Annotated in this window: 56 protein-coding genes and 12 pseudogenes (1 of these 68 cut by a window edge); 22 read left to right on the forward strand and 46 right to left on the reverse strand. The window is 60.4% G+C overall.

Annotated elements, in window-relative coordinates; translation table 11 throughout:
- The first annotated feature begins 60 nt into the window (after positions 1 to 60).
- Positions 61 to 441, forward strand: coding sequence for an MGH1-like glycoside hydrolase domain-containing protein (locus PQR67_RS30040; protein WP_408466517.1), 381 nt, complete (start codon positions 61 to 63; stop codon positions 439 to 441).
- Positions 396 to 614 (forward strand): hypothetical protein, encoded by a 219-nt coding sequence (locus tag PQR67_RS30045; protein WP_408466529.1) that lies wholly within the window; start codon positions 396 to 398, stop codon positions 612 to 614. The genes PQR67_RS30040 and PQR67_RS30045 overlap by 46 nt, the downstream gene beginning before the upstream one ends.
- A 363-nt stretch (positions 615 to 977) precedes the next feature.
- Here PQR67_RS30045 and PQR67_RS30050 read toward each other — a convergent pair whose 3' ends face one another.
- From PQR67_RS30050 to PQR67_RS30080, 7 genes and pseudogenes are all read right to left on the reverse strand, one after another.
- Positions 978 to 1229, reverse strand: coding sequence for a ferritin family protein (locus PQR67_RS30050; protein ID WP_408466530.1), 252 nt, complete (start codon positions 1227 to 1229; stop codon positions 978 to 980).
- 53 nt (positions 1230 to 1282) lie between these two features.
- Positions 1283 to 1915, reverse strand: a pseudogene (locus PQR67_RS30055) (transketolase-like TK C-terminal-containing protein); the annotation flags it as partial.
- A gap of 229 nt (positions 1916 to 2144) precedes the next feature.
- A pseudogene (locus PQR67_RS30060) lies at positions 2145 to 2315 on the reverse strand (DnaJ domain-containing protein); the annotation flags it as partial.
- A 102-nt stretch (positions 2316 to 2417) separates the two neighbouring features.
- Positions 2418 to 3966: pseudogene (locus PQR67_RS30065) on the reverse strand (FAD-dependent oxidoreductase).
- Between the two features lie 73 nt (positions 3967 to 4039).
- A pseudogene (locus PQR67_RS30070) lies at positions 4040 to 4344 on the reverse strand (DUF2231 domain-containing protein).
- Between the two features lie 79 nt (positions 4345 to 4423).
- Positions 4424 to 4495, reverse strand: a pseudogene (locus PQR67_RS30075) (DUF2231 domain-containing protein); the annotation flags it as partial.
- A 231-nt stretch (positions 4496 to 4726) separates the two neighbouring features.
- Positions 4727 to 4942, reverse strand: a complete 216-nt coding sequence (locus PQR67_RS30080; protein ID WP_408466452.1) for a hypervirulence associated TUDOR domain-containing protein — start codon at positions 4940 to 4942, stop codon at positions 4727 to 4729.
- Between the two features lie 525 nt (positions 4943 to 5467).
- Between PQR67_RS30080 and PQR67_RS30085 the strand changes: the two genes are divergently transcribed.
- The 8 genes and pseudogenes from PQR67_RS30085 to PQR67_RS30120 all read left to right on the forward strand — a co-directional run bounded on the left by PQR67_RS30085 (position 5468) and on the right by PQR67_RS30120 (position 9576).
- Positions 5468 to 5683 carry a copper chaperone gene (locus tag PQR67_RS30085; protein WP_408466453.1) on the forward strand — a complete coding sequence of 72 codons (216 nt, stop codon included), beginning with the start codon at positions 5468 to 5470 and terminating at the stop codon, positions 5681 to 5683.
- 159 nt (positions 5684 to 5842) lie between these two features.
- A pseudogene (locus PQR67_RS30090) lies at positions 5843 to 6004 on the forward strand (carboxymuconolactone decarboxylase family protein); the annotation flags it as partial.
- 67 nt (positions 6005 to 6071) lie between these two features.
- On the forward strand, positions 6072 to 6209 hold the full coding sequence (locus tag PQR67_RS30095) for a hypothetical protein (protein ID WP_408466531.1): 138 nt from the start codon (positions 6072 to 6074) through the stop codon (positions 6207 to 6209).
- Complete coding sequence (locus PQR67_RS30100; protein ID WP_408466454.1) at positions 6193 to 6801, forward strand: hemerythrin domain-containing protein; 609 nt, start codon at positions 6193 to 6195, stop codon at positions 6799 to 6801. Before PQR67_RS30095 ends, PQR67_RS30100 begins: the two co-directional genes overlap by 17 nt.
- Positions 6802 to 6877: 76 nt before the next feature.
- The gene (locus tag PQR67_RS30105) at positions 6878 to 7585 is read left to right on the forward strand and encodes a succinate dehydrogenase/fumarate reductase iron-sulfur subunit (protein ID WP_370712337.1); all 708 of its coding nucleotides are present in this window, start codon (positions 6878 to 6880) and stop codon (positions 7583 to 7585) included.
- 651 nt (positions 7586 to 8236) lie between these two features.
- Positions 8237 to 8488 carry a cupin domain-containing protein gene (locus tag PQR67_RS30110; RefSeq protein WP_408466455.1) on the forward strand — a complete coding sequence of 84 codons (252 nt, stop codon included), beginning with the start codon at positions 8237 to 8239 and terminating at the stop codon, positions 8486 to 8488.
- A gap of 129 nt (positions 8489 to 8617) precedes the next feature.
- A complete protein-coding gene (locus PQR67_RS30115; protein ID WP_408466518.1) occupies positions 8618 to 9199 on the forward strand; it encodes a uracil-DNA glycosylase family protein in 582 nt (193 codons plus the stop codon).
- 35 nt (positions 9200 to 9234) lie between these two features.
- Positions 9235 to 9576, forward strand: coding sequence for a DUF488 domain-containing protein (locus PQR67_RS30120; protein WP_408466456.1), 342 nt, complete (start codon positions 9235 to 9237; stop codon positions 9574 to 9576).
- Here PQR67_RS30120 and PQR67_RS30125 read toward each other — a convergent pair.
- Both PQR67_RS30125 and PQR67_RS30130 read right to left on the reverse strand, forming a co-directional pair.
- Positions 9573 to 10016, reverse strand: a complete 444-nt coding sequence (locus PQR67_RS30125; protein WP_408466457.1) for a uracil-DNA glycosylase family protein — start codon at positions 10014 to 10016, stop codon at positions 9573 to 9575. The genes PQR67_RS30120 and PQR67_RS30125 overlap by 4 nt on opposite strands.
- Positions 10017 to 10068: 52 nt before the next feature.
- Positions 10069 to 10611: a DUF488 domain-containing protein gene (locus tag PQR67_RS30130; RefSeq protein WP_408466458.1), complete on the reverse strand. Its 543-nt coding sequence runs from the start codon at positions 10609 to 10611 to the stop codon at positions 10069 to 10071.
- Positions 10612 to 10785: 174 nt separating this feature from the next.
- On the opposite strand from PQR67_RS30130, the gene PQR67_RS30135 reads away from it, so the two are divergent.
- On the forward strand, positions 10786 to 11040 hold the full coding sequence (locus PQR67_RS30135; protein ID WP_408466459.1) for a hypothetical protein: 255 nt from the start codon (positions 10786 to 10788) through the stop codon (positions 11038 to 11040).
- Between the two features lie 689 nt (positions 11041 to 11729).
- On the opposite strand, the gene PQR67_RS30140 is transcribed toward PQR67_RS30135, so the two are convergent.
- The 9 genes and pseudogenes from PQR67_RS30140 to PQR67_RS30180 form a co-directional block, all read right to left on the reverse strand.
- A complete protein-coding gene (locus PQR67_RS30140; RefSeq protein ID WP_408466460.1) occupies positions 11730 to 11912 on the reverse strand; it encodes a DUF2934 domain-containing protein in 183 nt (60 codons plus the stop codon).
- A 96-nt stretch (positions 11913 to 12008) separates the two neighbouring features.
- Positions 12009 to 12463: pseudogene (locus PQR67_RS30145) on the reverse strand (tyrosine-type recombinase/integrase); the annotation flags it as partial.
- A pseudogene (locus PQR67_RS30150) lies at positions 12450 to 12663 on the reverse strand (transposase); the annotation flags it as partial. The pseudogenes PQR67_RS30145 and PQR67_RS30150, both read right to left, overlap by 14 nt.
- A gap of 57 nt (positions 12664 to 12720) precedes the next feature.
- A pseudogene (locus PQR67_RS30155) lies at positions 12721 to 15034 on the reverse strand (NADP-dependent malic enzyme).
- Positions 15035 to 15459: 425 nt separating this feature from the next.
- Positions 15460 to 15807, reverse strand: a complete 348-nt coding sequence (locus tag PQR67_RS30160; protein WP_408466461.1) for a hypothetical protein — start codon at positions 15805 to 15807, stop codon at positions 15460 to 15462.
- A gap of 128 nt (positions 15808 to 15935) precedes the next feature.
- On the reverse strand, positions 15936 to 16517 hold the full coding sequence (locus tag PQR67_RS30165; protein ID WP_408466462.1) for a hemerythrin domain-containing protein: 582 nt from the start codon (positions 16515 to 16517) through the stop codon (positions 15936 to 15938).
- 1 nt (position 16518) lies between these two features.
- Complete coding sequence (locus PQR67_RS30170; RefSeq protein WP_172737852.1) at positions 16519 to 16671, reverse strand: hypothetical protein; 153 nt, start codon at positions 16669 to 16671, stop codon at positions 16519 to 16521.
- Positions 16672 to 16736: 65 nt separating this feature from the next.
- A pseudogene (locus PQR67_RS30175) lies at positions 16737 to 17353 on the reverse strand (c-type cytochrome).
- A gap of 105 nt (positions 17354 to 17458) precedes the next feature.
- Positions 17459 to 17671, reverse strand: coding sequence for a hypothetical protein (locus PQR67_RS30180; protein WP_408466463.1), 213 nt, complete (start codon positions 17669 to 17671; stop codon positions 17459 to 17461).
- Positions 17672 to 17689: 18 nt separating this feature from the next.
- Here PQR67_RS30180 and PQR67_RS30185 point away from each other — a divergent pair, with 18 nt between their 5' ends.
- Entirely contained in the window at positions 17690 to 17818 is a 129-nt protein-coding gene (locus PQR67_RS30185; protein ID WP_408466464.1) for a CHAD domain-containing protein, read from the forward strand.
- A gap of 120 nt (positions 17819 to 17938) precedes the next feature.
- Positions 17939 to 18034: pseudogene (locus PQR67_RS30190) on the forward strand (uracil-DNA glycosylase family protein); the annotation flags it as partial.
- 40 nt (positions 18035 to 18074) lie between these two features.
- Here the strand turns inward: PQR67_RS30190 and PQR67_RS30195 are convergent.
- The 9 genes from PQR67_RS30195 to PQR67_RS30235 all read right to left on the reverse strand — a co-directional run bounded on the left by PQR67_RS30195 (position 18075) and on the right by PQR67_RS30235 (position 30397).
- A complete protein-coding gene (locus PQR67_RS30195; RefSeq protein ID WP_408466465.1) occupies positions 18075 to 19229 on the reverse strand; it encodes a cytochrome P450 in 1155 nt (384 codons plus the stop codon).
- Between the two features lie 197 nt (positions 19230 to 19426).
- The gene (locus tag PQR67_RS30200; RefSeq protein ID WP_408466519.1) at positions 19427 to 19837 is read right to left on the reverse strand and encodes a ribonucleotide reductase subunit alpha; all 411 of its coding nucleotides are present in this window, start codon (positions 19835 to 19837) and stop codon (positions 19427 to 19429) included.
- A gap of 59 nt (positions 19838 to 19896) precedes the next feature.
- Positions 19897 to 21153 (reverse strand): MFS transporter, encoded by a 1257-nt coding sequence (locus PQR67_RS30205; protein WP_408466520.1) that lies wholly within the window; start codon positions 21151 to 21153, stop codon positions 19897 to 19899.
- A 96-nt stretch (positions 21154 to 21249) separates the two neighbouring features.
- Positions 21250 to 22047 carry a peptidylprolyl isomerase gene (locus PQR67_RS30210; RefSeq protein WP_408466466.1) on the reverse strand — a complete coding sequence of 266 codons (798 nt, stop codon included), beginning with the start codon at positions 22045 to 22047 and terminating at the stop codon, positions 21250 to 21252.
- A 15-nt stretch (positions 22048 to 22062) separates the two neighbouring features.
- The gene (gene narI, locus PQR67_RS30215) at positions 22063 to 22749 is read right to left on the reverse strand and encodes a respiratory nitrate reductase subunit gamma (protein ID WP_408466467.1); all 687 of its coding nucleotides are present in this window, start codon (positions 22747 to 22749) and stop codon (positions 22063 to 22065) included.
- A gap of 68 nt (positions 22750 to 22817) precedes the next feature.
- Positions 22818 to 23507 carry a nitrate reductase molybdenum cofactor assembly chaperone gene (gene narJ / locus PQR67_RS30220; RefSeq protein WP_408466468.1) on the reverse strand — a complete coding sequence of 230 codons (690 nt, stop codon included), beginning with the start codon at positions 23505 to 23507 and terminating at the stop codon, positions 22818 to 22820.
- Complete coding sequence (gene narH / locus PQR67_RS30225) at positions 23508 to 25049, reverse strand: nitrate reductase subunit beta (protein WP_408466469.1); 1542 nt, start codon at positions 25047 to 25049, stop codon at positions 23508 to 23510. It abuts the gene before it with no gap.
- A complete protein-coding gene (locus tag PQR67_RS30230) occupies positions 25046 to 28870 on the reverse strand; it encodes a nitrate reductase subunit alpha (RefSeq protein WP_408466470.1) in 3825 nt (1274 codons plus the stop codon). Before PQR67_RS30230 ends, narH begins: the two co-directional genes overlap by 4 nt.
- A 327-nt stretch (positions 28871 to 29197) precedes the next feature.
- Positions 29198 to 30397: an NnrS family protein gene (locus PQR67_RS30235; RefSeq protein ID WP_408466521.1), complete on the reverse strand. Its 1200-nt coding sequence runs from the start codon at positions 30395 to 30397 to the stop codon at positions 29198 to 29200.
- A gap of 582 nt (positions 30398 to 30979) precedes the next feature.
- Between PQR67_RS30235 and hmpA the strand changes: the two genes are divergently transcribed.
- The gene (gene hmpA, locus PQR67_RS30240) at positions 30980 to 32194 is read left to right on the forward strand and encodes an NO-inducible flavohemoprotein (protein ID WP_408466471.1); all 1215 of its coding nucleotides are present in this window, start codon (positions 30980 to 30982) and stop codon (positions 32192 to 32194) included.
- Positions 32195 to 32330: 136 nt separating this feature from the next.
- Here hmpA and PQR67_RS30245 read toward each other — a convergent pair whose 3' ends face one another.
- From PQR67_RS30245 to PQR67_RS30255, 3 genes are all read right to left on the reverse strand, one after another.
- Entirely contained in the window at positions 32331 to 32540 is a 210-nt protein-coding gene (locus PQR67_RS30245; RefSeq protein ID WP_408466472.1) for a hypothetical protein, read from the reverse strand.
- A gap of 440 nt (positions 32541 to 32980) precedes the next feature.
- Positions 32981 to 33883, reverse strand: a complete 903-nt coding sequence (cysM, locus tag PQR67_RS30250) for a cysteine synthase CysM (RefSeq protein WP_408466473.1) — start codon at positions 33881 to 33883, stop codon at positions 32981 to 32983.
- Positions 33884 to 33955: 72 nt separating this feature from the next.
- Complete coding sequence (locus PQR67_RS30255; protein WP_408466474.1) at positions 33956 to 34438, reverse strand: universal stress protein; 483 nt, start codon at positions 34436 to 34438, stop codon at positions 33956 to 33958.
- A 263-nt stretch (positions 34439 to 34701) separates the two neighbouring features.
- On the opposite strand from PQR67_RS30255, the gene PQR67_RS30260 reads away from it, so the two are divergent.
- Positions 34702 to 35823, forward strand: a complete 1122-nt coding sequence (locus tag PQR67_RS30260) for an NAD(P)H-dependent flavin oxidoreductase (protein WP_408466475.1) — start codon at positions 34702 to 34704, stop codon at positions 35821 to 35823.
- A gap of 85 nt (positions 35824 to 35908) precedes the next feature.
- Here PQR67_RS30260 and PQR67_RS30265 read toward each other — a convergent pair whose 3' ends face one another.
- The 7 genes from PQR67_RS30265 to PQR67_RS30295 form a co-directional block, all read right to left on the reverse strand.
- Positions 35909 to 36316, reverse strand: coding sequence for a hypothetical protein (locus PQR67_RS30265; protein WP_408466476.1), 408 nt, complete (start codon positions 36314 to 36316; stop codon positions 35909 to 35911).
- Positions 36285 to 37001, reverse strand: a complete 717-nt coding sequence (locus tag PQR67_RS30270) for an RNA polymerase sigma factor (RefSeq protein ID WP_408466477.1) — start codon at positions 36999 to 37001, stop codon at positions 36285 to 36287. The genes PQR67_RS30265 and PQR67_RS30270 overlap by 32 nt, the downstream gene beginning before the upstream one ends.
- A gap of 31 nt (positions 37002 to 37032) precedes the next feature.
- Complete coding sequence (locus tag PQR67_RS30275; protein ID WP_408466522.1) at positions 37033 to 37347, reverse strand: cupredoxin domain-containing protein; 315 nt, start codon at positions 37345 to 37347, stop codon at positions 37033 to 37035.
- A gap of 55 nt (positions 37348 to 37402) precedes the next feature.
- Complete coding sequence (locus PQR67_RS30280) at positions 37403 to 37948, reverse strand: DUF4142 domain-containing protein (protein WP_408466478.1); 546 nt, start codon at positions 37946 to 37948, stop codon at positions 37403 to 37405.
- A 335-nt stretch (positions 37949 to 38283) separates the two neighbouring features.
- On the reverse strand, positions 38284 to 40074 hold the full coding sequence (locus PQR67_RS30285) for a chloride channel protein (protein WP_408466479.1): 1791 nt from the start codon (positions 40072 to 40074) through the stop codon (positions 38284 to 38286).
- Positions 40075 to 40093: 19 nt separating this feature from the next.
- The gene (locus PQR67_RS30290; protein ID WP_408466480.1) at positions 40094 to 40507 is read right to left on the reverse strand and encodes a MarR family winged helix-turn-helix transcriptional regulator; all 414 of its coding nucleotides are present in this window, start codon (positions 40505 to 40507) and stop codon (positions 40094 to 40096) included.
- 89 nt (positions 40508 to 40596) lie between these two features.
- Positions 40597 to 41760: an HPP family protein gene (locus PQR67_RS30295; RefSeq protein WP_408466481.1), complete on the reverse strand. Its 1164-nt coding sequence runs from the start codon at positions 41758 to 41760 to the stop codon at positions 40597 to 40599.
- Positions 41761 to 42271: 511 nt separating this feature from the next.
- Here PQR67_RS30295 and PQR67_RS30300 point away from each other — a divergent pair.
- Entirely contained in the window at positions 42272 to 42589 is a 318-nt protein-coding gene (locus PQR67_RS30300) for a DUF1840 domain-containing protein (RefSeq protein WP_054043636.1), read from the forward strand.
- 471 nt (positions 42590 to 43060) lie between these two features.
- Here PQR67_RS30300 and PQR67_RS30305 read toward each other — a convergent pair whose 3' ends face one another.
- The 3 genes from PQR67_RS30305 to PQR67_RS30315 form a co-directional block, all read right to left on the reverse strand.
- Complete coding sequence (locus PQR67_RS30305) at positions 43061 to 43216, reverse strand: hypothetical protein (RefSeq protein WP_408215618.1); 156 nt, start codon at positions 43214 to 43216, stop codon at positions 43061 to 43063.
- Positions 43217 to 43293: 77 nt separating this feature from the next.
- Positions 43294 to 43728, reverse strand: a complete 435-nt coding sequence (locus PQR67_RS30310; RefSeq protein ID WP_200567427.1) for a universal stress protein — start codon at positions 43726 to 43728, stop codon at positions 43294 to 43296.
- A gap of 70 nt (positions 43729 to 43798) precedes the next feature.
- On the reverse strand, positions 43799 to 43984 hold the full coding sequence (locus PQR67_RS30315; protein WP_200567428.1) for a hypothetical protein: 186 nt from the start codon (positions 43982 to 43984) through the stop codon (positions 43799 to 43801).
- A gap of 514 nt (positions 43985 to 44498) precedes the next feature.
- Here PQR67_RS30315 and PQR67_RS30320 point away from each other — a divergent pair.
- Positions 44499 to 44639, forward strand: coding sequence for a hypothetical protein (locus PQR67_RS30320; protein ID WP_408215612.1), 141 nt, complete (start codon positions 44499 to 44501; stop codon positions 44637 to 44639).
- 898 nt (positions 44640 to 45537) lie between these two features.
- On the opposite strand, the gene PQR67_RS30325 is transcribed toward PQR67_RS30320, so the two are convergent.
- From PQR67_RS30325 to PQR67_RS30340, 4 genes are all read right to left on the reverse strand, one after another.
- Positions 45538 to 45777 (reverse strand): hypothetical protein, encoded by a 240-nt coding sequence (locus PQR67_RS30325; RefSeq protein WP_408466482.1) that lies wholly within the window; start codon positions 45775 to 45777, stop codon positions 45538 to 45540.
- A 1016-nt stretch (positions 45778 to 46793) separates the two neighbouring features.
- Entirely contained in the window at positions 46794 to 47081 is a 288-nt protein-coding gene (locus PQR67_RS30330) for a hypothetical protein (RefSeq protein WP_408466483.1), read from the reverse strand.
- A 240-nt stretch (positions 47082 to 47321) separates the two neighbouring features.
- Positions 47322 to 47564, reverse strand: a complete 243-nt coding sequence (locus PQR67_RS30335; RefSeq protein ID WP_211629254.1) for a hypothetical protein — start codon at positions 47562 to 47564, stop codon at positions 47322 to 47324.
- Positions 47565 to 47831: 267 nt separating this feature from the next.
- The gene (locus PQR67_RS30340) at positions 47832 to 48770 is read right to left on the reverse strand and encodes a LysR family transcriptional regulator (RefSeq protein WP_408466523.1); all 939 of its coding nucleotides are present in this window, start codon (positions 48768 to 48770) and stop codon (positions 47832 to 47834) included.
- A gap of 103 nt (positions 48771 to 48873) precedes the next feature.
- On the opposite strand from PQR67_RS30340, the gene PQR67_RS30345 reads away from it, so the two are divergent.
- Positions 48874 to 49029, forward strand: coding sequence for a zinc-binding dehydrogenase (locus PQR67_RS30345; protein WP_236078326.1), 156 nt, complete (start codon positions 48874 to 48876; stop codon positions 49027 to 49029).
- Positions 49030 to 49053: 24 nt separating this feature from the next.
- Positions 49054 to 49479: a GlcG/HbpS family heme-binding protein gene (locus PQR67_RS30350; protein WP_115109045.1), complete on the forward strand. Its 426-nt coding sequence runs from the start codon at positions 49054 to 49056 to the stop codon at positions 49477 to 49479.
- 307 nt (positions 49480 to 49786) lie between these two features.
- Here PQR67_RS30350 and PQR67_RS38260 read toward each other — a convergent pair.
- A pseudogene (locus PQR67_RS38260) lies at positions 49787 to 50007 on the reverse strand (DDE-type integrase/transposase/recombinase); the annotation flags it as partial.
- A gap of 308 nt (positions 50008 to 50315) precedes the next feature.
- Between PQR67_RS38260 and PQR67_RS30355 the strand changes: the two are divergent.
- Positions 50316 to 51650, forward strand: a complete 1335-nt coding sequence (locus PQR67_RS30355; RefSeq protein ID WP_408466484.1) for an MFS transporter — start codon at positions 50316 to 50318, stop codon at positions 51648 to 51650.
- 320 nt (positions 51651 to 51970) lie between these two features.
- On the opposite strand, the gene cobA is transcribed toward PQR67_RS30355, so the two are convergent.
- Complete coding sequence (cobA, locus tag PQR67_RS30360) at positions 51971 to 52741, reverse strand: uroporphyrinogen-III C-methyltransferase (RefSeq protein WP_408466485.1); 771 nt, start codon at positions 52739 to 52741, stop codon at positions 51971 to 51973.
- Positions 52742 to 53500: 759 nt separating this feature from the next.
- On the opposite strand from cobA, the gene nirB reads away from it, so the two are divergent.
- Both nirB and nirD read left to right on the forward strand, forming a co-directional pair.
- On the forward strand, positions 53501 to 56041 hold the full coding sequence (gene nirB, locus PQR67_RS30365; protein WP_408466486.1) for a nitrite reductase large subunit NirB: 2541 nt from the start codon (positions 53501 to 53503) through the stop codon (positions 56039 to 56041).
- 32 nt (positions 56042 to 56073) lie between these two features.
- On the forward strand, positions 56074 to 56254 hold the 5' portion of the coding sequence (gene nirD, locus PQR67_RS30370) for a nitrite reductase small subunit NirD (protein ID WP_408466487.1). It continues 167 nt past the right edge of the window; the window shows 181 of its 348 coding nt (coding positions 1-181); it begins with the start codon at positions 56074 to 56076; its stop codon lies off the right edge, out of view.

The following is a 56254-nucleotide window of genomic DNA, read 5'->3' on the forward strand; positions in this document are numbered from 1 at the left end:
CCGGCCAGCGGCCCCCCCGCGGGGGCGCCACGCTTCGTGGCGCGGCTCATGCAGCCGGACATGTCGAGCGGGTGGGGCATCCGCACGCTGTCGGCGAGCCATCCTGCTTACAACCCGTATTCCTACCAGAACGGCTCGGTCTGGCCGCACGACAACGGCCTCATTGCGCAGGGATTCAGGCGCTATGGCTATGCTGCGGAGACGGGGCAAATCGCGAACGACGTATGTGGAGCAGGGCGCTTTTTCATGCTGAACCAGCTACCTGAGCTATATGCGGGCCTGCATCGGGACGCGGCGAATTTTCCCGTTCAGTATCCGGGCGCCAATGTGCCGCAGGATCGGTCTTCTCGCTGCTGCAGGCGATCCTTGGCCTGCAGCCCGATGCGCCGCACAAGATGCTCTATGTCGACCCTGTACTGCCGCCGTGGCTCAGCGATGTGACGCTCAGGGAATTGCGCGTCGGCGAGCAAACTTTCGATATCCGGTTCTGGCGCACTGAGGAGACGACACAGTTTGACGTGCTGAGGGGGGACCCGACATCAATCACGCATCGCGAGATGACCGTATGGAGTGACCTGCTGAAACGTGACGTCGAAGATGCCTCCGGCCCGTAAGTGGCTGCGCTCAGGCAGCATGCCGCTGCCGGCACTCGGCAAGTTGACAACGCCGTCACAAGCGGGGCCGGCATCGCTGGATGGGTATGCGGGCGGAGGTTCCGACCCATAAAGCCATACGGCTCGCGCATGTCTGGCAAGCGCGGCCCTGCGTTCATCGAGCGGCGTAAGATGGTATCCCGATCAGTTCGCCAAGAAGATGCCTATCGCGGGACGCAACGCCCGATTGACGGACAGGATCATCACGCCAGCGTTGTGATCGATCTGAAGGATCGCGTATCACGGATCGCAGCGTTCCATTTCGCTGAAAATGTCAGGCCGTTGCGCATAGGCGTCAGCATGTCAGCCTGGCCGCGACGCACATTATTTTGCGTAGCGGTGTGCTTCGACCTTCCACAGGTACTCGTCTACTCCCCGGGAAATCTGCGTGAACAGATCAGACGTCGTCGGGTCCCCCGCCTCGCTTGACGCGATGATCGCTTCACGTATCTGATGCCCGTATTTCGCAAGCGCACCCGCAAGCTGGCGGACGTGACCCATTCCGTCCTTAAGTTCCAGCGGGTACTGTTCAAGCTGGATGGCGTCAAGCAGAAAGTCCGGTTTACCGACAAACATGGGCTGGACAGGCGGATTCGCCTTCCATCGCTAACGGGGCAGCGCCAGCGCGCGCAGACGTTGTCGGTGGTGAAACCATACTCGCGCAACAGGACATCGGCTGGAGCCGACGCGCCGAAACGCTCCATGCCGGGTACCGCGCCGCGTTCGCCGACATAGTGATGCCAGCCTTGCGGCACGCCGGCCTCGACCGCCAGCCGCGCGCCGACTGAGGGCGGGAGCACCGCATCCTAGTACGCTTGCAGCTGGGCGTCGAATAACGTCCAGCATGGCAGCGAGACCACGCGCACCGCGATGTTCTGCGCCAGCAATCGCTCGCGCGCGGCCATCGCGAGCGCGACTTCCGAGCCGGTGGCGATCAGGATCAGTGCCGGCTTGCCGCCGGGCGCGTCGGCGAGGATGTAGCCGCCGCGCCGCAATCCATCGGCGGCAGCGAACTGGGTGCGGTCGAAGGTCGGCACGTTCTGGCGCGTCAGGATGAGCGCGGTCGGCCGATCGCGCGTTTCCAGTGCTACGCGCCAGGCTACGGCGGTTTCGTTGGCGTCGACGGGGCGAATCACGTTGAGGTTCGGCAAGGCCCGCAGGCTGGCAAGTTGCTCGACGGGCTGGTGCGTCGAGCCGTCCTCGCCGAGCGCCAGACTGTCGTGCGTGAACCCATAGATCACGCGCAACTGCATGAGCGCGGCATCTTCCAGGTCGTCCGCGAGTCTGGCGTCGCGTTCCGGCCCCATACGATGCCTCTTTGTTTGCCACGAATGCCCGCCTGTGCGTTCACCGCCGAACATCGCTCCAAAGAAATCACTGACGTCTGCATCCGCGCTTCGCCCGTTGCCTGTGCCGCTGAACTCGAAGCCTGCGTCCCAGTCAGGCTGCGGCTGAAAATCCTGGCCGTTTTGCCACTGGCGGCCCAAATGGTCATAGGCCCCGTTTCTCCGTATCCTTGAGAACCTGATAGGCCTCGCCCAGTTCCTTGAAACGGTCCTCCCCGTCGGCCTGTTGATTGATGTCCGGATGATATTTGCGCGCGAGCTTGCGATACGCGCGCCGGACCTCGTCCGGCGTCACGGTGCGTGGGAGTGCGAGAACCTCGTAGTAGTCCCTGTATTACATTCCAGCGCCCGCCTGATTCCGAGTCGTGCAGCCATCGCGTATTGCGTCCGCCTTTTGCCTGTACCTGTTGTGCTTCCTTCAGTTCACCGTACCCGTGTGCCGCCAGTCTGTCGCGGCGATCGTCCTCTCGAACTCGACCTCGGCGCGAAGTCCCTCCAGATCCCGATGCACGATAGCCACGGCCAGCTTCCTGGCACCGCGACGATAGGTGACCGTGCAGTTCTGGGTCCCGGCATCGAGCTGGCCGTCGATCGCGGCCTCATCCCAATGTTCCGCGTGGCCGACATAAGCGAGCCCGAAATCGTACTGCTCGGTCCAGAAAAACGGCACGGCATCGAACCGCTCGCGCCGGCCGAGCATGTTGCGTGCCGCGGTTTGCCCCTGGCGTTCGGCTACCACCCAGTGCTCGACGCGGATGCGCGCGCCGGTGAGCCGGTCCGGCCAGCGTGCAATGTCGCCCGCCGCGAAGATGCCTCGGACGCTCGTCTCGAGGTATGCGTTGACGATGATGCCGCGATCGATGAGGAGACCCGCCTGCTCCGCGAACGAGATCATCGGTCGTACGCCGATACCGATCACGACAAGATCGGCAGGCAGATTCTCCCCGCTCTTCAGCTGGACGCCTTGCGGGTCGATCGAAGTCGCGCTGGTGCCGAGGTGGAACGTGACACCGTGGCGTTCGTGGAGCCCGCGGATGAAGTTTCCGACGTCCGGTCCGAGGATTTTCTCCATCGGAACGGCATCCGGCGCAACCACATGCACCTCGATATTGCGGGCGCGCAGCGATGCCGCCACTTCGAGACCAATGAAGCTCGCGCCGATCACCACCGCCCGCTTTGCAATGAGCGCCCGGGCGACAAGTGTGCGGCTGTCAGCAAGCGTGCGCAGATAGTGAACATGCGGGAGATGCGCACCTGGCACGTCGAGCCGCACCGGCTCGGCGCCGGTCGCGAGCAGCAGCGCATCGTAGGCAATACGAGTGCCGTCCACGAGTTGCAGGTGCCGGCTCCTCGTGTCGAGCGTAGCGAGGGGAGAATCCAGCTTCAGGTCGATGCGATGCGCCTGGTAGAACGTCGGTGGACGCAGCGGATTCGACTCTGCGGACGCGGTGCCCGCGAGGAAGCCTTTCGACAGGTTGGGCCGGTCACACGGCCCTGATGGATCGGCGCTCAGCAGGGTGATGCTGCCCGTATATCCTTCGAGACGGAGTGTCTCGGCAGCGGCGTGACCCGCGGCGCCACCGCCCACGATAACGATCGATTGCGGCGTGCCGGCCACCGCTGGCAAAGGCTTCGGTTCGACAGGCATGAGCTTTTCACGCACATACACGCTGCCGTCCCGCTGCTCGACACGCCAGCAGGCAACCGCGTCCAGTGCCGGTGCGCAGGCTGAAACAGGCATGATGCCAGGGACAGCGGACCGTGTCGTCGACCAGCAGCCCGTCGGCCAGTGGAGCACCGTAATGCGTGCAGACGGCGCCGATCGCGAACAGTTCGTCCGCGCGCCGCACGAGCAATACCGGCTCGCCGTGGGCATGCCCCTGCAGCATTGCGCCGTCGGTAATTTCTGAAAGTCCGACGCCTCCGGCGAGGTCGGGTCCGCTGAGTTTATTCGCAGGTTCGTTCATTCGATTCTCCTGACGTCGGCGATGCGCGGCAGGTTTTCACCCGCCACTTCTCAGGACAGCCGCGGCAGCGCCGCTATTCCCGTCCCTCGACGCCGACTCCGTAGACATGCACCATCTGGCCGCCAAGCCAGCCCGAAACAGAGAGCAGTGCGACACCGGCAATCGAAAGCAGAACCGGCGTGCTCATGCCCGGCCCCATGCTCGTGGGACTCCGGGTGCGCACCAGAGATTGATCGCATACAGCACGACGACGGTGAGGTTGATCGCCATGTGGGTCAGCGCTATTTTCCTGACTGGCGGAGCACCACCCTTGTAGAACAACAGGTCGATAAATCCTGGCACTGCCGCGCAGAGCGCGTCGACGAGGCCGCCGACCATGCTGTAAAGCGCGACGGTAGCCCACGCGTCTCCGGGGGGCGCCGGCCACACGGATGACGTCGCAGACGAGGGAGAAAATCCAGAGACCGATCGGAAACACAACCAGCATCGGGTGGATGGGACGCTTGGAGATGCTCGCGGGAGTACGCATGGGTATTCTTCGTCTATCGACAGACAAAGTTCGCGACGGGCGGAACGCGTTGCGGCATCTGCTGACCTGTCACAGCCCGCGTCGGTTCTGTTGCGCCCGTTTTTTGTACGCGCGTGCCTGCATCAAGAAAGCGAACCTGGAGCGAACCATCAATGACCCATGCGTGCAGCGTGCACCCACAGCGTTTCACATTCGTCAGCGGCCCGTCTGTACGGTAGCAGTCAGCGCCGCTCAGGAATGCACTTTTTTCAGCGCGCCACCTTTGTGCATCGCGATGTGGTCGGTCTTGTCACTCTGGATCTCGTACTGTGGATCGTCCACGCTGGCGTGATGGGTGTACCCCTTGTAGTCGGTGTCTTTCGTATGCACCCTGATGATCTTGCCGCTGACATGGCCAGCCTCCGAATTCCAGGTCACGTGATCGCCAACCTTGAATCTTGTCGTCATGACGGGTGCCCTCCGTTCGGTACTGCGTGCAGTGTACTGATGTCAGGGCGCGCGGGCACCGCCGCGCGTTCAACAGCACACTTTCATGGGCTTCGATGTATTTCACTATAGATCATGTTGTGACATAGTTTAAATTCAATTGAATTGCCCAAGGTCATGACGCACAAGAGAAGAGGCGCCGTACGTCTCTGGCGATGCCGGATGAGTTCATGACGGGATGAACAGCCGTGAGCACGGTGTGCCTGTGCATCGGCTGTCGCGGCTCCTGGCGAGGTGACTCTCGCACCGCGGCAGGACGATCGACGCTCATTCGGACGCTGCCGGTCGGCCCGGTACCTTTTCTGTTTTTTGTCACATTGCCGGCCTATCGCGGCACTGGCCTCTCAGGGCCGCTGACAAGCCCCGGGGCGGCGCCGAAGGGCTCGAATGGACGGTACCGAATCCGACGCCGTTCCATACGTTCGAGATGCCGCCGATGGTCGAATAACCGCCGCCAGGCGATAACCTGAAGCCAAGGAGCAGCGCATGGAACTCGAACATATGGAATTCGAGGTGGAGAAGATGACCGGTGATGGCGACGCACAGAAGCTTGCACGGGCCATCGGCGCGGTCGACCCCGACGCGAAAGTCGATGTCGATGTTAATGTCAGAACCGTAAAGGTTGACTCGTGGATGATGGCCGAGGAATTCCTGGTTGCGTTCGAGGACGCAGGCTACAAGGCGAAAATCAGCAAAGGTTGATCCGGAGTCCGGACGGGTAGTGTCGGATGAGCGCTGGCGCGTCGTCCTGCGGCAGCCGCCAGTTCGAGCGTTGCCCGCGTTGGGACGCGTGTGAGTCGTGCGTCCACGTTGTGGCGCCGTCATTGAACCAGTATTGGGAGCCAGACCACGGACAAAGTAATGTTTCCGCCGTCGGACCCCGGAATCGCAGCAAGGCGCAGGCAGCTGGCGCACGGACCACTCGCCTCGTTCAAGACATTCAGCGAGAGCGTGTTCGCCGATGGCGCGCTACCCACGAAGACGAAACAGCTGATCGCCGTGGCCGTCGCCCATGTCACCCAGTACCCCTATTGCATACGCGCCCACACGGCGGCCGCCCTGAAAAGCGGCGAGACCATGGCAGGAAACCATGGAGGCCATCTGGGTCGCGGCCGAGATGCGTGCTGGCGCGGCGCATGCCCATTCGGCGCTCGCGCTCGACACGATGGCGGGGAAGTCGAATACCAACCCGAACCCGGACGAGGCGCCCCATGCCCACGATCATTGAGCGCCTGCGGGCCGAACATGGCAGGCTGGGACGACTGGTGCAGCTGCGCAACGACGAGCGGTCGCTGCCTACCGATCCGGGCTCCCCGAACATCGCGCTGCTGGTGGATACGCTTTACTACCTGACACGCTTTCCCGATGTGGCCCATGATGCGCTCGAGGATCGCATCATGGAGAAACTGCGGGGCAAGAACGCGTTGTCCGGCGAGATTGCGCGGGAAACCGAGGCGCAACACGTCACATTGATTTCGCAGGGGCACGAACTTCTCCAGGGTCTGGAAGCGGCGGCCCGTGAAGAAAACATGTCACAGGAACGGGTCGAAATCCACGTCCGTCTCTACGCGGAGCGGCTGCGGCATAACATGACTGTCGAAGAGCTGACGCTGTTTCCTGCCGCGGTACGCTACCTCGACGATGACGACTGGCATGCCATCGAGCTTGTCGATGTGGGTGGACAACCGTGTCCTCTGTTCGAGGGCACGGTAGATGAGCGATTTGCCCAGTTCCATCGGGTTATTACAGCGGAGCGGGCGGCTCCGATGGACATTGACGATTGGAGTGAAAGCCAACCAGCTCGCCGGCCGCCTTATTGATCCGTGACAGCCGAATGCAATCCCCCAGAAGCAGCACGACCGCCTCAGAACCTGGAACACAAAGTGGAGATGCACGATGAGTGACAGCCGCGTGATTGAGATCTTCCGGTATGACCCGGACACGGATACCAGGCCGCATATGCAGGCGTTCGAGGTTGACATCGATCCGCGCGACCGGATGCTGCTGGACGTCCTCGTCAGGCTGAAGTCGGTCGACGAATCGATTTCGCTGCGGCGTTCGTGCCGCGAAGGCATCTGCGGGTCCGACGCCATCAACATCAACGGCAGGAACGGCCTTGCATGCCAGATCAACATGAACGATCTGCCGTCGCGGATTGTCCTGCGACCATTGCCCGGCTTGCCTGTGATCCGTGACCTGATCGTCGATATGACGTCGTTCTTCAACCAATACCACTCGGTGATGCCGTATCTGATCAACGATACGCCTCCGCCGGAACGGGAGCGCCTGCAAAGTCCCGAAGAGCGCGACCAGCTCGACGGCCTGTACGAGTGCATCCTGTGCGCGTGCTGTTCAACGGCCTGCCCGTCATACTGGTGGAATCCAGACAAGTACGTCGGACCGGCTGGCCTGCTGCAGGCTTACCGGTTCATCGTCGATTCGCGCGACATGGCCACGCAGGCGAGACTGGACAATCTCGAAGATCCGTACCGGCTCTTTCGTTGCCGCACGATCCTGAACTGCACCGACATCTGCCCGAAAAACCTGAACCCCGCGTATGCAATCGGCCAGATCAGATCGATGCTGGCGCGCCGCGCGGTGTAATGCCGCGTCACGTGTCGGCTTAATGGTCAACGGGTGCATCCAGAACGTATGCCTCTCTACCGATCGATCTGGCGCCAGGCGTCCAGGTTTGGCCAGGCAGAAACGGCACTTCGCGGACGTGCAAGTGTCGGGCACCGGACAGACGTCGGCGGGGAGTCAGCGCACACATGACCTGTTCGATCGAAGCCGACTGCGACGACTGCAATCTGTCCGCGAGTCCATCGAATCCCGTTGGAGACCGAGCATGAAACCCGTTGCCCATCCACACGGCCCACGACTGACCCCTCGGCCGGTCACCGGTGTTCGGCAGACTCGCACCCGTCGGTCGACCGGTCAGCTGCAGGACGGCCAGGAGCTGCGGAAGCCGTCTTTCCGTGCGCTGGATCAAGTCGATATGGCTTCCGACCAGTCATTTCCGGCTAGCGATCCACCGGCGTGGATCTGGCGATAGGCGCCGTGCGCGCTATCCGTTGCCTGCCGCGGTCCAGGTTTTCGCCGTCGTGCGGAGTATGCTATTGCAACACGCGCGGCAGACAGGCTGGCGATCCACGCCAGCCTGCTGACCTGATCGGGTTGTATGTCAAGGAGAGCCCGGTGGCTATATCACATCTTTCGTCTGGCGAAGTTGCGAGCCTGTTACCACTCGGTGACATGCTTGAGCAGACTCCCACCACGGCGCTGTTCAAGGAGAAGCGCCTCGAAGTCATGCGGATTGTTCTTCCGGCTGGCAAAGGGATGCCTGTGCACGCGGTTGATGGCCCGGTAACGGTGCAATGCATCGAAGGTGAAGTCGATCTCGAAATGAATGAAGGCCATCAGATCCTGCATACCGGTGACCTTATCTATCTGGCCGCCGGCGTCCCGCATGCACTCACAGCCTTCCAGAACAATCGATACTCGTGACCGTCGTACTGGTCATGCCGGAAGGCTTGTCGGGGATCGCCGGTGAGCGACGCAAACACCATGACGACGATCTGGAAATGAAGTGGCCGGAGAATGAATAGACACTCGTGTTCTTAGCTCGATACGCTTCTGGTTGACGTGCGTGCATGTCGGGTATGTGTGCCGCACCTGCCACTCGGTCCTCGCCCGATCGTGCGAGCGGGAGCCGACGCGCGCATCCTGATTGTCGGACAGGCACCGGGTGCGCGCGTGCACGCATCGGGCATTCCGTGGGATGACGCGAGCGGCGACCGTCTTCGCAACTGGCTCGGAATCGACGCGACCACATTTCACGACGAGTCGCAGTTCGCGATTATTCCGATGGGGTTCTGTTATCCGGGACGCGGTAACGTCTGGGACAAACCACCGCGTCGCGAGTGTGCGCAGCTGTGGTTGGACAGCCTGCTGGAAAAGCTGCCGAAGATTCAATTGACCTTGCTGATCGGCCAGTATGCGCAACAGCATTTTCTCGGCAGCCAACGCAAGCCGTCGCTCACTGAAACAGTCAGGGCGTGGAAGGAATACGCGCCGGCCTTCGTTCCGTTGCCGCACCCGTCCCCGCGCAACCAGCCGTGGTTCCAACGGCACCCGTGGTTCGAAAGCGAAGTCCTTCCCATGCTGCGCGAGAGGGTTGAACTGCTCGTCGCGCAAGGCCTTGGACGGGCCGGGTAACGCGTATTGGGACACCGGTCTGAACGGAGCAGGAAATGCCACACGCGAAACGGAAGAGCTTGACGATTTTTGTCAAGCGGGCATACGAGGATGCGGCACCGGAAGACGGCTATCGCGTCCTCGTTGACCGCCTCTGGCCTCGCGGACGCAGCAAGGAGATACTGGCACTCGGTCAGTGGGCGCGCGACGTCGCGCCAAGCGCTGCCTTGCGCAAATGGTTCGGACACAAGCCGACTCGATGGGCAGCTTTCCAGCAACGCTACCGTCTCGAACTCGATGCTGAAGAACAGCAGCAACGCATGCGGAGTCTCCTCGCTGAAGAGAAGGGGCAACCAATTACGCTGGTCTATGGAGCGAAGGACGAGGAGCATAACTAGTCTGTAGGACCGAATGTCTCGCCAAGTCCGAATCGCTGGGCGCATTGCCCGATCAGCAGCGTGAGCCGGACCGAGCGCATCCGCCCCAGCAACTCGGGATGCCAGCGCGCTGCGCATTCGGGCCGCGACGGCAAATCGCCACTCGGGCCACGGCGAGGAAAACAGAAGCCCATCGGCGCGATGGCAAATCTTGAATCCTCATAGGACGACGCATCGTCGACGTCGAGCAACGTCCGCAGGCGCGCGCCGCTCGCGTCGCCCCATGGAGCGACGGACGCACGCACCCGCGCATCCGGCGCCTGGCCGATGATCAGAATGCCTGCTTGTTCGGATGCGGCCAGCACCGGGCGCGGCGCGTGGGGTAGTACGGATGAGCAGATCGTGCAGGCGCGGATGTCGCGGAGCAGGGTATCCAGCGGTGTCGGTTTCGTTACAGTCATGCGAGGCGGGTGCGCGACACGGCTGATGACCGATCGCATCGCGCGCCGGTGTTCACGGCTCTGTTTGAGCCGGATAGATCAGGGTGCCGTCCGGTTGCGGTTGCGCACCGGGTGTCATTGTCGCGGCAGTTGTGTGATGCGAGTCCATAATGTGCGGCGCGGTTTCGCCGCGCAGCAGCAGGTAGTCCGTGATGATCCGCCGGTGGCAGCGCCACCAGACCGCCTCCGAACACATGATCACGCAGCGGTGCCGATGGCCGAGCGCGAGAAGCTGCGCGAAGCCGTCGCGGAATGCGTCGCCCATCGCGTAGTCCGCATAATTGCGAAACGCGGGATGCCTCCAGTACGCGTTGGGCGACGGCGTGTCGTCCTTGCGCCTGCCGCGGCGCCCACCCAGTTCGGCGAGATGCACGTAGCCAATGTGCTCCAGCGCGAGCGTATCCGGTAACGTGTCGCGATTGAACTGCGGATTGGTCCGCGAGCGCGGGATGCTGCGCACATCGACCAGTGTCCCAATCTCCGAACCCTTTAGCAGGCCGACGAATTCAGACAACGGGTGGGTCGAATGGCCGATCGTGAAAAACGGATGTGTCATCGATGCCTCGTCGGAACGGTTACGACGGTCTGCTTGACGTGTACAAGGTGCGTCAGGAAAGGTCAACCGTCTATCGACGAGGGCAGCATCAGAGCAGCGGATTTTTCCGGAGACAGGCACAAGCCAGTCGACCGTCATAGGCTGTCACCTTGGATTCCCTCAGGATTCGGATTTTTGAGCACGGTAGCCACCCGCACTATCAGTCGAATCAGACTTTTGACAGCGGCGACAAAAGCGCTCGAAGCCAATGCAGACACGACCGGGTGGAGTCCCACGGGAATCCACGAGCACGCTGAAGACCCGGAAGGATGCAACTGGAGCATCAATTATCTGCGTGGCGACAGCAAAGATGCAGATGTGAAGGAAATCGTCATGCCTGCGGCTGAGGCGATCATCAACGAGCTGCGCAAACAGTACAATTTTCGGTAGCTCTTAGAGAGCGACGCTCCGATGCTCCGCAACCACTGACGCGTCGAAAGTGATGAAGGAGACAGTCATGGCAGATGAACTCAGCCCCAAGGCCATTGAAGCGCTGTGCGAACTCAACAGTCGTCGCTCCTGGCGAACGACCGCTCATGCTGGAGTGGGACATCGAGAGCGCACTCAGGCAGCGCGACTTTGTCGAAGAGGCGGCGAACGGTGGATGGCGGATCTCTGAACGCGGTCGGGAGAACGCGCGCAAAATGAACGCTTGAATCGCGCGCGATACACTCCGAAATTCCCCTTCCGGCTTGACGTCCCACCCATAGCCGCGCGCGGCGTTCACGTCGTCCCCCAGAAGTTGATACTGCCGCAGCGGCCAGCGCAGACGACGCGCGGTCTGCTGCGCCGTTTCGTCTGATAAAGAGTGGACTTCCAGAGACCCTCGTGTGGTCGAAAATTCCCTCGGCCAGGGCGTCTTCGTAGGTGATGTCCTGTGACCACTTGACGCGCACGCCGATGACCTCGAACGCGATGCCTGACGTCTACCGCGGCATGTGGATTGACGGGCGTCAGGCCCCCGCGTTGGCGCGGTCTCATCGCGCCGTTGAACTCCGTAGATGCCTCGTTTGCGTTGCCGGACCGCTTTGGAGCGCGGTAGCGGCAGGCAAACTGGACCAAAGCTCTGGAAATCTCGGTCAGTCCGGCGCCGGGGCGTCCGCATCACCGGTTTCAGCCGCGTCTGGAACCGCCATCTCCTTCTCGACGAGCGCACGTGCCATGTGCCAATACTCGTCGGCGCACCCTTCAAGGCAACCGTCCTGTTGCCAGAGCTCGTACGCGCGCGCACGGATTTTTTCTTCTATTGTCGGGTCGCTCATTGCACTAGTCTCCGTTAGTCGCAGGGAGGGGAGTAGACATGGCGAGGGCCTCACCCGTGCCGCGGCCAGCATCGAAGCAGTTACCGGTACTGTCCATCAGCCCAGCATATCCCCGTTGCATGCTGTTGAAAAGCGGAAGCAGCCCCATCTGCTATGTCCACACTGTTCGCCGCAGTATCCTGCGCCCTGAGGCCAATTGCGGGACCACTTCATGCGATGTTTTTGCTCGGTCTCGCGCTGGCGGCGGTCGTCGTCGACGTGCAGGCACTGGGCGGTGATGGTCAGCGACGCGTGCCCGAGGTTGTCGTGCACCAGGCGCAGGTCGATCTGCTGGTCGACCATATGTGGGCCGGCGCTTTGGCGCAGCCAGTGGGCCGCGCCTCTAAAAATCCCTTTCACGATTTGCTGCAGCGCGGCGCGAGTCAGCGGCTTGCGTGGCCGGCCGATGGGCAGGAGCAGCGCGGGGTGTTTTCGGCAGGCCAGGGCAGGACCGGCAGACCATGCTCGCGGCGATAGCGCCCAAGCTCGACCATCATTGAGGAGCGTGGTGGCGTCCGGCACAGCTTCGCAGCCCGCGTTAATCTCTACAAACCGACGCAGGCTGGCGTTGTCGTACGTCGCCTCTTCGCACGCCAGGTCCGCCAGATTGAGCCAGTGCTGGATGAAGTGGATCCGCACATGCGCTCCAGACAAATCGCTGGGGGTTATTGTCGCGCCTCGGGAAATACAGCTCGACCACCACACAGTCGGCACACGGCATGATTGCAAGCTCGCCAGCCCCGCCAACCTGCCGCTGACGGGTGAAGTGTCACTCGTCCCTCGACGGCCGGTCTGCGGCGCCCGCGTCGGCCACGACCAGTGCCGCCATGTTGACGATCCCGCGCACAGTGGCCGATGCCGTCAGCACATGCACCGGCTTCGCAGCGCCGAGCAGCATCGGTCCGATCGCGATATTGTTACCCGCCGCAGTTTTCAGCAAGTTATATGAGATGTTCGCGGCGTCGATGTTCGGCAGCACCAGCAGATTCGCATCGCCTTCGAGCGTCGATTCGGGCAGCACTTCACGGCGCAGATTGGCCTCGAGGGCGACGTCGCCCTGCATTTCACCGTCCATCTGCAGGCCCGGCGCACGTTCCTTGAGGATCTCGAGTACATCGCGCATCTTCTGCGCGGACGGCGCGTTGCTGGTGCCGAAATTCGAATGCGACACCAGCGCAACCTTCGGCTCGATACCGAAACGGCGCACTTCCTCCGCGGCCATGATCGTGATCTCGGCGAGCTGCTCCGGTGTCGGATCGACGTTCACGTGCGTGTCCACGAGGAAAATCTGCCGGTCCGGCAGCACCAGCCCCGTCATTGCCGCGTAGACGCTGCTGCCTTCACGCTTGCCGATCACCTGATCGATGAAATGCAGATGGCGATGCGTCGTGCTGATCGTGCCGCAGATCATGCCATCGGCTTCGCCTTTATGCATCAGCATCGAGCCGATCAGCGTCGTGCGTCGCCGCATTTCAAGCTTGGCCATCTGCATCGCTGATGCCCTTTCGCGCCATCATCTTGTAATATGTCTGCCAGAAGTCGCGGTAGCGCTCATCGTGGTCGGTGTTAACGACCGTGTAGTCCTGACCGGCGACCAGACGCAGGCCATAGCGCGCGATGCGCTGTTCGATCACCGCCGGCCGGCCGATCAGGATCGGCTTCGCGAGCTTTTCGTCGACGACGATCTGGATCGCGCGTAGCACGCGTTCGTCCTCCCCTTCCGCGAACACGATGCGCTTCTTTTCCGGTTCGACGCTGCGTGCCAGCTGGAAGATTGGCTGCATCGTTGCGCCGCTGCGATAGACGAACTGCTGCAGATGCTGCTCGTACGCGGTCATGTCCTCGATCGGACGGGTCGCCACGCCCGACTCCATCGCCGCCTTCGCCACCGCCGGCGCGATCTTGACGATCAGGCGCGGGTCGAACGGCTTCGGAATCAGGTATTCCGGACCGAACGACAAGTCCCGAATGCCATACGCCGTCGCAACGATGTCGCTCTGTTCCTGGCGCGCCAGCTCCGCGATCGCGTTCACCGCCGCGATTTCCATTTCGCGCGTGACCGTCGTCGCACCCACATCCAGCGCGCCGCGGAAGATGAAAGGGAACACCAGAACGTTATTAACCTGGTTCGGATAATCGGCACGTCCAGTAGCCAGTATGGCATCAGGCCGAATTCCTCGTGCCAGATCCGGTTCAATTTCGGGCGTCGGATTTGCAAGCGCGAAGATCAAAGGTGCCTTGCCCATCTGCGCAACCATGTCGGTCTTGAGGACGCCACCGGCCGACAGGCCGAGGAAAATGTCCGCACCGCCAATCGCCTCGGCCAGCGTGCGGGCGTCGGTTTCGCGTGCGAAGCGTTCCTTGTCCGGGTCCATCAGCTCCGTGCGGCCCTTGTAGACCACACCCGCGAGGTCCGTCACGAGGATATTCTCGAGCGGCAGGCCAAGGTCGACGAGCATGCCAAGACACGCGAGCGATGCGGCACCCGCGCCGGAGGCGACCAGCTTCACGTGCTTGATGTCCTTGCCGACGACCTTCAAACCGTTGGTGATGGCCGCCGCGACGACGATGGCCGTACCGTGCTGGTCGTCGTGGAAAACCGGAATCTTCATGCGCTTGCGGCATCCGCGTTCGACGATGAAGCAGTCCGGCGCCTTGATGTCTTCGAGGTTGATTCCGCCGAAAGTCGGTTCGAGCGCGGCGATCACGTCGACCAGCTTGTGCGGATCGGACCCGTTCAGCTCGATATCGAACACGTCAATGCCGGCGAACTTCTTGAACAGGACGGCCTTGCCTTCCATGACCGGCTTCGAGGCAAGCGGTCCGATGTTGCCCAGACCCAGCACCGCGGTGCCGTTCGTGACGACGCCGACCAGGTTGCTACGCGCGGTGAAACGTGCGGCGTTCAGCGGGTTTTCGACGATTTCCTCACACGCGAATGCGACGCCTGGCGAGTACGCCAGGGAGAGATCGCGCTGGTTGATCATCAGTTTGGTCGGCGCGATGGCAATTTTGCCAGGCGTCGGGAATTCGTGGTAGTCGAGAGCGGCTTCGCGGAATTTGCTTTGGGCTGTAGTCGACATAACGTCCCTCGCTAGCGGCATTTGCAGATAATGATAATGGTATGTCACGTCAGCGGCATACTGAGAGCTGTGGCAAGGGCAAAGCTGGAAGTACTGCGTGGGCTCTGTCGTGCCCACGCAAGGTATGGCAACGCATAGTGACGGAATTAGGGAGGGTTCGGATTGAATTCAACTTCAGGTGACGACCACTGCGGCGAGTGCGCCTGCACCACGATCCCATCAGAACGTCGGACGACGAAGCGTCAGCGTGTCGCGACATCGTTCTGCGCGCGTCGCACCACGACAAGACGATTGTGTTGATCCAACCGGAAGAGCGTTTCCGCGACCACCCTGCGACAGGTCCGGAGCATCAAGTGCGCACAAGTCTGCGTTCTGGGGATCGCAATTCCGGGACCGCCAACATAGGCGATCCCGCTGAACTCGCTCTACAGGGCGTACTGCAAAGCCAAATCGAAGCAGATGATGACCAGGGAACAGCAGAGACCGGCCAGGACATTTGCGACCCGATGTTCGAAATCGTGATCCCGGCTCATCCATGCCCCAATGAGGAAAACGCCTTCGAACACGACCTGAAGCGCGACGAACACAAGCATCAGCAGGAACTCGTAGCCCATGAACCTGAAGTTCGCGAAGTGCATCCCGTAATCGAAAATCCACCTGCCCACCCTATGTACCTCATACGCCAGCAACAGGATCGGAAACAGGTAACTGGCAACATAGGTCGGCACGCTTGCGTGCCGCAGTTCCAGATGAAAGTGACGAGTGGTTTCCATACCCCTCCCGCGTCGGCATCAGGTGCCAAAGAACTCTTTGTTGAACTGCACGGCAACAGATCCCGCGGATGCTCGTTCGCATCACGTGACTGGCTGGCCATCAAAAAATCAAAAGATCCAACCGACTGCTAACTTTCCGTCTCAGGGATCGCTTTGACGATCATCGAGAATAATTTGCCGAGATCGTCTTCAAGTTTTACCCCATCGAACGGATCGCGATTCGCTGCAAAAGCGGCGTCGATTTCCGCCCAGTCTTCGTTTGTCAGCAGACGTCTGGCGGCCGGCAAGATCAACGTCTCTTCCATGCACCGGTGGTCTGCATGGAACTCGGCATATGCATCCACCATGGCGCGCAACTCCCGAAGCGCGGGAGCCCCCTTCAATTCATACCGGGTCAACGCGCGCTCGATATTCCTCAACCGCACGTCACCTTGGGCATGCTGGGACTCCAGTTCCGTAAGGACGTAGTCAAATTCATCCGTCCGATCCCGCAGCGGCGTGAACAGGTAACGATCCTCTTTAGGATGGTGCACCTGCTGAGGGTACTCGCGGATGTAATAAAGCATCGCCCGTAACACCATGAGGCCCGGAGCGGGCGTACCTGCTGCCAGCAGACCCACAAAGCGCCGCATGCCCTCTATCACGGTCGACATCTGCTCGTGTTCATGAAGGATGACGGTTATGGCATTACGCGATCCCAGCGACTGCATATCAAACTCCGCAGCAGTACATGAAAAGCATGGGCGAATCGATTTGCTGCTTCACACCAGCTGCATGAGCAGGAAGTTGCGCCGATACTTTAATGTTAGTCATCTTCCGCTCGACATCAAAGCGCGCAAACGCCACGGCTTTGATGGTGATCAAGGGCCGCGCGGACATGGTGGTCCATGTGGTCAGCGCCCCCGTCGACCGCATAAATTGGCAGCCGTTTATCTGGATTGCAGATAGGCTGCAACGGCCCTGGCCTGGTCAGCGTTCAATGTATGCTCGACGCGGCTGTCATCACGGGTGCGTTGCCGCGCGTACCATTTTTGAAAACCTCGATTTGTCGCGGCAGATACTCCTGATGCAGCCCTGCGAGACGCGGAAAAGTGCCGGCCCCCTGGGCCTGCGCACCGTGGTATGACGCGCATGCGGGCGTACCCTGATCTGGCACGCCGTGCTCAAAGATTTCCTGCCCACTGGCCAGCAGAGCGGCATCACCCGCTGCGCCGGGTACGGCTTCCTGATGTGAGAAGTAGTCAGCCAGCCACTGGATGGTTGCATCATCCAGTGGCGACGCGATAGCCCACATGTACGAGCGGGCGGCGGTCTCGCCGCGGGCGTGTTCGCGGAATCCCTTTAGCTGCGCGACGAGGTATTCCGGCGTCTGCGCATTGAGCCGCGAAAACATTGGCGACTCGCTGTGGCCATGCACGCCGTGGCACGCCGAACGGAGCTGTGCGGCCAGGCGGCCGCGATCCTCGGCCCAGGTCGGGGCCGGCACCGAGATCAGCCCAGATACCGCGAGTAGCGCGGCCAGTGGCAACCGTGTGGTAAGTAACATCTTAATGCGCCTTCTCGTCTGTTGCCGGCGGTGTACAAGCGCGGCTAGATGGCGGCAAGGGATAAAAGAGAAACAACCGAGGCCGATGTCGGCCCGCGGTTGGGGTTAAAAAGGATCGTCGATGTCGTTCGGGTGAGCATTCACGGGAGGAACGCGTTGCTCTCGCTGCAGTTCATGCAACGCGACCTGGTAGTGCGTGCGGATCCGCTCGCGTAGATCGTCGAGGAGTTCAATGACGGCGAGCGTCTGGTCGGCCGACCAGGTGTCGGGGAGCAGGCGTTCCAGTCCATCGCACAGAACTGTCTGGCACAGATCCACGGCAACGAGCGTAGGGTGGTGTCAGCACACGACCCTTCGAGCGTCCATCAGATGCGGGTGGGTCTGCGACGCCTGCGCTCTGCATTCGAGCTCTTCGAAGTTCTGATAACGCCCCCGCCATCTTTGCAGGAAGAACCAAGGGGATAGCGGGCGAACTCGGCGCTGCACGCGACTGGGAGGTGCTCGCGAGCTCGACATTGGCGCTCGCCTTCGACGCTGCGCCCGACTAGATCAAGCGAGCTCTTCGCTCGATACGCTTCTGGCTGACGTGTGTGCCTGTCGGGCATTCCGTGGGATGACGCGAGCGGCGATCGTCTTCGAAACTGGCTCGGAATCGGCGCGACCACATTTCACGACGAGTCGATGAGACTTTGAGTGAGCCCCTGGTCGAGCGATTGGGTATTCATTCGATGCACAATGGCAACAAAGAAAAACCAGCAGCCGGATACATGGCTTTCGCGACGGGACCGCCCGGCACGAGCGCAATCCAGTTAGTGCGCGCGAGCAGTTCTTCCATGCAAATGCGCAGTTCGAGTCGCGCGAGCGGCGCACCCGGACAAGCATGAATGCCTGCACCGTATAGCAGGTTGGAGGCCGGATCGCGGCCGAGCCGGAATTCGTCGGGGTCGCCAAAAACCGTCTCGTCCCGGTTCGCGGAAGCCCAGATCAGCGTGATACGCTGGCCGGCCGGTACCTCGCGACCGCCGATTTCCACCGGCCTGGTACTGATGCGGCGGTTGGCGATAAGCGGCGCCCTGATCCGGAGTATTTCGTCGATGGCCGTTGACAATAGCGACGGCTGCTCCCGCAACTGGCGCTGGACATCGGGATGTTCGGCAAGGTAATGAGCGAGAATCCCCACGCACGCCGCAATCGTCCCGAGTTCGCCGACGGTCCAGTTACGCAGGACGCTGACAATTTCGTCGTCGTTCAGCAGCCGGTCCTCGATCCGGTCACGTAACAGGCCGGTCGTGATATCGTCCGGTGCATCCGCACCCGATTCGCGCCGTCGCTCAAGCAAACCCTTGATGTAGCTGTCAAATTCGAGGGCTACGCGGTCGAGAGCATTCCTGTCACCTGTCAGCGTGGCTTCACGGTTTTTGCGAATCCAGTGAAAAAGCGGCTCGTGTAAATCCTGCGGCCAACCCAGAAAAGCGCACTGGATCTGCATCGCAAAGTCTTGTGCAAACCCGGCATTGAATTCGACTTCGCCGCATCTCGAAAGTCCATTTGCCAGACGCACGGCAATCTCCCGGCACACCGGCTCGAAGACCGCCATCCGCTGCGGGCTGAAATAAGGCTCGATGATGCTTCTGTACTGGGTGTGCTCAGGAGGATCCATGCCATTGGGCACGGAGAGATAGCTCGAGACCGCACTGCTGAACGTTTCAGGATCGTTGAGCACGCGCATGACATCTTCATGGCGGAACAGGGATAAGTTGAGGTAGTCACTGTGCGCGACGGGACAGCGGTGCCGCATGTCATCATATGCGGCGGCCTGATCACGCGTGACGTCATCGGACCTCGGATCCCAATCGTTGGTCGGCTTCTCGTTCATGCTCATTCCTTACCTGCTCCCGGCATCGAATGCCGGCAGTGTCGTGATTTCCCGGGCACGGCATGATCCCGGTCAGCCTGCGGGGTATCCCGCGATTCCGCAATCGCGCGGCGGAAGCAACCGTTCCATTGCGCTTTGACACGGCTTGGTGGGGAACGCGTCATTGGCGAGGCGATCGCAGTCGGTGACGGATCTGTTCAGTTCGGACGAAATATCACTGGTTGACCGTGCGCATCGAATGGAATAAACATGCCGACAGTGCCAGCCTTGATCGATTCCACCATCCTGTTCAACGGCGCTTCGGCGTCTTCAGTCCGCGGCGCACACCCGTTTCTACCCGAGAGAGCCGCGACAAAGACGACTGCCCATTCCTGGAGAACCTGTCGTGATTCGTCGAGCAGATCGCTAAACGTGCCGAGTTCTTCAGGCGTTTTGTCAAAGCACATCAATGGCGTCAACGCGCCACCCTCACCAGCTTCGAAGCGGACCCGCTGTTCGGCCGTGCAGTCTTCGGGCAATTCAACCGTAGTGAATACGAACAGCAAACGCTGAGGTTCGGGTTGTTGCCGCGCGACACGAATCAGCTCATCAAAACTCGAAATACTCATCATTGATCATCCGTGGGGTGTCGTGTCGGCAGGGCACAGTAAGTCGACTGTTCATTCAGTTACTGCGGAGCTGTTCCGTCGATGCGGACCTGTCGCACGCTGGATTGATACAGCAGAATCAGCGACACCCAGACGATGCCGTACAGAAACATGAAGCAACTCGAGCGAACGCCAAGCCAGTCAAGAATCACGCCGAAAAGGATCGGTAGCAGGAAGCCACCCAGTCCGCCAGCCAGTCCAACGATGCCGGTGACGACGCCCATTTGCTCCGGAAAGTCGTCGGCGACGTACTTGAACGTTGACGCCATACCAAACGCGAACACCACGCCGAGAACGAATAGAAGCCCGATGAAGACCGGGACACCCAGATGGATATGAAAGCTGCGCGGGCCGCCGATCGTGCTCACCACGAAAGAGGTATCCGGGTACGACAACAGGAATAGACATACCCACGCAACCCACAATCCCCACCACGTCACCTTATGCGCACCGAAGCGGTCGGACAGGGTGCCACCCAGCGCGCGCAATACCGATCCCGGCAGCGAAAAGCCGGCGGCTAACGCCGCGGCGGTGACGACCGAAAAGCCGAATTCACCCTTCAGATATTGTGGGATCCACAGTGATAACGCGGTGAAACCACCGAAGCAGATCGAGTAGTACTGGCAGTACTTCCAAATCTTGGGGTTCTTCAGAACCTGGAACTGCTTGTACCATGGCCCCGACGATTTACCTGCGCCCGGGTCGGTGGCGGAGCCCAGCCAGAACACCAGCGCAGTGACGAGGAGGGCGAGAGCATAGATTTTCGGGACAGCTCGCCAGCCCCAGGCAGCCTGCAGCGAAGGCGTGACGAACAGGTTCACGGCGGCGCCGACCGTGCCGGCGCCAAAGAATCCCATGGCAAAGCCACGTTTTTCGGGCGGGAAGAACCGCGCGACATACGGCGTACCCACCGCGAACGACGCGCCGACGGCGCCGAGACACAGGCCGATCGAGAGAAACTGCCAGAGCGCCGTCGCGTAGGAGATCAGGAACACCGGGATCGCACAGAGGATCAGCAATAGTGTCATCACCACGCGGCCACCAAAACGGTCGGTCCAGATGCCCAGCGGCACGCGCAAAAGCGCGCCGGTCAGAACCGGCGTGGCCGTCAGCAGGCCGAACTCTGCACTGTTCAGGTTAAGCTCGGTTCGTAGCTCGATGCCGAGCACGCCGAACATCATCCAGACCACGAAGCAGACGAGAAATGCCAAAGTCGTAACGCACAGAACCAACATCGGGCTTCTTCGTGAACGCATGGCTGCTCCAGAGCAGGGCATCGCAGATGACGGTTTTATACGGACGACATCAATCAATGTGCGGGCGGGGCCTGCCGAATGCAGATACCGATACGCTGCAAACGGCGCGACAGATCACTATTGCAACAACAGGCCGGGGCGTACATCCAGCGAAATGCCGCGCAGTTCGGCGCTGGATGCCAGCAGGGTCAAATATTGCTGAACGGACTTGTGCCGGACATGCTCAGCGAGATAGCGTCCGACGGTCGCTTGCACCACTTCAAACGGAAGAGGTACACCGGCGACGCGGCGCTCCACCCAGACAATATGAAAGCCATAACGCGTATTGACGAGCCCCGGTAGCAGGCCGATGTGCTGGCTGCCGAAAATTGCCGCCTCGAATTCCGGCACGCTCTCGCCGCGGCTCAACTGCCCGAGATTCCCGCCGACCTGCCCGGACGGACAATTGGATAACGTTCGGGCGAGTGCATCGAACCGGTCGTGATGTTGCGCGAGCTCGCGGTGCGCTTCTTCAGCGCGGGCGCGGACCCGCGTCATCGCTGCCTTTTCGGTCAGCGCAAAGAGGATGTGGCGCGCGAAGACCAGGTCCGGACTGCGGAATTTCTGCGCGTTCGCTGCGTAATAACGCCGGCATTCTTCGTCGGACGGCACCGGGATCGCGCATTCCATTTCCAGCAGACGGTCAAGGGTTTCATCGTCAAGATCGGCGCCGTTTGCCAACAAACCGGTTGCAACGGCCCGCTGGGCAAGCAGTTCACGCACGACCAGCGTCCGACGCGCGGCGTGGTCGGGATCGGCCTCGTCCGCGTGCAGCGCGGATTCGGCTGCAATCGCGGCGACATCGATCACCGCACCGTTGACGCTAAGTTCGTCAGTGCTGGGGGCCGCGCCGGAGATTTCGTGGTTTGCCGACATGGGAAATTCCTCGAATTAGCGCTTACGCACGATCTGGTGAGGCCGAACCAGAAAACCTAGCGTGGCCATGCCGCTCCAGATGTGGACGAGACGGGTGAATGGGGAAATGAGGAAAATCGTGAAGCCGAGCGCAATATGGATTTTGTACACGAGCGGCGCCTGGATGATGAGATCTGCAGCACCTGGTTGAAACGTGACGACGCCCTTCACATAATCACTCAGGGTCTCGAACATCGCGCCGTCCATACGAGCCAAAGACAGCGGTATGGTGGCCAGTCCAAGCGCGAGTTGCAGCCACAGAATTGCCAGCACCAGGATGTCCGCATGAGCGCTATTGATGCGAATGCGCGGATCGGACAGGCGCCGGTACAGCAGGATCGAGAGTCCGACAATCGCAACGATACCTGCGATGCCGCCCGCCATCACCGCGAGCCATTGATGCTGCGAGGCGTTCAGGAACGGCGAGACCATCCAGTGCGGAGCAAGGAACCCCGCGAAGTGGCCGCCGATCACGATCAATACGCCGACGTGAAACAGATTGCTACCCAGGCGCAATTGACGACGTCTGAGCAGTTGCGACGAATCGCTCTTCCATGTGTACTGCTCGCGATCGAAACGGATCAGGCTGCCGAGCAGCCAGATTGCGAGACAGACGTAGGGATAGATGCCAAATAAAAGAGCGTTGACGAAGTGCTGACTCATAAGGCTTCTCCAACAAGGATGTTGCTCTCGAATGCGAGGAGGGGACCTCGAAAATTGCTCATCCCTGGCTAACGGGGCGGCCTTTTGTCGTAAAACTGCACGGTCTGGGGCTGCGTAGAAACAGGCGCCTGCGCGCCCATGAAGCTTACCGGCTCCTCCTGCCATTCGCGATCGAGCGCTTCGCTATCGATTTCGTGCATCGTCGCGGCGTCGCATGCAGCCGTGCTTGCGTCCACCAGCGGTGCTTCGTCAGCGAGCGGCAACAATGCCGCAACGGCTGCGAAATACGGCGTTCCACGCTCGGCAAGCCTGGTTGCAATGTGCCGGTTGATGTCGGCAATTTCACCAAGCAGCGCGCGCGCTTGCGCCGGCGTTTCGTGAGCCAGGAATTCCAGGAAGACGGGCAGGTAGTCAGGTAACTCGCTGGCGCTGAGAAACAGACCCTTCGCTTCGTACATTGCGAGCAGCTCCACCATGGCCTGTCCCCGCTCGCGCGACTCACCGTGCACGTGCTCAAACAGATAGAGTGAGGTTGCCCGTCCACGGTCGAAGGTTTCGACGTAGTCTTCCTGCAGATCCAGCAGCGGCCGAGCCGACAGTCGGTCTACCAGGTCGAGCAAGGCTGCGCGTGTGACCGGCGGAAAACCGCGATGTTCGACGAGCGCGGAGCGAATCCCGCCGAGTGCGTCGACCAGAGCCTGATCGGGGTAATCCAGCAGTGCGCCCAACATGCTGAAAATCTGTCGGTTGTCTTCCATTCATTCACCCGCTGCGCGAATTGGGATTGTCTTTCGTTCCTTGTTAATGCCCTTGCGTCCGCCGAACAGACTGGTTTCCGTTGTGCCGTCGGAACATCCGTTGCCGAACGAAAAGCCGCACGATGCACGCAGGTCGAAGGCATCTTCGGCGTATTCGCGATGCGCAGTCGGAATCACGAATCGATCTTCGTAGTTGGCAATGGCCAGATAGCGATACATCTCATCGACTTGCGCGCTGGTCAGATCGACTTCGGTGAGCAGTTCCGGGCTCTCACGGCGTTCGACATGGCGCTCGCGCATGAAGGCGCGCATCGCGAGCATTCGCTTGAGCGCAAGCCGTACGGGCGCTTTGCGACCGGCTGTGAGCAGATTGGCCAGGTAGCGCAGCGGGATGCGCAGCGAATCGACGTCGGGCAGCAAGCCCTTCATGCCAAGCCGGCCGTCGTTGGTGGCCGAGTTGATCGGCGACAGCGGCGGGACGTACCAGACCATCGGCAAGGTGCGGTATTCCGGGTGAAGCGGAAAAGCAATCTTCCACTCCATCGCCATTTTGTACACGGGTGAAAGGCGTGCGGCGTCGAGCCAGTTCTCCGGCACGCCGTCGCGAGCGGCCTGTTCACGTACGGCCAGGTCGTTCGGGTCGAGAAAGATGGAAAGCTGCGCTTCGTACAGATCCTGTGGATCCTTGACCGATGCAGCTTCCTCGATCCGGTCGGCGTCGTACAACAGGACGCCGAGATAGCGGATCCGGCCGACGCAGGTTTCCGAGCACACGGTCGGCTGGCCTGCCTCGATACGCGGATAGCAGAAAATGCACTTCTCCGACTTGCCGCTTTGCCAGTTGTAATAGATCTTCTTGTAAGGACACCCGGACACGCACATCCGCCAGCCGCGGCACTTGTCCTGGTCAATCAGAACGATGCCGTCTTCCTCTCGCTTGTAGATCGCGCCGGAAGGGCAGGACGCCACGCACGCGGGATTCAGGCAGTGCTCGCAGAGTCGTGGCAGGTACATCATGAAGGTGTTCTCGAATTCCCCGTAGATGTCGGCCTGCACCTGATCGAAGTTGTAGTCCTGCTTGCGCTTTTCGAACTCTCCTCCGAGAATTTCTTCCCAGTTCGGACCCCATTGGATTTTCTCCAGGCGCTCGCCGGTGATCAGCGAACGCGGTCGGGCGACCGGCCCGACCTTGACGTCGGGTGCATCGTGCAGATGAGCGTAATCAAAGGTGAACGGCTCGTAGTAGTCGTCGATCTCCGGCAGGTTCGGGTTGCCGAAGATATTGGCGAGCACACGCCACTTGCTGCCGGCACGAAGCTCGATCTTGCCATTCGTCTTGCGTTTCCAGCCGCCGTTCCAGCGATCCTGGTTTTCCCAGTCCTTCGGATAGCCGACGCCTGGCTTCGTTTCGACATTGTTGAACCACGCGTACTCCATTCCCTCGCGCGAGGTCCAGACATTCTTGCAGGTGACGGAACAGGTATGGCAGCCGATGCATTTGTCGAGATTCATGACCATGCCGATCTGCGCGCGGATTTTCATCGCTTCTCTCCAGTCTCATCGTCGGCCATCGCAAGTGTCGGCGCGCCATGGGCGAGTGTGTGCTGATGACGCGCGGCCTCGGCCGCCGACAGCACTGACGCCGGCGTCGACTCGTCCTTCCAGTCGATCGTTTTCATTTTTCGGACAATCACAAATTCGTCGCGATTGGAGCCGACGGTGCCGTAATAGTTGAAACCGTATGCGAGCTGTGCATAGCCACCGATCATGTGGGTCGGTTTCGGCATGATGCGCGTGACCGAATTGTGAATGCCGCGAACCCCGGAGACTTCGGAGCCCGGTGTATTGATGATCTTCTCCTGCGCGTGATACATCATCACGGCGCCCACCGGAATGCGCTGGCTGACCACTGCACGAGCGGTTAGTGCGCCGTTCAAATTGAAGGCTTCAATCCAGTCGTTATCGACCACGTCAATTTTTCTCGCATCGATCTCGGAGATCCAGACGATCGGGCCGCCGCGAGACAGCGTCAGCATCAACAGGTTGTCGGTGTAGGTGCTGTGGATGCCCCATTTCTGATGAGGGGTTAGAAAATTCAGTGCGATCTCGAGGTTTCCATTCGATCGGCTGCCTGCCATGCCCGCGGTGCTACGCGTGTCGATGGGCGGTTTATAGACACACAGCGACTCGCCAAAGTCGCGCATCCACGCGTGGTCCTGATATAGCTGTTGGCGTCCGGACAGAGTACGCCAGGGAATCAGCTCATGCACATTCGTGTAGCTCGCGCTATATGACACATGTTCGGATTCGATCCCGCTCCACGTCGGCGACGAGATGATCTTGCGCGGCTGCGCCTGGATATCCCGAAACCGGATTTTTTCATCCTCGCGTGCGCGTGAAAGATGGGTGTGATCAATGCCTGTGAGGGCGGACAACGCTTGCCAGGCTTTAGTCGCGACGGCACCATTGGTTTCCGGAGCCAGCGACAGAATCACTTCGGCGGCGTTAATTGCCGAAAGAATTTGCGGTCGCCCGTGCGATACGCCAGCGTCGGTGACCGGATAGTTCAGTGCGCGAAGCTGGTCGATTTCCTCGCCGGTTTCCCACGTAATACCTTTTCCGCCGTTGCCGAGCGAGTCGAGCAGTGGTCCAACCGAAGTGAACTTGCGATAGGTATTCGGATAGTCTCGTTCGACGATCGCAACGCTCGCCATAGTTTTTCCTGGAAACGGATCGCATTCATCGTGGCCCCAGTCGGCAATCCCGTCGGCTTGCGCGATTTCACCGGCGCTGTCATGTTGGAGCGGTGATAGCACGACATCGTGTTCCACGCCCAGATTGCCTTCGGTCAGTTCAGAGAATTTTTGCGCGATACCCTTGTAGATGTCCCAATCGCTTCTGGATTGCCACGCCGGGTCGACGGCCGCCGACAGCGGATGGATGAACGGATGCATGTCGGACGTATTCATATCGTCCTTTTCGTACCAGGTCGCCGTCGGTAGGACAATGTCTGAATACAGGCAGGTGGTGGACATCCTGAAGTCGAGCGTCACAACGAGGTCGAGCTTGCCCTCGGGGGCTTTCTCATGCCATTTCACTTCGGTGGGCAAGGTCCCAGCGCTCGCGCCCAGGTCTTTTCCCTGTACGCCGTGCTCGGCACCGAGAAGATGCTTGAGGAAGTACTCATGTCCTTTGCCGGACGATCCGAGGAGATTAGAGCGCCAGACAAACAGGTTTCTCGGAAAGTTTTCGGGTGCATCGGGATCGATACATGACATCTCAAGCGAGCCGTCTTTAAGACCCTTGGCAACATACGCGGCGGCGTCAGAACTAGCTACCCGACGGCCTAGCTCAAGCGGATTGGTCTTGAACTGCGGCGCGGATGGTAACCAGCCCATCCGTTCGGCCCGGACGTTGTAGTCGATCGGGCTATCGGCGAACCGGCTGCCATCGACCAGCGGAGATAGCAGTTCGGTGACTTTCATCGTTTCATAGCGCCATTGATCGGTATGCGCATAGAAAAACGAAGTGCCGTTCATGAAGCGCGGCGGCCTGTGCCAATCGGTGGCGAACGCCAACGGGAGCCAGCCGGTTTGCGGGCGGAGCTTTTCCTGGCCGACATAGTGCGACCAGCCGCCACCTGATTTGCCGACACAACCACACATGACGAGCAGATTGATGATCGAGCGATAGCTCATGTCCATATTGAACCAATGGTTCAAGCCGGCACCGAGGATCACCATCGATTTGCCTTCGGTTTTATGGGCGTTGTCGGCAAATTCTCTCGCTACGGCGATGACTTCATGCCGTTTGACACCGGTAATCTTCTCCTGCCAGGCAGGCGTGTACGGAACGTCATCGTCGAAACTGGCCGCGACGTTCGGGCCGCCGAGTCCCTGGTCGACACCATAGTTGGCAATGAACAGATCGTAGACCGTTGCGACCAGAACCTCGCCGCCGCGAGTCGCTATCTTGCGTACGCCGATGCGGCGCGGCAAGACACTTGCATGGCCGGTATGCGTGAAGTGAGTCTGTTCAACATTGCCAAAATAGGGGAAGGCGACGTCGATCGTCTCGTCGTGCTTTTCCACGAGCGACATGACGGGTCGAATCGGATTACCCTCGTCATCCTCTTCTCTCAGATTCCATTTTCCGGCGTCGCCACCTTCCTTTTGCCCCCAGCGAAAGCCGATCGATCCGACCGGCGTTACAAGCTTCCCGCTCAATTCGTCGAACGCGACAGTTTTCCAGGCGGCGTTGTTGCCTTGACCTGTCGCGTCACCGAACTCGTCCGATCTCAGGAGTCGTTCGGGTACATAGTAGTCGCCCTGTTTGACGATACGCACGAGCAATGGCATGTCGGTATAGCGGCGACAGTAGTCCGCGAAATACTCGCTCTTGCCGCCGACGTGAAACTCCTTGAGGACGACATGACCCATGGCCAGGCCGAGTGCCGCATCCGTGCCTTGCTTGGGGTGCAGCCAGATGTCACCAAACTTCGCGCCCTCTGCGTAATCGGGGAAGATCGATACGACTTTGGTGCCGCGATAGCGGACTTCGGTCATGAAGTGGGCGTCAGGGGTCCGTGTTTGCGGAACGTTGGAACCCCACATCATGATGAAGGTCGAGTTGTACCAGTCGGCAGACTCCGGGACGTCGGTCTGTTCGCCCCACGTTTGCGGCGAGGCCGGCGGCAAGTCGCAGTACCAGTCGTAGAAACTCAGATTGACACCGCCGATCAGTGACAGATAGCGACTGCCCGCCGCGTAGGACACCATCGACATCGCCGGGATGGGTGAAAACCCGATGATCCGGTCGGGGCCGTGTCGTTTGATCGTATGGATGTTTGCGGCAGCAATCATCTCGTTCACTTCATCCCAGCTTGAGCGAACAAAGCCACCCAGTCCGCGGCGACGCATATAGGAGGCGCGGGCTTCCTGATCGTCGACGATGGCGCTCCACGCGTCCACCGGCGCGAGCGTCAGGCGCTTTTCGCGCCACTGCCTGAGCAGTGCGCTGCGAATCAGTGGATATTTAAGGCGATTTGCGCTGTAGAGATACCACGAATAAGACGCGCCGCGCGCACAGCCACGGGGTTCGTGATTCGGCATATCCGGGCGGGTGCGCGGGTAATCGGTCTGCTGGGTTTCCCAGGTGACGATGCCGCTTTTGACATAGATTTTCCACGAACATGACCCGGTGCAGTTGACGCCGTGGGTCGAACGTACGATCTTGTCATGTTGCCATCGTTGACGGTAGGCATCCTCCCATCCGCGGTCTTCATGGGTTGTCATCCCATGGCCTTCGGAGAATGTTGGCCTCGATGTGGAGAAGTACTTCAGGCGATCGATAAAGTGGCTCATCTGATCGACTCCGTGGCACTCGATGGTCGCAGTCTACGCGCGTTGTCCGAAAATGTGGACATTCTGATTTTCTCCGTGGCATTGCCGATAGCGTGCACTCTGGAATAACCGCGGACGGGAAGCGGGTGTTTCCTGGGATGATCAATTACTGCTTTTGCCGACGGCCACAGGGGACTATCTCAAGCGCTTCCCATAAATCCGGTCCCCAGAATTCGATGAGCCGGTGCGAAGCAAGCTCAACATTAGCGCTGAGTCCCCGCTATGGAACCGGTTGTTGGTATACCCGTAGACCCCCCGTCGATCTCATGTTCGAACGATGTGGATCCGTCAGCCCGCTTTGCCATCGATACGTGACGTCGTCAGGTAGGGCGCGTATTTGATCAGGTAAGCGATCAATGCGGCAGACCAACATATGCCTGCTATGTCGATCCAGATTGTTGTCGCGCCACTGGCAATCCAGGGCCCGAAAACTCGTACGATTGCGGCGGCGATCATCAGCCAGTAACTCGCTATCTCGGATCGTCCCGCAACGAGCGGGCGCCCGGTGTGTCCAAGTGCGGTGCGGGTAATCATCGCGATAATTGCACAGCCTATCGCTCCGATCGTCAGTGCGTGAATCGCAAGCGAATGCGAGATAGCACCTGTAGCCGCCAAGGCAAGCAACGCGAAACCGATCGGAATCCACGCATAGGCGACATGCAGAATCCAGAGAATTGGCCGAGGCCCCACTCGCCACGAATGCCATCCAACGACTCTGATTCCATGGACCGTCGCCGCAGCGCAGGCACATGCCACGATCAGTAATGGCCTGGCATTGACCGCATCCGCAACGAATGTCAGTAAGACGACCGGCACCGCGAGCGTCTCAATCACCTTCCAGCGTGTCATCCGGAAGCTGGGAATGGCGTTCGTTGTAAACATTGGCACCACGCGGCCCGCGATGACGGTGACGAACATCACCACGAGTCCGATCGCTGCGTAAGACGCCCGTATTGAAAGGTCGGGGCGCCCGTGCCACGCCCACCCATGAAAACAGACGTTCAGCAAACCAAAAAGTCCTAGCGCGACGGGCAGGAAGATGTTCGAGCGATTGCGCGCAGCGATCAGCACGCGCAACAGCACAATAGCGACAACCGGCAGGAAGGCGCAATCGACGACCGCTGCGATGGGTTCCGGGCCAGACCAGACCAGCGCGCGTCCCGCCGCCCATAGAAGCCACAAAGTCGCGAGCGGTGCGCCTCGCGGGGTGTCGAGCGTCGTCCAGGCTCGCACGGCTGTGAGCAGAAAGCCCACCACAATGGCGGCGACGAAGCCGAAGATCATTTCGTGAGCGTGCCAGAGCACACCGTTCATGGCAGGCGAAGAGCCTGCGACCGGGTGGCCATGCAGCGCGGTCAGCCAAAGCGCTATTGCAATGACGCCAAAGAGCGCACCACCCAGATAGAACGGCCGGAAACCCAGGCGCAGAACAGGAAGACCTACGGCGGCTGTTGGTCGCGGTTCCGTGACGGATTTTGTAATCCTCAACATGGTCTCCAAAATATGCGACTGTGAGGAATCTCAATGAGCCTTCGGGCGTGGACGGCAGCTTCCAGCCTGAAATCGTCCATGCTGCGCAATTCCGGCGACGCATCGTGGTATGAAAAGCCATAAGCGGCGCCGGCAACTTGACCCAGGTCAACGATTGGGTCGACGACTCGGCTCAATCCGGATTGCAACGTTCGGAAGTTCGATGGGGCGAACCTCGCATGGGCCGCTATCCCAGCGAAATCGATCAGATTCTTAGGCGCATTCAATCATAGATCACGTTGTGACATACAATAAATCACAACAGATCCTCGGAAGTCCGCGCGCGGGAGACGTTCCTTCGCATTCGTGGTCGCTGCGTAGGAGTGCTCTGTCGCAATGCTGGCAGCTAGTAGCCGACCTTGTCAGGAAGCAGGCGGGGATAAATTCAACTAAGCGGATATAGATCAGGTATATGGCCGTATTTTGTGCGGCGGCTGTCGGGATGACCCAGATGGTCTGTCACGCTATTTGCAGACCACACGACGGTTTTGAATCGACCGCGTGCCGCGACCGAGCGCGCGGTTGTAAAAGGAGGATTTCATGCTCACACAAAGAACGAAAGATATTGTAAAAGCGACGGCGCCGGTGCTCGCACAACATGGTCTCCCGATCATCGAGCGCTTCTACCGGAGATTGTTCGATGCACATCCGGAGTTGAAGAATACCTTCAACATGGCTCATCAGGAACAAGGCCAGCAACAGCAGGCGCTCGCGAGAGCGGTATACGCTTACACGGAAAACATTGAGAATCCTGGCAGTCTTGCCGCAGTGCTTAAGAACATCGCAAACAAGCACGTCAGCCTCAATGTACGGGCCGAACACTATCCGATCGTAGGCGAACATCTGCTCGGTGCAATCAAGGATGTGCTGGGCGAAGCAGCAACGGACGAAATCGTCTCGGCCTGGGCCCAGGCTTACGGAAACCTTGCCGATATGCTGATGGGGATGGAAAGCGAACTGCGCGAAAGGTCAGCGGCACAGGTTGGTGGCTGGAATGGGTGGCGAACCTTCGTTGTAAAAGAGAAGCGACCGGAGAGCAGCGTCATCACGTCTTTCGTGCTGGAACCGTCTGACGGTCAACCGGTCGTCAATTTCGAGCCAGGCCAGTACATCAGTATCGCCGTCAATGTGCCCTCATTGCAATTGCAGCAGATCCGCCAGTACAGCTTGTCGGACATGCCGAATGGACGCACCTACCGCATCTCGGTCAAGCGTGAAGAAGGGGACGCCTCAAGGCCGCCGGGCTACGTCTCGTCACTTCTGCACGATCATATGAACGTTGGCGATGAGGTGAAGCTGGCTGCGCCGTATGGCAGTTTCCACATCGACGTCAACGCGAAAACTCCGATCGTGCTCATCAGTGGAGGCGTCGGTCTGACGCCGATGGTCAGCATGCTCAAACGGGCGATCCAGGATCCGCAGCGCCAGATCGTCTTCGTACATGGCGCGCGGAACAGCGCGGTCCACGCGATGCGCGACAGGCTTCGTCAGACGGCAGCCACGTATGCCAATTTCAAAGCTGTCGTTTTCTATGATGCGCCGCTGCCCGGCGACGTTCTGGGACAAGACTACGACAGGGTGGGCTTCATTGAACTTGACGGACTGAAGGACCTGATTTTGCTGCCCGAGGCGGACTACTATGTTTGTGGCCCTATCCCGTTCATGCGCGCGCAACATGACGCGCTCAGGGCTCTGGACATTCAGGAGGCGAGGATAAACTACGAAGTTTTTGGCCCCGACCTGTTTGCCGAGTGAAAATCTGGGACGCCGTAGCGGGCGCGAAGTCGCTTATAGATCAGGCGATTGCTCCGTACCTGGCTGGTCTTGGCCCGCTGCGGCTGCGTACCTCCTGCTTTGCTATATCTATGGCGGCAGTAGTAAGTTTGGCTTTTCAAAGGATGACATTTTTTATCTGGTCTACGGTTGCAGGCGGCCTTGAACGCCGACCTGCACCCGATAGAACAACACCCAGGTCGCGAAGCTGCGGGTAGTCCTGCGGTCCATATCCGTTCTGCTTGAGCTTCTTGCGTTCGGCATTCTTGGCCACGCGCGCCTGTTTGCATTGTGCCTTTCTTGCTGCTTTGGCCTGCGCTTTCGTCACGGGCGGGCGCCGGCGCGACAACAGGCACGTCGCCACGGATAGCAGCGTCGATAAAGCCATCCGGAGTGCGCTGGAAAAGGTGGAGGGGATCAAGCCGACGCTGTCGCAGCGCGTAGTGCGCAGTAGAAGGGCGGCGTAATCCAATGGGCCGTTGCGGATTTGAGCGCTGTCAGTCCTCACCTCCGTTGATTCAAGGCGGGATATCGATTGAGCTAGCCTCCACGCCTCCCTGAATGGTGAAGACGGGCGGCCGGCCGTACGGCATCGGAGCAAAATGCCCGACATTGGCGCCCGCGATCGACAGACGTAATGCATGCGGAGTCGCATTCCGCGTTGGCAGCTGCATTCACGCGTTGAACTGATCGCTCGTGCTGTCGTTTCCCTCCTGCGCTAGAAGCGACAGGTTGCAGGAAACGCCAGATCAGCCCTCGCGATGTCCGTCACGCTGGAAATGCGCCTGTCGACAGGTAACGATCGCCCCGATCACAAATTACGAACACGATCGTAGCGTTCTCAACTTCCCGGGCAATGCGCATTGCCACAGCGCATGCGCCACCCGCCGAAATTCCGCAGAAAATCCCTTCGATCACGGCAAGACGACGCGCTGCGGCTTCAGCCGTCGCCTGACCCACCGACTCGGTTCGATCGATCCGCGTGGGCTCAAAGAATGCAGGCAGATATCCGTCGGCCCATTTGCGTATGCCTGGAATCCGCGAGCCCTCGTCAGGCTGCACCCCGACGATCTGAACGGCGGAATTCTGTTCCTTCAGAAACCGGCTTACACCCATGATGGTGCCGGTCGTCCCCATGGCCGAAACAAAATGCGTGACGCGTCCCTGTGTTTCACGCCAGATCTCAGGGCCGGTGCCCTCGTAATGTGCAACGGGGTTGTCGGGATTGGAGAACTGATCGAGGACGATGCCGCGGCCTTCCTGTTCCATCTGCGCGGCGATGTCCCGCGCGCACTCCATACCGCCTTTGGCAGGCGTCAGAATTATTTCGGCACCATACGCTGCCATGCTACGACACCGTTCCTCGGAGACATCCTCGGGCATGAGCAGCACCATCCGGTAGCCGCGCAGCGCGGCCACCATGGCGAGTGCGATGCCAGTGTTGCCACTGGTCGCTTCGATCAGCACGTCGCCAGGCCGTATGCGTCCGCGATGCTCGGCCCCTCTGATCATCGAGAGCGCCGCGCGATCCTTGACCGAACCCGCAGGGTTGTTGCCCTCCAGCTTGCCGAGGATGACGTTGTTACGCGCCCGGATCGTTTCGTCGGGAAGACGAACGAGTTCGACGAGCGAGGTGTTGCCAATGACGGCCTCAATGGTTCTGTAGGTCATGTTCTATAGTATTGGCGGGGTGTGAAAACCACGGCTGTCGGATCGTTCGGCTACGAGCCTTTCCCGATACCCTTATGCATGCGCGGAGAGTGTCTCTACCGGATCGTGAGCGTTGGCGTGTTCTGGGTCCATAGCGACCAGTACTGCGCAGGAAACCCTGTCCAGCAGCAATCTATCGTTCTTGCCACTCCACCATCGCCGCACGGGGCCGCTTCGGCGATGTCCGACGACAACCAGATCGGCCTTCAACTCATTGGCAAAAAACGGGATATGGTCCAGCGGGTCGCCAATCGCGAAATGAGGCGTTGCGATGACTCCGCGCGCAGCGAGTGTCTCGATGCCGTCGCGGAGGATCTCCCTCGCAGACTGCTCCAACGCATCGAACGGCACGGCCGACGCAACGTCGGCCCCCTGAGTCCACGCCAGGGTATTCAGAATGGCAAGCAGGTGCGTTTCCGCGTTGAGCTGCTCCGCTAATGAGGCGCCATGACGTAACGCCCGCCGCCCTTCACGGGTTGCGTCATAACACAACAGGATGCGCCCGAATGCAGACATATCGTCACTCGCTCCGATTCAGGAGGCCCCGCTACCCAGCAGCCGGGCGGTGGATGCGCACCCGTTCGAATGGCCGTCGCTCAGGAGCGCGGCAGCACAACGATGGAGATCACATCACGTCGAAACCATTATATATCATCATGTGATGTATTTGTGTTTTACTCCGACTATCTGACTGGCTCGAGCAGGAGCGGTATGGGTCCGTCTTTCAAAACAATCATGTCATGATATGAAGTGACGGAAGCCGTTCCCGGATTGCACAAATGGCGGTGACCGTCACCGGACTGGTGGGCGCTGGTGGGAATCAACAGGTCGATCTTCAGGGCACTTCCATCCCCAATCGAAAAGGTATTCCGATGGCTATCGATATGACGTCGTTTGCTACGCCGCTGACCCGGCTGCTGGGGTGCCGGTATCCCGTGATCTCAGCGGGAATGGGCGGTCCGGCGCGTGCCGAGCTTGCAGCCGCCGTTTCCCATGCAGGCGGATTTGGCCTGCTGGGTATGGTGCGCGAATCGCCTGAGTTGATCTCCCGCGAGATTGCTGCGGTGCGGGCTGCCACGGATCAGCCGTTCGGCGTCAATCTGATTCCATCCGCCACGGACCCAGGTCTCCTCGCGGCAGAACTCGATGTCTGTCTGGCTGCCCGCGTTCCCGCGGTATGTTTCTTCTGGGACGTCGTACCCGACGTGGTCGCCCGAGCGAAAGATGCCGGCGTGCTGGTGCTCTATCAGGTCGGTTCACTCGAGGGCGCGCTTGCCGCTGAACAGGCGGGGGCCGATGTCGTGATTGCACAGGGTATTGAAGCAGGCGGCCATGTGCGGGGGCGTACGGGAATCCTGACGTTACTTCCCGAGATTGTGAGGCATGTGCGTATCCCGGTTGTCGCGTCGGGCGGGTTCGCGACAGGCGCAGGCCTCGTAGCGGCGCTCGCGCTCGGCGCGGCAGGAATTCACTGCGGTACGCTCTTTCTCGCCACGCATGAGTCTTTCGCGCATGACTATCACAAGCAGCGCATTCTCGCCGCCCGGGCGGGGGATACGGTCTATACCGATCTGTTCGCGATCAACTGGCCGCCTCACTCTCCCGTGCGCGTCCTGGCAAACAGCGTGACCGGGAAAGCAGGAAATAAGCTGTTTGGACACCACCCGGACAGGCTGCCGCGCGATCTGATCGCTTATGACGACGGGCGACCGATCTACCGGTTCAGCACCGATTCGCCATTGCGCAGCACGTCGGGAGATCTTGAGCAGATGGCGCTCTATGCCGGCGAGTCGGCAGCGCTCGTCGATCGGGTCTCCAGCGCCGCCGAGGTCATCGAGCGGCTGTTGAGTGAGGCAAAGGATGCCTCGTCGCGGATCGCGTCGTTATATATGCACACCTGATGTCGTTCGTGAACCGTTCGCCAGATGATCAACGTGCCCGATCCTGACGCGGTCACGTCGAACGTGGACGGTTGCACGGCGAAGTCTATCTGCCAGGGCCGGTCTCTTCGACGCAACTCAGCACGAGTCGACTTCCCGGCCCAGCTTCGGCGCTGATCGTGGCGGTGTGGAATTCGGTATCGGTGCGCAGCCATTTGACATGAAGGTCCATGTGGTCGTTGTGGCAGTCTTTGGATGGCGCACCCGTGAGTGCCTTGCGCAGGATGTACGGGCAGGTCTGCAGTCCGTCGCACTGACGCGCGAGGTCATGAGTCGCGTCGCCTCGTGGCGTTCCGCACTTCGTGCCATAGGTGCCCGATATGATCCTGATCGCCCGTGCTTCCGCGCTCGAGCTTGCCGCCACGGCGAGAATGCCCGCTATCGCCCAGATACCGCGACAGGCACTGACGAGGAGAGGCGATTTATATCGCCGGTGCGCGACTGCCCTGGTCATCTTCGCCGGCTACCCGCGCGAGGACGCTGGCGACCACCCGGTCGCAGTGGGCGCCGCCGAATTCGAATACGTCACGCTCGGCGAGATCGATATCGTGTGCCAACGATTCGCGCAGCAGGCTCCTGGCGCGGAAATGCCGGCTGCGCACCGTCGCTTCCGGGATGTCGAGACACTGTGCCGTCTCCTCGACGCTCAATTCCTCGACAGAACGCAGCACAAACACAACGCGAAAGACTTCCGGCAGTTCATCCAGCTTGCGCTCGAGCAATGCGCGCAACTCGGCGCGCGCTACCGCCTTGTCTGGGGATTCGGAATCTTGCGCGGTCATGGTATCGATATCGACATGGGTGTTCGCGTCCACCATGGGAATTACGTTCTGCCGGCGTGCTGCCCGGCGCAGGCGTCCATAGCATTCGTTGAGGACCAGCCGGGACAGCCAGGTAAAGAGCGTGGCGTCTCCGCGAAACCGGGCAATCGATCTGTAGGCTGACAGATACGCGGCCTGCAGCGCGTCTTCCGCTTCCGTTCCGTCACGCAAGGTGGCGCGCGCCAGACGATACAAGCGCCGATTGTGCTGCCGCATCAGCCATTCGAACGCTGATCGATCTCCCGCGACGATGCGGCGGACCACCTCGCGTTCGTCGCCTGCGGAAAACGTTGAATGTGCTTCAGCGATGTCTGTCATGGCCGGGTCGCCCTCACTCGTCTTTTATCCCTCATTGCACGATCAGTGTGCCACGCATTGTGGTGTGGAGCGTGCACAAGTACCGATAACGGCCTGTTTGGCCCGCTACGTAACTCCACGATGTATTTGGCGAGATTTCGTGTGAATCGAACGCCTTCGACATTCCAGTCACCGTATGAGCAAACAGATCCTTGTTCACCCACACCACACGATCTCCGCGGTGCACCGTGAGCACCGGCGGATCGAAGCGCATCTGTTCGATAACGACCTGGTACGTTGTGCCTGCGGCCTCGGAAAAACCCGCCAGCGAAGTCGCGATGATCGCAACGGAAGCGTAGGCAAGGATCAAGGCGCCGGTGCGTAACTTGCCCCGGCGCTGTCCGGCTACGCAGAGTGTCGGATTACCCACCGCTCTTGCCCAGCTCAGCCTGCAGATGCTTCGCGTGTTCGAGATGCGCGACAAAGGCCGGATGCACCTTGACGAGAAGCGCCTTCAGATCGGCGTTCTGCGAATCCGGAATCAACGTCTTGTCCAGCGCGTCGAGAACGCTCTCGTGGTACGTCACCTCGTGGTCGATATACGCCCGGTCGAACTGTGGGCCCTTGAGCGTTTTCAGGTTGGCGAGGTTCGCGTCACCGCCTTGCTTGAGGCTCTGGCTCGTCGGATTATCTTCCGGCGTTACGCCGAGTTTATGCACAAGGTCGGTGGCGGCCTTGTTCACGCCGCTGTGATCGGTGACCATGCGTTGCGCGAACGCTTTGACGTCCTTCGACTTCGTTTTCGACTCTGCGAGCTTGCCCGCGTCAATATCCACCTGATTGGCCGTCACGACGATGGCGGCGATCTGGGGATCGGTGGGACCGGCACTCTGTGCCAAGCCCGGGAGGCTGGTCAACGTGAGTACGCTGGCGAGTGCGCCGAATAGTGCTGCGCTGATTATCTTCATGTCGCATCTCCGGAATTGTGATGGCAAGTCCGAGTCGGTCCGCACGCGATCCACGGCCGATTCGATCCTGAATATGGTGTTGGATGTCACGTGTTCGAACCGCGTTCCCGTTTCCGCCCCCGGCACGGCCTGCGATGTTCGTTTCTTTGAGATGGTTGCGGAACGGCCATGAAGAGCGCGAGATCGCTTCGCAACCTAGGGCGATATTGTCCAGGGAATGGATGCTGAATCAGCGGGGGAGGCGGGAAAGGGAGGGAGAGTTGTGCCCCCGAAGGGGCACGGAAGAAGCGTGCATCTGTTTCTGGCAGCCGACCGGCCGCTGACCCGCCGTAACCTTACGGAACCGGGGGAAAGTGCCGTTTGCCGGGTTGAATCCGCAAGCGCCGGAAGCGTTCTTTCTTATGTTCTTCGTCGAAGTGCGCAAGAGACGGCTTGACCAGATCGCTGCGCGACACAACGCCGACCAGTTGCAAGGTTTCGGCGTCCGCGACCACGGGCAACCGTTCGAGACCGTGCACCGCCAGCCGCGTTGCAACGAGCCGGCAGGTTTCACTGGGCAATGCGAAAGCAGGGGAGCGGTGGCGAAGCACGTCGCAGAGGCGCGAGTCGAGCGCATGCTCTGCATCGTCGTCGCGAATTTTTTCCAGTAGCGCGCGATCGACGACGCCCGCTAGCTTGCCCTGACGCACGACCGGATAGGCTCGATGTGTCTGCGTCGTGCCGAAGTACGTTACCAGCGCTTCGCCCACGGACAGATCACCATCGATCGTCTCGACCGTACGCGACATCACCTCGTCGACGTGGTGGCGCTCAAGCGGATCGACGCCGTATTCCCGGTAGATGTGATAGCCGCGCCGGGCAATTTTCTCGGTCATGATGGAGCGCTTCATGACGACCGTTGCGAACCCGTGCGCGATCAGCGTCGCGGCGAGCAGCGGCAGCAGTGCGTTGCTGTCGTGTGTCAGGCCGAAAGCGAACACGATTGCGGTCAACGGCGCGCCCAGCGTGGCGCCAAGCGTAGCCGCCATGCAGACCAGCGGCCACAAGGCAGGTTCGCCGCCCGGCAGCACGTGGCCGAGCACGACACCGAGCCCCGCACCCAACATGAGCAACGGCGCCAGGACGCCGCCTGAAGTACCCGAGCCCAACGCCACCACCCAGATGATCGCCTTCACGATCAGAATCGCCAGCGCGATCTGGATGGCAATGTGCTGATGCAAGAGGTCGCCGATCACGTCGTAGCCGACACCCAGCGCGCGAGGTTCCAGAAAGCCGCCGATACCGACAACGAGGCCGCCGAGCGCGGGCCACCACATCCAATGGATGGGCAGCTTGCCAAACAGGTCTTCGGTCTTGTACAACGCGGCTGACAGGCCCGATGCGAGCGCGCCAGACAGCAGGCCTGCAATGACGCAGGACACCAGCGACAGCGCGCCGGGAGGCGCAGTCTCAAGCGGGAACAGCGGCCCCGTGCCGAAGAATGCCGCACGCGCAAAACCCGCAACTGCGCACGCAAGTGCAACCGGCAGAAAACTGCGCGGACGCCATTCGAACAGCAGCAGTTCGACTGCCAGCAGCACGGCCGCCACCGGCGTGCCGAAGACCGCCGTCATGCCCGCCGCTGCGCCCGCAACCAGCAGCGTCTTGCGTTCCGCGGACGTGACCTTCACGCACTGCGCGATCAGCGACCCGAGCGCGCCGCCTGTCATGATGATCGGGCCTTCCGCGCCGAATGGTCCGCCACTGCCGATCACAATGCCGGACGACAGCGGTTTGAGAATCGCCACTTTCGGCGACATGCGGCTCTTGCCGAACAGGATGGCTTCGATCGCTTCGGGAATGCCATGTCCGCGAATCTTTTCCGAACCGTAACGGGCCATGAGCCCGACGATGAGACCGCCGATCACGGGGATGATCACCACCCAGACACCCAACGTGTTGAGGGCTGGCGAGCGCTCCGCAAACGAAAAAGTCTGGAAGAAAAACAGATTGGTGAACAGATGAATCAGGCTCAGTAGCACGAACGCCGCAAGCGTGCTGAGGGCGCCGATCCCCGCAGCGAGTGCGGAAATGCCGGGAAGTCGCGCGTTCGTGGAAAAATCGCGCTTGTGGGTATCGAGACTCATGGTGACTCAAAAAGATGACTCAGAAATCAATCCGGGGAACATTAAACGCGCCTTCGAGCGACTTCAGTTCGGCACGGTGCATTTCGGCGAGACGGGCAAGCACCAACTCGCCCGCTTTCAACAGATGAACTTCGACCTGGCGGCGGTCCGTCTCACTGACCTTTCTGCGGACCAGGTCGAGTGCCTCACAGCGCGACACGAGCGCGACCACACCGTGATGCTGCGCCTGAAGCCGCTCCGCAAGCTCGCCGACAGTCGCCCAGTCACGCTCCGGATACCCCTTGATATGCAGGAGCAGCAGATACTGCAATGGTGTTATGCCTTCGCCCTGGGCGGCCTGCTCAGAAAAACGCTCAAAGCGCCGCATCTGGTAGCGAAACTCGGACAGTTGCTCGAAGTCCGTCTTGGTCAAGCCGCGAGCGAGTGTTTTCATCGGCGTTCCGTGGAGAAATAGGTTAAACCTGAATTATATCATATCGTGATATTTATGTGCGTGAGCATGCGCAAATGTCCGTGGTCGTGCTAGGCCGCGTGTCGCTGCTTCGCGTAAGCCTGACGATATAGTCCCGCGATGAGGTCGGCCTGCGTGATCATCCCGGCAAGCCGCTGATTCGAGTCCAGAACCGGGATGTGGTGGTGCCCGTAGTTCGCGAACACCGGCACCAGTTCGACGATCGGTGTCGTCGCGTCGACCGTGTGAACGTCGACATTCATCAATGCACCGACGAGCGGCGCCGGTGTGATGCTGCGCCGGAACCAGCGTTGCATGGGGGACGACAAACCGGTCCCTTTGCTGAACGCCCGTTTGTCGACAAGATCGGCGCGGGTCACGATGCCGATTACGTGCTGCCTCTCGTCAGTGACCGGGAGTGCCTTGATATGGCGCTGTTTCAGCAGACTCCATGCGGCCGAAGCCCTCGTGGTTGCCGACACGGCGACCAGCGAACGCGACATGATGTCCGCGCAGGTCAGTTCATTGAAGGTGCGGGCGTAGGCCTGCAGCTGAACGTCGCGCAGAAGGGATTCCAGATCGTCCGTATCGATATCGAGCAATTCTCCGCGGCGGTTCAGCACCGCCTCGAGGTCCGCGCGCGTGAAACCTTCGTTCGCCGCCGCAGACGATGCGGCTGCACCCTTGCCCGAACTCTGCGCGACATGCGGGTATCGATGCCCGGTAGCTGCGTGGTAGGCGAGGGCCGCGCAGAGCAGCGCCACGGACTGGATCGCAATCGGCTCGAGCACGAAGCGATAGCCCAGAGCGTGCACGACCGGACCACCCAGAACCGCGGTCAGCGCAACCGCGCCCGACGGCGGGTGCACGCACCGTAGCGCGAACATCGCGCAGATCGCCAGCGCGACGGCTAACGCGGCAGCGCCCACCGGATCGGAGATCCAGCCTGCGCAAGCAACGCCGACCGTCGCGGAGACGATATTGCCGCCGATGATGGACCACGGTTGTGCCAGCGGGCTGGCCGGCACCGCGAACAGCAGTACGGCCGACGCACCCATGGGCGCCACGAGGAGAGGAATGTTGGCCGCCGGTCCGAGCAGGACGTGCATGCTCCCGCCAGTGAATGCAATCCCAAGCAATGCGCCGAGACACGATCTGAAGCGCTCCGGCCACCGGACGGCAATAGGGTGGGGGACAAAGCTGGAAAGCCAGCGGATCAGGGCGTAGCGGGACAAGATTCGACCAGGAAAGTAAGGGGGGGCGGTACACATGGGGCGAGGCCACACCTTACGGCGAAATCCTCACAGAACCAAAGAACGCGTCGTCATGATTATATTTCATTGTGATATAAAAGTGCCTTCCAGGTCGCCGACGCCCCGCGGTACCGGGCTGGCCAACGGTTAGGCCTGGTCCTGCGCATCGTCCAGATTGGTCCTGCTAACGGTATTCGCGACTTGAATAGATCACGCTGTGATATAAAATGAAGGCAGGCCTTCTCGTGACGGACTCTTGAACAGGAGCAGTCCGGATGAAACTACAAGGATGATTTGTCTGGATGGCATGCGCCCATGGGGATGCGGTGCTTCGCTCCGATGCATAAAGCCAGTCACCGTGAAGGCCCCCGGTCGCCATCACAGGATGGCGATCACCGGTTCCGCCCGGCGTCGCGTTGCATGAGCCTGCGGGGGCAAGCCCGAATGGCTTTCCGGCGCGATAGCGCAATATAGATCGAAGCAAGGAGCCATCATGCTGATCACATTTCAATCGCCCGCCACGCCCGATGTCGTCATGCTCAGGGATCTCGCGCAATATCTTCTGGGTCTCGTGGGCAAGCGGCTCGATACGCGTGGTGTCATTCTCCACGATGAGTTGCCTCGCGCAATCAGTCGTCTCGAAACGGCGATTTCGGACGATGAAAAAGCGGAGATTGCCCTCGAATCACTGCAGTATTCCCGCGAACGCCGTCAGGAATCCGGCAGTGGACTTTCGCAGCGGGCGTGGCCATTCCTCGACATGATGCGTGAGGCCAGCAAACAGAACGCCGACATTATCTGGGGGCTGTAGACGCCGCATTGCAGCGTGAGCGTATTCCGGGTGCGTGCTGCACCGCCCGCTGAAGGAAGCCAGGATGAAACGATGGATTGCACCGCCCCTGTTCGCAGCGACTCTCGCCGCGTGCGGCATCTGTGCGCCAGCGCGGGCAGCCGCGCCTTCGTGCGGCCAACGACAAGATGCGGGCTCAAGATCGTGTGTCTACCGGAACGGCGGCGAACCGGTCAGGACGTTGGGGGCTGCGCCAGCCACTGAAGCGACTGCTCCTTACTTCCCCGATATTCCGATAAGGGTTGTCAGCGCGTACGGCCGTACGACACTCGATATGCTATCGAGCGGACCCTTTATGCTGGTGAAGTGGCCGAACGGCTGCTGCCCCGACAGTAGACGATGGCACACGGGAGACATGCGTCATAAGCACACTGGCGACGACCAGCACGTGATCTTTCTCTGGCCAGCACTGTAGACGAACCGTCGTCACCGTCAAGGTCCGTGACGCGTGCGGTTCCACCAGTGCTTACCGGCTGCATGCCGGAAAATCCGTTCGCGAGGATTGTCTCCCGGAGCCTGTGCAATGACAAAAAGGACCACCAGCACCAGCACTGCGCCCGCAACAACAATCTGCACCAGAAGATCCATTATCATCTTCGCCTCCATCAGGGTTGTGCGTCCAATAAGAGATCCAGGCCGCCACGATTCGAATTCGCGCAGGACCGTCAGGCGGCCACCTTGAACAGGACGCCGCAAGATACGCGATCAAGCAGCAATGCGTGGTTTTCGCCCGACCACCAGCGCGCAAAGAAACCGTGCGGATGATGTCCAATGACGATCAGGTCGACCTTCAATGCGTCCGCCAGGCGGGAAATCTGGTCAATCGCATTTCCGACCGAATAATGTCCCGTTGCAGTCACACCCCATGCCCGCAGCCAGTCAATTCCCTCACGCAGGGTCTCTCGTGCCGCCTGCTCATCGACTTCGAATTTCATCGACGACATAACGTCGAACCCGTTTGACCAGTAGGTGTAGTCGAAGACCGAGAGCAGATGGGTTTCAGCTTGCAACTGCTGCGCGAGGGCCGCACCGAAACGCAGCGCGAGGCGCCCTTCGGGTGTGGCGTCGTAGCAGAGAAGGATCCGGTTGAACGGGGCCATGGTGAATTCCTTTGCCAACCTTCGCGGCATCGTCCAGTCGAGCGATCGGACTGGCCCGCCACGAAATTGTTCAGGTGAACATCGGTACGGCCTCGATCAGCACGAAACCCAGTAACGCGCCCACTGCTGCACCCAGTAGCTTGGGATGCCAGCGTTGCAACTGCAGCGTGCTGAGCAGCTCGCCAACCAGGATCGTGCCAAGCAGTGCAAACGCAATCAGCAGGTAGCTGATTTCAAAATCGTTATTAATGACCATTGCGCCTTCTCCTTCATGTAGCAGTGAGACTGCGTCGTCAAACCCTCGAGTGAAGTTTTTTTGCCGGCAAACCGCGGCCGCTGTCGCGGGTTCAGGTTTTCTCTGGCACCGGTTGCATTTTCAATGCAACCCGGATTCCGATACGAACGCCTGATCCAATTATATATCACGCCGTGATATACGTGGTCATCTGCTCTGCCAACAGCGAGGTGATCGAGGTCGCTGCCGGAAAACGTACGATGAATGAGGATGAGTGAGGATGAATGGGCTCGCTCAACCTCCTCCGCTACTAGCGGGAGCACAGGAGAACGGTCCTCTTGACGAATCTGGCAGATCGGAAGAACATCAAAATGTGAGATATTTGACGACCCAGTAATGACCTCGATCGCGGCTCTGATCTGGAGAGATGAGGCGATCGACGCCCGTAAAGCCGCAGTCGCGTGACGTTTTCTACATTGCAATACAGGCCCAACGATTACCGCCGGGCCATCAGGAAATTCTAGGGAGGAAAGTCATGACTGACGTTGACGAAAAACTCAGGCCTCCGCAACCGGTGAAGCACAGCGATAACGAGAAAAGCAAGATGCCGCGACGTGAAGAAGTGGAAGCCAGGCGCGTCAAGACGCGTGGCGAAGGTGAGCCGCCTGTGGAGTGACACGTCACGCCTCCTGTCCAGTGCATGGAGCGGTCTAGCCGCCTGGAGCCTCGACGAAAGTATGTGATGCCGGATATCGCGCCGTATCAATCTGGTGCGGGGCCGGTGGTCACGTTGCTGCCCATTTACGCGCCCGGGGACGCTTCCAGTTCTGCAAGACGTTTGCGCAGTAGGCGATCCTCCTGAGCCGTTCAAGGTCACTTTGACGGGTCTTCTCAGGTGGGGAAGCATCATTCCAGCGCGATGTGACGCACGTCGTGGGGAGCGTACGCGGCGAAAAAAAAGCCGGCGCGAAGCCGGCTTGAAAGGAACTAGCGTCCGAGTGAGCTAGAACCTGAGAACTCCGCATTGTATGCGGAATAGATTATGAGACGCTTACGCCTGAAACGCCTCGCTCTGATTTGAGCCGCGCTGCGTCGAACGAAGAAATCGCGGGGGAAGAGGCCAGATAGCCTGTCTGACTACAGTCAAACGGTGATCATGGGTAAGCGCGCGCTTGGCGACCTGCGCTATCGATCGCTAGGCGTATGCACCTTTGGCGGCAGTGATTTCGAGAAGATTCTCATGAATCCACTCGATCGCCCATTTGTTTGAGAACGCTATGGCCTCAGCCTCAGTGGCGAAATCTGGAAGGTTTATGGACGCGAAGATCTCGACCTGTTCGTGGGTGGCGGGGTGGCCCTGAGAAATCCGCGCTTGCGCAAAAAAGCGACCGACGGAGAACGTGGGAACGCTGTCGACGCAGAAGCTACTGTTGGGGAGATCGCATCACTGATCTCCATTGAATCGGTAGCCGGAGCCATGGCTCTGCTTCTCTGTCGTCTGCGATATCCGGGAGTGCTCGACTGAGGTCAACAGCAGCAATTACAGACGTTCAGCGGAGACATGCAGTCCACGCTTACGGCCTGGTAAATTTGAAGTCGAGCACTGTTGCTGCGGCATCCGGCTTGCCCCGACGTTGCAGATCCTCTGCAAGCAGTTTCTGAAAGAGTGTTTCTTCCCGTTCGCCGTGCTGTTCGCGAAATTCGCCGCGAACTTCAGCGATAGCTCTGTTCCGCGTGTCCGGACTCAGGGTGCTGCTGATGTACGAACAACCTTGTGCCAGTTCAAGCACGTAAGCTGCCCGAGCATTCGCCATGGCGGCGCCATCTGTTTTCCCCGTTGCATCACGTCTGTCAATTTTTTATGTACGCGCACATCCACTGCCGAGCTTGCAATCAGTGACGCATGATCGCGTGGAACTAATTTATCGCAGGCTGCTGAAGGAAATCTTAAGAATCGTTATCTCGTGACCTGGGACAGCCGTCGATGCGTGTGTATTGCAAAAAAGCCGGCACGAAGCCGGCTTTGAAAAGGTCCAGCTTCCGAGGGGCAGCTAGAACCTGAGAGAAGGCAAGCCCGTGCCGAACCTTGAACTAGCATACGAAAACCCGGCAGGACCTGAGGCCCGCCCCGCGTCTGAAGCAGTCTCTTATGTGCCTGCGGAGGACCGCCGAACCGCACTCGACGCCAGTTGGACTCTGCACCTTTTGATGGTCGCCCGATTGTCCTAGGATAGGACATTTAAGGCGTCACCGTTGGCTCGCCGAACGACGACAAGGAGCGACATGCCATGCACGCTGATCCCGTGGAATATAAGGCATCGACGATCATGCCTCTCGCCCCGGTTTCCATCCCAGGCTACGCAGCAGCAGTGATAGTTACGCACCCGAATGGCAAACGTGAAACGTTTGGCATCCTTGGTTACTTCGCATCCGAGGGTGCGGCGTGCAGGTTTGCCATTGAATACGCCAAAGCCCATATCGACGGTCGGCGACGTCCGAAGCCGCCGTTTTCCCTTCGATAAGTCCGCGAGAGTCGTTTGCCGTCGAAGTTCGCGGCGCTGCGGCTTGCGCAAAATGCGGAAGAGGGGCTGAAGTATAAAAAAGCCGCAGACATTGCTGCGGCCCAAACACACACGTCGCGCAAGAGGCGCTGATGTGGTTCCATGCTACACATCCATGGTTACCTGGCAATCGGGTGTCTCGTCTGAATATTTGCGAGACGCCGCATTGGCGCATCAGCGCTAGCTAGGTTTATTTCAAACGCTGACGCAGCCGTTGCGAAATGGTTACATCGCCGGTCGTTCGGCATCAGGGCTGGGTATCTGGACTTTCACCTGGCCGAGGCCTTCTCCGACATATCGTCCCGCCGTGTCGATGAATCAACGTCCGTGGTGGCGAGGCTATCGTCGCGCGCGTCGATCCATTCAATCGCCCGTTGGCGCGCAAGCTCGATCGCCTCGTCTTCGTTATCGAACCAGGCCAGATTGCGCTCGATGTGCATCTCAGTGTCCGCACCATCGTCAGGCGATGCCTGGATGATCCGCGCATGTGCGAAGAACTGTCCAAGCGCAAATTCCGGGGTCGCGTCAATGACCCAACCGCGGTACTCGTACTTCATGATCACCTCCGATACTTGGCCAATCGGGATTCCAACAGACAAAGCATGGATTCGTTAGATTGTATTCGCTAACCCTCCAAGGTTGAATTACCAGCGTCGGGGCCGGCAAGCAGGCAGCACGTCGTCGTCGGCCGCAATATTGTTATAGACCTACGCCAGTGCTTCGGCACGTCGACAATCTTTTGCCAGTCATTCATGATAGGCAGCCTGTTGGACACGTAGGGCGAGACGAACGGCAAGTTACTGCAGATTTTTCGAGAGCTGCCCGCGCAAGGTGTCTGCCATCTTATGCAGGATGTCTGGCAAAAGAACCTGCGCCTCAAGTGGGCCGACCACGGAATACCCTGATCCCGATTCGCCGTCAATGACGATCACGACTGCGCAGCGCGCGCGAGTCATGTCTCGCACGCGGGTGCATGCGGTGTCGAATAGCCCGGCCGACTCTCCAGCTGGTATGACCGTTGGCTCGAAGTCTGATGTCATCGTGCCCTCACAAAATGATTGACCAATCCATAGGATGAAGCGCCATCCTCAGAGAAGTGTATCTCGCCAATGCGGGCGAGTAGAGGGCGCCGCCGATAAAGCTGGCAGATTTGGCGGTGTGGGCAATAGACGTTCTCGCTGATCGAGCGAAGCGGCGCAGTAGGTCGGCAAAGCGAGTTCAGCAAGGCCAAGTTCGGCCAACAGACGACCTTCGCGGGCAACGGGGTTCGGACATTCAGACGTCCGTTGCGCCCTGTAGGCGGCCAATTAAATCGCGAGTACAGCCTGAGTGCCTCCGGATGGATGGCTGGCAAGCAATGCAGTGCAGCGCTCCCGCAAGAAAGCATGCAACGCGTTAATCGCCGGCGACAGTTGCGCACGGTGAGCACAAATCAAGTGCAGCGGCGCGAGCTCGCAATACTCCGGGGGAAATACCTCCACCAGTCGACCTGCCTTCAGATCGTCAATGAGGTCCAGCCGCGACTTGTAGACAAGGCCTTCCCCGGCTATCGCCCAGCGACGAACTGCATCGGCATCGTCGCTGATGCGATTGCCTGTGACGGCCACGGTGCGCTCGCCGCCAGGCGGGGTAAAGTGCCACCGTTCATGTATCTGCTCGCTCCAGACGAACCGAAGGCAGTTGTGTTGCCGCAGATCCTCAACTTTGGCCGGTGCGCCATGCCGTTCGAGGTATGACGGCGCGGCACACAATGCGCGTCGATTGTTGTCGACCAGTTTCATGGCCAGAAGAGACGAATCTGGCAGCGCTCCGTAGCGCACGACCGCATCCAGCGGCTGGCGGATGAGGTCGGCCGCACGGTCGCTTATTTTCACGTGCAGCGACAAACCAGGGTGCCGGTGCTGAAATTCATCCAGCCACGGTAACAGCAGGTTTCGACCAAAGTCAGACGGAGCGGACAGTCGCAGCGGCCCGGACAGCGCCCCCCGGCCGTCGGCAAGGGCCTGCTGGCCTTGCTCCAGCGCGCCAATCATGACCCGCGCATGCGGCAGGTATCGCTCCCCGGCGTCCGAAAGTTGCATGCTTCGCGTCGAACGGGTGAACAGACGCGTGTCCAGCGCCTTTTCGAGTCGCTGCACTGACGCACTCGCATGTGCGGGCGCGATATTCAACTGGCGCGCCGCCTCCGAGAAGCTGCCGTAGTCCACCGTGTGTACGAAGATCTGAATGTCATCGAGTCGAATCATTTTCATTGAAATGCCGAAATTGTTTGGGCTCGGCGGGTATTTATCCGCATATCGACGAAAGATAACATGGTCTCAATCACCCTTGGAGGCACGGCAATACGCGTTGCTGCGCCGCGCGGCGGAGCTGGTCGATCTGGGCCGCCTCAAGCACACGCTGACCCGACGCATTGACGGCATCAACGCCGCAGGTTTGATCGAGGCGCATGCGCTGGTCGAGGCAGGCAATATGATCGGCAAGGTCGTCGTCGCCAACCGCTGAACTCTTCTGACAATGAGCATCAACATGACATCGCAAATCATCAGCACGACAACGATCAGCCTGGAAGCTGCACAAGCATTGCTGGCAGAAGCGCGCCGCGCCTGCGCAGCGCGCGGATTCGCCGCGACGATCGCAATTACCGATGCAGGAGGCCACCTGCGCGCTTTCGAGCGAGCGGATACCGCCCCGTTCCTTACCGTTGATGTCGCCATCGACAAGGCATGGACCGCCGCGTCGTTCGGCATGGCCACGCACCAATGGAATCAGTACATGGCCGAGCCCACCGTTGCCCCACTGGCGCACCATCCGCGGCTGACGCCGGTCGGCGGTGGCGTACCGATCTTCCACGAAGGGCGTCTGGTGGGTGGCATCGGTGTTTCTGGCGGAACATCGGTTCAAGACCACGAGGCCGCTGAGGAAGCGCTGCGTCACGCAGGGTTTAAGCAGTAAGCCTGGGCCGTTGAACGATCGCCTTGCCGTCAATCGACAAACGACCACAAAGAGGTGGAACCGTTGCTCGTGAGCGACCGGCGCAGACGGCCGGATCACTCCGATAACTGCCATTGAAGCCCAGGCGGCTCGAACGGCGGCTTCGGGGTCGACTTCGGCCGGAGCAATCCCTGCGCTTTCGGACTACCAACCAAAGACAACGCCCGAGAATTCCGAGCGTTGAACTTTTCAGCAGCTGCTGAATTTTTTCACTAGGCGGCAGCACTCTTTCACTTACTTGGCACAGTCTTCACTTTCTGTGTCACCCGACACGAGCGGCCGCTTTCACGAACACGTGCTTCGTGTTCGCAAGTTTCGGAATCTCGGCTTTCCCAGCTGGATTGCTATGGGGTCGGTCAGGGGCGACTTTGCGAGGCTCCTCAATATCGGAGGCGCATAGGCGCTTGAAGAAGCGTTCGGCGCAACTTTTTCGCGGCGCTTCTGTAGCAGGATTTCGAGCCGGGCGTCGTGCTGGTCGACGGTGCGCCACCACTTTTCCATCCGCACTGGAGCGGTGCTGTGCCGCACCATCAGCGTGCCTGACCAGTCGAGACAGGTCGTGCCGCGGACAGGGCGCGTCACCTAGTGCTGCTGTTTTCGGCTTCCTGGCACGCCGGACGTCGAATTCCGAGGCATGGCACGGCATATGCGTATATAGCCGCATAGGGCAAAGGCGACCTATCTTCATTTGAATCAGTAGCAACAACCTCGCAATAGACTTTTGGACAACGGCGTCCCCCGAATCCGGTCATCTGACTGGGCTCGCGGGACGCTTTTTCTTTTTTTGCGGAACGACGATGACGGACAAAGCCACTCGCATCCAACTCTTCAGCCTGCGCACGCCACCGATGCGCGCTTTCCATCTGACGTGGATGGCGTTCTTCGTCTGCTTCTTTGCGTGGTTCGCCTGTGCGCCATTGATGCCGTTGATCAAGCGCGAATTCGGGCTTTCAGTCGACCAGGTCGCCAATATCAACATCGCCGCGGTCGCGGTCACGATCCTTGTGCGCCTGTTGATCGGTCCGCTGTGCGACCGCTACGGCCCGCGCAGGATTTATTGTGGCCTGATGCTCGCGGGTGTATTTCCGGTGCTCGGTGCCGCGCTCTCCACTAGCTACGAAAGTTTCCTGCTATGCCGCCTGTGTATCGGCGCGGTCGGCGCCTGCTTTGTCATCAGCCAGTATCACACCTCGATGATGTTCGCGCCGAACGTGGTCGGCACCGCCAACGCGGCGACGGCCGGCTGGGGCAACACCGGGGCAGGCGCTGCGCAGGCACTCGTGCCGCTGCTGCTGGCGGCGGTCATGGGGCTCGGCGCAGCACAGTCGTCGGCATGGCGACTTGCGCTCATGGTGCCGGGCCTTGCGATGCCCTTCATGGCGATTTTTTACTGGCGCTTCACGCAGGATTGCCCGCAAGGAAACTTTGCGGAACTGCGCTCGCGCGGAATCGCGATCGAAGGCGGTAAGAAGGGCGGTTGGGCGAGCTTCCGGGCGGCCTGCGCGAACTATCGCGTCTGGATGCTGTTCACCACCTACGCGGCGTGTTTCGGCGTCGAGGTTTTCATTCACAACGTCGCCGCGATCTATTACGTCGATCATTTCCACCTGTCGCTGAAGGCGGCAGGCATGGCCGCCGGCAGCTTCGGCCTGCTCGCACTGTTTGCCCGCGCATTGGGTGGCTGGCTGTCGGACAGGGCTGCCGCGCGTCGAGGCCTCGACGTCCGCGCGACCTTGCTGTTCGTACTGATCGTGGGCGAAGGGCTCGGCCTCATGGGCTTTGCGCATGCGGACAGCATGGTACCGGCCGTGATCGCCATGCTGGTCTTCGGGCTGTTCACGCACATGGCTTGCGGCGCGACCTACGCGCTGGTGCCGTTCATCGACCGCAAGGCGCTGGGCGGCGTCGCGGGCGTGATTGGCGCCGGCGGCAATGTCGGCGCCGTGGCAGCCGGTTTCCTGATGAAAGGCGTCGGCAGCGTCCAGCAGACGTTGGCGATGCTCGGCATGCTCGTCACGCTGTCCGCGTTATGCGCGCTGGCCGTGCGCTTCAGTGGCGAACACAAGGCACGCGAAGCGGCGCTACGCGAGCACGCGCTGGCTGCCACCGGCACCAACGGCATTGCAAGTTGACGACACGGCCTTCGCATACAGACCGCAGTCAAAGGTCGCAGCACGGGTACTCGCAAGATCCTTTTATGCAAGACGTAAAGGTGCGCCTGCGGCTCGGATCGCGGGCGGTTCGATTGTAGACACCGGCGTCGTCGCCGGAGATTCAGGAAAGCCAGTATCGGGACCATGCTGGGAAGGTGTCAGTCCAGGCGAACGTTTTTCGACTCCCTTGATCTTGCCAGGGAGAAACTGATCCTTCACCGATCGGCTTCGTTACTTCGTTTCCAGATTACCTGTCAGATCAAGTCCGGGCTAATACACTTAAGCTGTTGGCACCTCGCTCATGCACTACAGCGCACCGCATCGAATCTCTTCTCACCTGACGGGTATGCCGCCAGCGCAGTGGCCTCGCCGATCGCCTGGCCGACGAGGATCACAGCAGGGCTGCCGAGCCCGGCCGAAAGCGCGCTCGTGGCAATCGTGTCGAGCGTCCCCAGTACATGCCGCTCTGCAGCGCTGCCTGCGGATTGCACCACCGCAGCGGGCGTGCAGCCGGGCAGCGTCGCCATGAGCGCGGCACACAAGCTCTCGATGCGGCTCATGCCCATGTAGATCACGAGCGTCGTGCCGGTGGCGGCCAGTGCGGCCCAGTCGGGTTCGCTGTGGTCGCGTAAATGTGCGGTGACGAACGTCACTCCCTGGCAATGGTCGCGATGCGTCAGCGAAATGCCGAGACCCGCCGCCGCCGCAAACCCGGACGATACGCCGTTGACGATTTCGAATGGAATCTGCGCGCGCTGTAAATCCGTCAGTTCTTCGCCGGCACGGCCAAACAGCAGCGCATCGCCGCCTTTCACGCGTACCACGTGCCGTCCAGCGCGCGCGTAGCGCAGGATCAGGCGCTGAATGAACGCCTGTGGGGTCGACCTGCAACCGCCGCGCTTGCCGACCCGAATCACGCGCGCCTGCGGCGCAAGTTCAACGATCCCGGGATTGACGAGGTCGTCGAGCAGTACGACGTCGGCGCTTGCCAGCAGCTTCGCTGCCCTGATCGTAAGCAGATCCAGGTCACCCGGACCCGCGCTGAGTAAAGTGACCTTGCCGGTTACCATGGTGATTTCCTTACCCGTCCTGAAACGGTCAGTTGGACAAGCGCTGCGCCAAATGCAAACGGCGTCCGCTCGTCGTGTTGAACGAGGGGACGCCGTTGTCCTGAGGTGCATTGCTTGTACTGCAGATTGCGCATCACGCATCACCTGCAGCGTGATTCGGTGCGTCGGCAGCGTTGCCGCGCGTATCGATAACGCAATATCCACGCCAGACGGTGCCTGCGCGGTCAGCAGCGCAAGTCCCACCGCTGCGTCATCCGCGCGAGCCAACCGTGGCCGTGCGTCGCGAGGCCGCGTCGGCGGCCGAATGTCACAGCAGCAATGTACGCAGCGCAGGGCGAAAAACGTCTGGTCTGCAGACTAATCCATTTGCAGGGGGAAGGCTGAAGCCGGCCCCCTTCGTCCGGCTCGCCGCACGGATGATGTGCCGCACCGCACCAGTCTTGTGCTTTGCCGCATCAAAACACATCTTCCTGTTGCACCCCAGACTGGTGCTGGAATCTGGTGTCACCCGTGGCTCGGGCTACTGCGGCCGATTTGATGCATGGCACGGCCTTTGCATAAGTATGCGCGGAGGACCAATGGCGGTCCGGCCCGCATGCAGCAGAAGTCAATCCCCAGATTACGGTTTTTTGGACAACGGCGTCCCCCGAATTCAGTCACCTGATGACTGGATCCGCGGGACGCCTTTTTATTTGCCGGACGAAAATCATGCCGCGAACCGCGTTGGAAATCGAACTGGAAACGGATGGGACTCCAGTCATGAATGTTGTCGTCATCGGTCACGGCATGGTGGGGCACAAGCTTCTTGAATGCCTTGTGGACGACACGAGCACAGCGCTGCACATCACCGTGCTGTGCGAGGAGCCGCGGCCCGCCTACGACCGCGTGCATCTGTCCGAATTCTTTTCCGGCAAATCCGCGGAAGACCTGTCGCTCGTAAAGCCTGGTTTTTTCGATCGTGAGAACGTGCTGCTCAGGCTCAACGCAAAGGCGGTGTCGATCGACCGGGAAGCCCACACGGTAAGCATCTCGACCGGTGAGACGCTTTCCTACGACAAACTGGTGCTCGCCACCGGTTCCTCGCCGTTTGTTCCGCCGATCGCGGGCAGCGATCGTGAGGACTGCTTTGTCTATCGCACCATCGAAGATCTCGAGGCGATGCAGGCATGCGGCACGCGGGCGAAATCAGGTGTGGTGGTAGGCGGCGGCCTGCTGGGACTTGAATGCGCGAAGGCGCTGCATGATATGGGACTGGCTGCGCACGTCGTCGAGTTCGCCCCGCGCCTGATGGCAGTGCAGGTCGATGACGGCGGCGGACGGGTTCTGCGCAGCAGGATCGAGGAACTGGGCGTGCAGGTCCATACGGCCAGGCACACGCTTGCCATCACCGGTGGCGAAGCGGGCACCCACCGGATGCAGTTCGCCGACGGCACGCATCTCGACACCGACATGATTGTGTTCTCCGCCGGTATCCGTCCGCGCGATGAGATCGCGCGTGACTGCGGACTGGAACTGGGCCCGCGCGGCGGCATTGCGATCGACGACACCTGCCGCACGAGCGATCCCGACATCTATGCGATCGGCGAATGCGCGGCGTGGAACGGCATGGTGTATGGCCTCGTGGCGCCAGGGTATGACATGGCACGCATCACAGCGAAGCGATTGCTGGGCGATCAGGCCGGATTCAGCGGCGCGGACATGAGCACCAAGCTCAAGCTGATGGGCGTGGATGTTGCGAGCATTGGCGATGCGCATGGCAAGACGCCCGGTAGCCGCACGTACCAGTTCAGCGACGAACGCAAACAGGTCTACAAGAAGATGGTGGTGTCGGAGTGCGGCAAGCAACTGCTCGGCGCCGTGATGGTGGGCGATGCAACCGAATACGGCACCCTGTTGCAGATGATGCTGAATCGCATCGAGCTGCCCGAAGCGCCGGAATTCCTGATCCTGCCGCAAAGCGACGGCAAGGCCAGGCCCGGACTCGGGGTCGACGCGCTGCCCGAGGCCGCGCAGATCTGCTCGTGCAACAACGTCTCCAAAGGCGACCTGTGCGCCGCGGTGTGCGCGGGCGCGACCGACATCGGCTCGCTCAAATGCGCGACCCAGGCCGGCACGTCGTGCGGCGGCTGCGTGCCGCTTGTCACCCAGGTGATGAAGGCCGAGATGAAGAAGCAGGGGCTCGCGGTCAACAACCACCTGTGCGAACACTTCCCGTATTCGCGCCAGGAGTTGTATCACATCGTGCGCGTAGAGGGCGTGCGCAGCTTCGGCGAATTGATCGCGAAGCATGGTCATGGGCTCGGCTGCGACATCTGCAAGCCGGCGGTCGCGAGCATCCTCGCGTCGTGCTGGAACGAATTCGTGCTGAAGAAGGAGCACGCATCGCTGCAGGACACCAACGACTACTACCTCGCCAACATCCAGCGCGACGGCACCTATTCGGTTGTGCCGCGCATGCCGGGCGGCGAGGTGACGCCCGACGGCCTGATCGCGGTCGGCGAGGTGGCGAAGAAATACGGGCTCTACACGAAGATCACCGGTGGTCAGCGAGTCGATATGTTCGGCGCGCGGGTCGAACAACTGCCGTTCATCTGGGAAGAACTGATCGCGGCCGGTTTCGAATCGGGCCATGCCTACGGCAAATCGCTGCGCACGGTGAAGTCGTGCGTGGGTTCGACGTGGTGCCGCTACGGTGTCGGCGATTCGGTGGGCCTCGCGGTCGAACTCGAGAACCGTTACAAGGGCCTGCGTACCCCGCACAAGATCAAATTCGGCGTGTCGGGCTGCACGCGCGAATGCGCGGAGGCGCAAGGCAAGGATGTCGGCATCATCGCCACGGAAAAGGGCTGGAATCTCTACGTCTGCGGCAACGGCGGCATGAAACCACGCCATGCGGAATTGCTCGCCTCGGACCTCGATAACGACACGCTGGTGCGCTACGTCGACCGTTTCCTGATGTTTTACGTGCGTACCGCCGACCGGTTGCAACGTACCAGCGTGTGGCGCGACAACCTCGAAGGCGGCCTCGAGTATCTGATCGACGTGGTCGTCAACGATCACCTTGGTGTTGCGGCGGAACTCGAAGTCGAAATGCAGCAGGTAGTCGACAGCTACGAAGACGAGTGGAAGAAAGCCGTCACCGATCCTGAAACACGCAAACGCTTCCGCCATTTCGTCAACAGCGAAAAGGCCGACAGCACCGTCACGTTTGTGGAGGAACGCGGCCAGATCCGGCCCGCGACGCCCGCGGAGCGGCAAGCGAAGCAGTTCCCGGTTCCCGTGGTCGTCGAGACCGCCTGACCTTCCACGCCACCTACCCTGAGGAGTTCAGCATGAACAACGATCGACTTCCGCAATCCTGGATGCCCGTGTGTGCGCTCGACGACATTGTTCCGGATACGGGCGTGTGTGCGCTTGTCAACGGCGGGCAGGTCGCGGTGTTTCACGTCGCGCACGGTGACGGCAGCGTGTTCGCGATCGACAACTTCGATCCGGGTTCGCAGGCGGCGGTGC

The organism is Paraburkholderia fungorum, assembly GCF_046026025.1.
Classification (GTDB): domain Bacteria; phylum Pseudomonadota; class Gammaproteobacteria; order Burkholderiales; family Burkholderiaceae; genus Paraburkholderia; species Paraburkholderia fungorum_E.

Bases quoted from the DNA above. Each gene is read 5' to 3' on its own strand.
- PQR67_RS30040 (WP_408466517.1), top strand. From the start codon at position 61: ATGTCGAGCGGGTGGGGCATCCGCACGCTGTCGGCGAGCCATCCTGCT.
- PQR67_RS30045 (WP_408466529.1), top strand. From the start codon at position 396: ATGCTCTATGTCGACCCTGTACTGCCGCCGTGGCTCAGCGATGTGACG.
- PQR67_RS30050 (WP_408466530.1), bottom strand. From the start codon at position 1,229: ATGTTTGTCGGTAAACCGGACTTTCTGCTTGACGCCATCCAGCTTGAA.
- PQR67_RS30080 (WP_408466452.1), bottom strand. From the start codon at position 4,942: ATGACGACAAGATTCAAGGTTGGCGATCACGTGACCTGGAATTCGGAG.
- PQR67_RS30085 (WP_408466453.1), top strand. From the start codon at position 5,468: ATGGAACTCGAACATATGGAATTCGAGGTGGAGAAGATGACCGGTGAT.
- PQR67_RS30095 (WP_408466531.1), top strand. From the start codon at position 6,072: ATGGAGGCCATCTGGGTCGCGGCCGAGATGCGTGCTGGCGCGGCGCAT.
- PQR67_RS30100 (WP_408466454.1), top strand. From the start codon at position 6,193: ATGCCCACGATCATTGAGCGCCTGCGGGCCGAACATGGCAGGCTGGGA.
- PQR67_RS30105 (WP_370712337.1), top strand. From the start codon at position 6,878: ATGAGTGACAGCCGCGTGATTGAGATCTTCCGGTATGACCCGGACACG.
- PQR67_RS30110 (WP_408466455.1), top strand. From the start codon at position 8,237: ATGCTTGAGCAGACTCCCACCACGGCGCTGTTCAAGGAGAAGCGCCTC.
- PQR67_RS30120 (WP_408466456.1), top strand. From the start codon at position 9,235: ATGCCACACGCGAAACGGAAGAGCTTGACGATTTTTGTCAAGCGGGCA.
- PQR67_RS30125 (WP_408466457.1), bottom strand. From the start codon at position 10,016: ATGACTGTAACGAAACCGACACCGCTGGATACCCTGCTCCGCGACATC.
- PQR67_RS30130 (WP_408466458.1), bottom strand. From the start codon at position 10,611: ATGACACATCCGTTTTTCACGATCGGCCATTCGACCCACCCGTTGTCT.
- PQR67_RS30140 (WP_408466460.1), bottom strand. From the start codon at position 11,912: ATGAGCGACCCGACAATAGAAGAAAAAATCCGTGCGCGCGCGTACGAG.
- PQR67_RS30160 (WP_408466461.1), bottom strand. From the start codon at position 15,807: ATGGAAACCACTCGTCACTTTCATCTGGAACTGCGGCACGCAAGCGTG.
- PQR67_RS30165 (WP_408466462.1), bottom strand. From the start codon at position 16,517: ATGCAGTCGCTGGGATCGCGTAATGCCATAACCGTCATCCTTCATGAA.
- PQR67_RS30195 (WP_408466465.1), bottom strand. From the start codon at position 19,229: ATGAACGAGAAGCCGACCAACGATTGGGATCCGAGGTCCGATGACGTC.
- PQR67_RS30200 (WP_408466519.1), bottom strand. From the start codon at position 19,837: ATGAGTATTTCGAGTTTTGATGAGCTGATTCGTGTCGCGCGGCAACAA.
- PQR67_RS30205 (WP_408466520.1), bottom strand. From the start codon at position 21,153: ATGCCCTGCTCTGGAGCAGCCATGCGTTCACGAAGAAGCCCGATGTTG.
- PQR67_RS30210 (WP_408466466.1), bottom strand. From the start codon at position 22,047: ATGTCGGCAAACCACGAAATCTCCGGCGCGGCCCCCAGCACTGACGAA.
- narI (WP_408466467.1), bottom strand. From the start codon at position 22,749: ATGAGTCAGCACTTCGTCAACGCTCTTTTATTTGGCATCTATCCCTAC.
- narJ (WP_408466468.1), bottom strand. From the start codon at position 23,507: ATGGAAGACAACCGACAGATTTTCAGCATGTTGGGCGCACTGCTGGAT.
- narH (WP_408466469.1), bottom strand. From the start codon at position 25,049: ATGAAAATCCGCGCGCAGATCGGCATGGTCATGAATCTCGACAAATGC.
- PQR67_RS30230 (WP_408466470.1), bottom strand. From the start codon at position 28,870: ATGAGCCACTTTATCGATCGCCTGAAGTACTTCTCCACATCGAGGCCA.
- hmpA (WP_408466471.1), top strand. From the start codon at position 30,980: ATGCTCACACAAAGAACGAAAGATATTGTAAAAGCGACGGCGCCGGTG.
- cysM (WP_408466473.1), bottom strand. From the start codon at position 33,883: ATGACCTACAGAACCATTGAGGCCGTCATTGGCAACACCTCGCTCGTC.
- PQR67_RS30255 (WP_408466474.1), bottom strand. From the start codon at position 34,438: ATGTCTGCATTCGGGCGCATCCTGTTGTGTTATGACGCAACCCGTGAA.
- PQR67_RS30260 (WP_408466475.1), top strand. From the start codon at position 34,702: ATGGCGGTGACCGTCACCGGACTGGTGGGCGCTGGTGGGAATCAACAG.
- PQR67_RS30265 (WP_408466476.1), bottom strand. From the start codon at position 36,316: ATGACCAGGGCAGTCGCGCACCGGCGATATAAATCGCCTCTCCTCGTC.
- PQR67_RS30270 (WP_408466477.1), bottom strand. From the start codon at position 37,001: ATGACAGACATCGCTGAAGCACATTCAACGTTTTCCGCAGGCGACGAA.
- PQR67_RS30280 (WP_408466478.1), bottom strand. From the start codon at position 37,948: ATGAAGATAATCAGCGCAGCACTATTCGGCGCACTCGCCAGCGTACTC.
- PQR67_RS30285 (WP_408466479.1), bottom strand. From the start codon at position 40,074: ATGAGTCTCGATACCCACAAGCGCGATTTTTCCACGAACGCGCGACTT.
- PQR67_RS30290 (WP_408466480.1), bottom strand. From the start codon at position 40,507: ATGAAAACACTCGCTCGCGGCTTGACCAAGACGGACTTCGAGCAACTG.
- PQR67_RS30300 (WP_054043636.1), top strand. From the start codon at position 42,272: ATGCTGATCACATTTCAATCGCCCGCCACGCCCGATGTCGTCATGCTC.
- PQR67_RS30305 (WP_408215618.1), bottom strand. From the start codon at position 43,216: ATGGATCTTCTGGTGCAGATTGTTGTTGCGGGCGCAGTGCTGGTGCTG.
- PQR67_RS30310 (WP_200567427.1), bottom strand. From the start codon at position 43,728: ATGGCCCCGTTCAACCGGATCCTTCTCTGCTACGACGCCACACCCGAA.
- PQR67_RS30315 (WP_200567428.1), bottom strand. From the start codon at position 43,984: ATGGTCATTAATAACGATTTTGAAATCAGCTACCTGCTGATTGCGTTT.
- PQR67_RS30320 (WP_408215612.1), top strand. From the start codon at position 44,499: ATGACTGACGTTGACGAAAAACTCAGGCCTCCGCAACCGGTGAAGCAC.
- PQR67_RS30325 (WP_408466482.1), bottom strand. From the start codon at position 45,777: ATGGCGAATGCTCGGGCAGCTTACGTGCTTGAACTGGCACAAGGTTGT.
- PQR67_RS30330 (WP_408466483.1), bottom strand. From the start codon at position 47,081: ATGAAGTACGAGTACCGCGGTTGGGTCATTGACGCGACCCCGGAATTT.
- PQR67_RS30335 (WP_211629254.1), bottom strand. From the start codon at position 47,564: ATGACATCAGACTTCGAGCCAACGGTCATACCAGCTGGAGAGTCGGCC.
- PQR67_RS30340 (WP_408466523.1), bottom strand. From the start codon at position 48,770: ATGATTCGACTCGATGACATTCAGATCTTCGTACACACGGTGGACTAC.
- PQR67_RS30350 (WP_115109045.1), top strand. From the start codon at position 49,054: ATGACATCGCAAATCATCAGCACGACAACGATCAGCCTGGAAGCTGCA.
- PQR67_RS30355 (WP_408466484.1), top strand. From the start codon at position 50,316: ATGACGGACAAAGCCACTCGCATCCAACTCTTCAGCCTGCGCACGCCA.
- cobA (WP_408466485.1), bottom strand. From the start codon at position 52,741: ATGGTAACCGGCAAGGTCACTTTACTCAGCGCGGGTCCGGGTGACCTG.
- nirB (WP_408466486.1), top strand. From the start codon at position 53,501: ATGAATGTTGTCGTCATCGGTCACGGCATGGTGGGGCACAAGCTTCTT.